The sequence below is a fragment of the Curvibacter microcysteis genome, from assembly GCF_028649455.1.
GTDB lineage: Bacteria > Pseudomonadota > Gammaproteobacteria > Burkholderiales > Burkholderiaceae_C > Curvibacter > Curvibacter microcysteis.
The window spans coordinates 110,815-167,770 of record NZ_JAQSIO010000002.1 but is presented as its reverse complement, the minus strand read 5'-3'; the positions used below and the strand labels follow the sequence as shown (position 1 = coordinate 167,770).

The 56,956-nt window shown below is 62.6% G+C and carries 50 protein-coding genes, 3 tRNA genes and 1 pseudogene (2 of these 54 running past the window's edge); 11 read left to right on the top strand and 43 right to left on the bottom strand.

What is annotated here, in order from left to right; translation table 11 throughout:
• The 7 genes from phoR to pstS all read right to left on the bottom strand — a co-directional run.
• A protein-coding gene (phoR, locus tag PSQ39_RS05905; RefSeq protein WP_273925788.1) for a phosphate regulon sensor histidine kinase PhoR crosses the window boundary here: on the bottom strand, positions 1-1,125 show its 5' portion. 270 nt of this gene lie to the left of the window's left edge; only the first 1,125 of its 1,395 coding nucleotides appear in the window; the start codon lies at positions 1,123-1,125; the stop codon falls past the left edge of the window.
• 20 nt (positions 1,126-1,145) lie between these two features.
• Positions 1,146-1,853, bottom strand: a complete 708-nt coding sequence (phoB, locus tag PSQ39_RS05900) for a phosphate regulon transcriptional regulator PhoB (protein WP_273925787.1) — start codon at positions 1,851-1,853, stop codon at positions 1,146-1,148.
• A 6-nt stretch (positions 1,854-1,859) separates the two neighbouring features.
• Positions 1,860-2,561: a phosphate signaling complex protein PhoU gene (gene phoU / locus PSQ39_RS05895; protein ID WP_273925786.1), complete on the bottom strand. Its 702-nt coding sequence runs from the start codon at positions 2,559-2,561 to the stop codon at positions 1,860-1,862.
• 9 nt (positions 2,562-2,570) lie between these two features.
• Entirely contained in the window at positions 2,571-3,353 is a 783-nt protein-coding gene (pstB, locus tag PSQ39_RS05890; RefSeq protein WP_273925785.1) for a phosphate ABC transporter ATP-binding protein PstB, read from the bottom strand.
• Positions 3,354-3,371: 18 nt separating this feature from the next.
• Positions 3,372-4,253 carry a phosphate ABC transporter permease PstA gene (pstA, locus tag PSQ39_RS05885; protein ID WP_273925784.1) on the bottom strand — a complete coding sequence of 294 codons (882 nt, stop codon included), beginning with the start codon at positions 4,251-4,253 and terminating at the stop codon, positions 3,372-3,374.
• Complete coding sequence (gene pstC, locus PSQ39_RS05880; RefSeq protein WP_273926352.1) at positions 4,250-5,215, bottom strand: phosphate ABC transporter permease subunit PstC; 966 nt, start codon at positions 5,213-5,215, stop codon at positions 4,250-4,252. The genes pstA and pstC overlap by 4 nt, the downstream gene beginning before the upstream one ends.
• Positions 5,216-5,311: 96 nt before the next feature.
• Positions 5,312-6,343: a phosphate ABC transporter substrate-binding protein PstS gene (gene pstS / locus PSQ39_RS05875; protein ID WP_273926351.1), complete on the bottom strand. Its 1,032-nt coding sequence runs from the start codon at positions 6,341-6,343 to the stop codon at positions 5,312-5,314.
• A 458-nt stretch (positions 6,344-6,801) separates the two neighbouring features.
• Between pstS and ppx the strand changes: the two genes are divergently transcribed.
• The gene (gene ppx / locus PSQ39_RS05870; protein ID WP_273926350.1) at positions 6,802-8,280 is read left to right on the top strand and encodes an exopolyphosphatase; all 1,479 of its coding nucleotides are present in this window, start codon (positions 6,802-6,804) and stop codon (positions 8,278-8,280) included.
• Positions 8,281-8,434: 154 nt separating this feature from the next.
• Positions 8,435-9,163 carry a hypothetical protein gene (locus tag PSQ39_RS05865; protein WP_273925783.1) on the top strand — a complete coding sequence of 243 codons (729 nt, stop codon included), beginning with the start codon at positions 8,435-8,437 and terminating at the stop codon, positions 9,161-9,163.
• A 137-nt stretch (positions 9,164-9,300) separates the two neighbouring features.
• Here the strand turns inward: PSQ39_RS05865 and PSQ39_RS05860 are convergent, their stop codons facing one another.
• The 8 genes from PSQ39_RS05860 to PSQ39_RS05825 all read right to left on the bottom strand — a co-directional run bounded on the left by PSQ39_RS05860 (position 9,301) and on the right by PSQ39_RS05825 (position 19,199).
• Positions 9,301-9,762, bottom strand: a complete 462-nt coding sequence (locus PSQ39_RS05860) for a SixA phosphatase family protein (protein WP_273925782.1) — start codon at positions 9,760-9,762, stop codon at positions 9,301-9,303.
• Positions 9,763-9,779: 17 nt separating this feature from the next.
• Positions 9,780-11,885, bottom strand: coding sequence for a polyphosphate kinase 1 (gene ppk1 / locus PSQ39_RS05855; RefSeq protein ID WP_273926349.1), 2,106 nt, complete (start codon positions 11,883-11,885; stop codon positions 9,780-9,782).
• A gap of 212 nt (positions 11,886-12,097) precedes the next feature.
• Positions 12,098-12,961 (bottom strand): UDP-2,3-diacylglucosamine diphosphatase, encoded by an 864-nt coding sequence (locus PSQ39_RS05850; RefSeq protein WP_273925781.1) that lies wholly within the window; start codon positions 12,959-12,961, stop codon positions 12,098-12,100.
• Positions 12,961-13,809 carry a GNAT family N-acetyltransferase gene (locus tag PSQ39_RS05845; protein ID WP_273925780.1) on the bottom strand — a complete coding sequence of 283 codons (849 nt, stop codon included), beginning with the start codon at positions 13,807-13,809 and terminating at the stop codon, positions 12,961-12,963. Before PSQ39_RS05845 ends, PSQ39_RS05850 begins: the two co-directional genes overlap by 1 nt.
• A gap of 332 nt (positions 13,810-14,141) precedes the next feature.
• The gene (glmM, locus tag PSQ39_RS05840) at positions 14,142-15,476 is read right to left on the bottom strand and encodes a phosphoglucosamine mutase (RefSeq protein ID WP_273925779.1); all 1,335 of its coding nucleotides are present in this window, start codon (positions 15,474-15,476) and stop codon (positions 14,142-14,144) included.
• Between the two features lie 6 nt (positions 15,477-15,482).
• Positions 15,483-16,364, bottom strand: coding sequence for a dihydropteroate synthase (folP, locus tag PSQ39_RS05835; protein ID WP_273925778.1), 882 nt, complete (start codon positions 16,362-16,364; stop codon positions 15,483-15,485).
• Between the two features lie 101 nt (positions 16,365-16,465).
• Positions 16,466-18,385 (bottom strand): ATP-dependent zinc metalloprotease FtsH, encoded by a 1,920-nt coding sequence (ftsH, locus tag PSQ39_RS05830; RefSeq protein ID WP_273925777.1) that lies wholly within the window; start codon positions 18,383-18,385, stop codon positions 16,466-16,468.
• Positions 18,386-18,530: 145 nt separating this feature from the next.
• The gene (locus PSQ39_RS05825) at positions 18,531-19,199 is read right to left on the bottom strand and encodes an RlmE family RNA methyltransferase (protein ID WP_273925776.1); all 669 of its coding nucleotides are present in this window, start codon (positions 19,197-19,199) and stop codon (positions 18,531-18,533) included.
• 70 nt (positions 19,200-19,269) lie between these two features.
• On the opposite strand from PSQ39_RS05825, the gene PSQ39_RS05820 reads away from it, so the two are divergent.
• Entirely contained in the window at positions 19,270-19,743 is a 474-nt protein-coding gene (locus PSQ39_RS05820) for a YhbY family RNA-binding protein (protein WP_273925775.1), read from the top strand.
• 4 nt (positions 19,744-19,747) lie between these two features.
• Positions 19,748-20,512, top strand: coding sequence for a glycosyltransferase (locus PSQ39_RS05815; protein WP_273925774.1), 765 nt, complete (start codon positions 19,748-19,750; stop codon positions 20,510-20,512).
• A gap of 39 nt (positions 20,513-20,551) precedes the next feature.
• Here the strand turns inward: PSQ39_RS05815 and PSQ39_RS05810 are convergent, their stop codons facing one another.
• From PSQ39_RS05810 to rpsB, 20 genes are all read right to left on the bottom strand, one after another.
• Positions 20,552-20,977 (bottom strand): DUF4149 domain-containing protein, encoded by a 426-nt coding sequence (locus PSQ39_RS05810; protein ID WP_273925773.1) that lies wholly within the window; start codon positions 20,975-20,977, stop codon positions 20,552-20,554.
• Positions 20,978-20,991: 14 nt separating this feature from the next.
• A complete protein-coding gene (greA, locus tag PSQ39_RS05805) occupies positions 20,992-21,468 on the bottom strand; it encodes a transcription elongation factor GreA (RefSeq protein WP_273925772.1) in 477 nt (158 codons plus the stop codon).
• A 155-nt stretch (positions 21,469-21,623) separates the two neighbouring features.
• Positions 21,624-24,872 (bottom strand): carbamoyl-phosphate synthase large subunit, encoded by a 3,249-nt coding sequence (gene carB / locus PSQ39_RS05800; protein WP_273925771.1) that lies wholly within the window; start codon positions 24,870-24,872, stop codon positions 21,624-21,626.
• Positions 24,872-26,047 carry a glutamine-hydrolyzing carbamoyl-phosphate synthase small subunit gene (gene carA, locus PSQ39_RS05795; protein ID WP_273925770.1) on the bottom strand — a complete coding sequence of 392 codons (1,176 nt, stop codon included), beginning with the start codon at positions 26,045-26,047 and terminating at the stop codon, positions 24,872-24,874. Before carA ends, carB begins: the two co-directional genes overlap by 1 nt.
• A gap of 193 nt (positions 26,048-26,240) precedes the next feature.
• A complete protein-coding gene (locus tag PSQ39_RS05790; RefSeq protein WP_409241995.1) occupies positions 26,241-27,032 on the bottom strand; it encodes a TrmH family RNA methyltransferase in 792 nt (263 codons plus the stop codon).
• Positions 27,020-27,664 carry a ribonuclease HII gene (gene rnhB, locus PSQ39_RS05785; protein ID WP_273925768.1) on the bottom strand — a complete coding sequence of 215 codons (645 nt, stop codon included), beginning with the start codon at positions 27,662-27,664 and terminating at the stop codon, positions 27,020-27,022. Before rnhB ends, PSQ39_RS05790 begins: the two co-directional genes overlap by 13 nt.
• A complete protein-coding gene (gene lpxB, locus PSQ39_RS05780; protein WP_273925767.1) occupies positions 27,636-28,790 on the bottom strand; it encodes a lipid-A-disaccharide synthase in 1,155 nt (384 codons plus the stop codon). Before lpxB ends, rnhB begins: the two co-directional genes overlap by 29 nt.
• A 7-nt stretch (positions 28,791-28,797) precedes the next feature.
• Positions 28,798-29,592 carry an acyl-ACP--UDP-N-acetylglucosamine O-acyltransferase gene (lpxA, locus tag PSQ39_RS05775; protein WP_273925766.1) on the bottom strand — a complete coding sequence of 265 codons (795 nt, stop codon included), beginning with the start codon at positions 29,590-29,592 and terminating at the stop codon, positions 28,798-28,800.
• A 20-nt stretch (positions 29,593-29,612) separates the two neighbouring features.
• Complete coding sequence (fabZ, locus tag PSQ39_RS05770; protein ID WP_273925765.1) at positions 29,613-30,053, bottom strand: 3-hydroxyacyl-ACP dehydratase FabZ; 441 nt, start codon at positions 30,051-30,053, stop codon at positions 29,613-29,615.
• Between the two features lie 11 nt (positions 30,054-30,064).
• Positions 30,065-31,048, bottom strand: a complete 984-nt coding sequence (lpxD, locus tag PSQ39_RS05765; protein ID WP_273925764.1) for a UDP-3-O-(3-hydroxymyristoyl)glucosamine N-acyltransferase — start codon at positions 31,046-31,048, stop codon at positions 30,065-30,067.
• Between the two features lie 14 nt (positions 31,049-31,062).
• On the bottom strand, positions 31,063-31,605 hold the full coding sequence (locus PSQ39_RS05760; protein ID WP_273925763.1) for an OmpH family outer membrane protein: 543 nt from the start codon (positions 31,603-31,605) through the stop codon (positions 31,063-31,065).
• Positions 31,605-33,902: an outer membrane protein assembly factor BamA gene (gene bamA, locus PSQ39_RS05755; protein ID WP_273925762.1), complete on the bottom strand. Its 2,298-nt coding sequence runs from the start codon at positions 33,900-33,902 to the stop codon at positions 31,605-31,607. The genes PSQ39_RS05760 and bamA overlap by 1 nt, the downstream gene beginning before the upstream one ends.
• A 42-nt stretch (positions 33,903-33,944) precedes the next feature.
• The gene (rseP, locus tag PSQ39_RS05750) at positions 33,945-35,312 is read right to left on the bottom strand and encodes an RIP metalloprotease RseP (protein WP_273925761.1); all 1,368 of its coding nucleotides are present in this window, start codon (positions 35,310-35,312) and stop codon (positions 33,945-33,947) included.
• Between the two features lie 16 nt (positions 35,313-35,328).
• Complete coding sequence (locus PSQ39_RS05745) at positions 35,329-36,510, bottom strand: 1-deoxy-D-xylulose-5-phosphate reductoisomerase (RefSeq protein ID WP_273925760.1); 1,182 nt, start codon at positions 36,508-36,510, stop codon at positions 35,329-35,331.
• A 1-nt stretch (position 36,511) separates the two neighbouring features.
• Positions 36,512-37,363, bottom strand: a complete 852-nt coding sequence (locus PSQ39_RS05740; protein ID WP_273925759.1) for a phosphatidate cytidylyltransferase — start codon at positions 37,361-37,363, stop codon at positions 36,512-36,514.
• A gap of 12 nt (positions 37,364-37,375) precedes the next feature.
• Positions 37,376-38,134, bottom strand: coding sequence for a polyprenyl diphosphate synthase (gene uppS, locus PSQ39_RS05735; protein ID WP_273925758.1), 759 nt, complete (start codon positions 38,132-38,134; stop codon positions 37,376-37,378).
• A gap of 120 nt (positions 38,135-38,254) precedes the next feature.
• The gene (gene frr, locus PSQ39_RS05730) at positions 38,255-38,815 is read right to left on the bottom strand and encodes a ribosome recycling factor (protein ID WP_273925757.1); all 561 of its coding nucleotides are present in this window, start codon (positions 38,813-38,815) and stop codon (positions 38,255-38,257) included.
• Positions 38,816-38,880: 65 nt separating this feature from the next.
• Positions 38,881-39,603, bottom strand: a complete 723-nt coding sequence (pyrH, locus tag PSQ39_RS05725; RefSeq protein ID WP_273925756.1) for a UMP kinase — start codon at positions 39,601-39,603, stop codon at positions 38,881-38,883.
• A 61-nt stretch (positions 39,604-39,664) separates the two neighbouring features.
• Positions 39,665-40,588 carry a translation elongation factor Ts gene (tsf, locus tag PSQ39_RS05720; RefSeq protein ID WP_273925755.1) on the bottom strand — a complete coding sequence of 308 codons (924 nt, stop codon included), beginning with the start codon at positions 40,586-40,588 and terminating at the stop codon, positions 39,665-39,667.
• Between the two features lie 113 nt (positions 40,589-40,701).
• The gene (rpsB, locus tag PSQ39_RS05715) at positions 40,702-41,454 is read right to left on the bottom strand and encodes a 30S ribosomal protein S2 (RefSeq protein WP_273925754.1); all 753 of its coding nucleotides are present in this window, start codon (positions 41,452-41,454) and stop codon (positions 40,702-40,704) included.
• Between the two features lie 293 nt (positions 41,455-41,747).
• Here rpsB and PSQ39_RS05710 point away from each other — a divergent pair, with 293 nt between their 5' ends.
• Positions 41,748-43,007: an FAD-dependent oxidoreductase gene (locus PSQ39_RS05710; RefSeq protein WP_273925753.1), complete on the top strand. Its 1,260-nt coding sequence runs from the start codon at positions 41,748-41,750 to the stop codon at positions 43,005-43,007.
• 132 nt (positions 43,008-43,139) lie between these two features.
• Positions 43,140-44,675, top strand: coding sequence for an NAD(P)H-hydrate dehydratase (locus PSQ39_RS05705; protein WP_273925752.1), 1,536 nt, complete (start codon positions 43,140-43,142; stop codon positions 44,673-44,675).
• 67 nt (positions 44,676-44,742) lie between these two features.
• Here the strand turns inward: PSQ39_RS05705 and PSQ39_RS05700 are convergent, their stop codons facing one another.
• Both PSQ39_RS05700 and rnr read right to left on the bottom strand, forming a co-directional pair.
• The gene (locus PSQ39_RS05700) at positions 44,743-45,507 is read right to left on the bottom strand and encodes an SDR family oxidoreductase (RefSeq protein WP_273925751.1); all 765 of its coding nucleotides are present in this window, start codon (positions 45,505-45,507) and stop codon (positions 44,743-44,745) included.
• A gap of 97 nt (positions 45,508-45,604) precedes the next feature.
• Positions 45,605-47,890 carry a ribonuclease R gene (gene rnr, locus PSQ39_RS05695; RefSeq protein WP_273925750.1) on the bottom strand — a complete coding sequence of 762 codons (2,286 nt, stop codon included), beginning with the start codon at positions 47,888-47,890 and terminating at the stop codon, positions 45,605-45,607.
• Between the two features lie 60 nt (positions 47,891-47,950).
• Between rnr and PSQ39_RS05690 the strand changes: the two genes are divergently transcribed.
• A tRNA-Leu gene (locus tag PSQ39_RS05690) sits at positions 47,951-48,035 on the top strand.
• A 75-nt stretch (positions 48,036-48,110) separates the two neighbouring features.
• Positions 48,111-48,195, top strand: a tRNA-Leu gene (locus PSQ39_RS05685).
• 222 nt (positions 48,196-48,417) lie between these two features.
• On the opposite strand, the gene rimO is transcribed toward PSQ39_RS05685, so the two are convergent.
• The 5 genes from rimO to PSQ39_RS05660 all read right to left on the bottom strand — a co-directional run bounded on the left by rimO (position 48,418) and on the right by PSQ39_RS05660 (position 54,082).
• A complete protein-coding gene (gene rimO, locus PSQ39_RS05680; RefSeq protein WP_273925749.1) occupies positions 48,418-49,827 on the bottom strand; it encodes a 30S ribosomal protein S12 methylthiotransferase RimO in 1,410 nt (469 codons plus the stop codon).
• Between the two features lie 69 nt (positions 49,828-49,896).
• Entirely contained in the window at positions 49,897-50,430 is a 534-nt protein-coding gene (gene phaR / locus PSQ39_RS05675; RefSeq protein WP_273925748.1) for a polyhydroxyalkanoate synthesis repressor PhaR, read from the bottom strand.
• A 336-nt stretch (positions 50,431-50,766) separates the two neighbouring features.
• Positions 50,767-50,843, bottom strand: a tRNA-Val gene (locus PSQ39_RS05670).
• Positions 50,844-50,948: 105 nt separating this feature from the next.
• On the bottom strand, positions 50,949-53,162 hold the full coding sequence (locus PSQ39_RS05665) for a RelA/SpoT family protein (protein WP_273925747.1): 2,214 nt from the start codon (positions 53,160-53,162) through the stop codon (positions 50,949-50,951).
• Between the two features lie 8 nt (positions 53,163-53,170).
• Positions 53,171-54,082 (bottom strand): alpha/beta fold hydrolase, encoded by a 912-nt coding sequence (locus PSQ39_RS05660; RefSeq protein ID WP_273925746.1) that lies wholly within the window; start codon positions 54,080-54,082, stop codon positions 53,171-53,173.
• 72 nt (positions 54,083-54,154) lie between these two features.
• Here PSQ39_RS05660 and PSQ39_RS05655 point away from each other — a divergent pair, with 72 nt between their 5' ends.
• Positions 54,155-54,937 carry a 3-hydroxybutyrate dehydrogenase gene (locus tag PSQ39_RS05655; protein WP_273925745.1) on the top strand — a complete coding sequence of 261 codons (783 nt, stop codon included), beginning with the start codon at positions 54,155-54,157 and terminating at the stop codon, positions 54,935-54,937.
• Positions 54,938-55,019: 82 nt separating this feature from the next.
• Here the strand turns inward: PSQ39_RS05655 and PSQ39_RS05650 are convergent, their stop codons facing one another.
• Positions 55,020-55,772, bottom strand: a complete 753-nt coding sequence (locus tag PSQ39_RS05650) for an SIMPL domain-containing protein (RefSeq protein WP_409241994.1) — start codon at positions 55,770-55,772, stop codon at positions 55,020-55,022.
• A 270-nt stretch (positions 55,773-56,042) separates the two neighbouring features.
• Between PSQ39_RS05650 and ompR the strand changes: the two genes are divergently transcribed.
• Together ompR and PSQ39_RS05640 are read left to right on the top strand one after the other, a co-directional pair.
• Positions 56,043-56,774 carry an osmolarity response regulator transcription factor OmpR gene (ompR, locus tag PSQ39_RS05645; RefSeq protein ID WP_273925744.1) on the top strand — a complete coding sequence of 244 codons (732 nt, stop codon included), beginning with the start codon at positions 56,043-56,045 and terminating at the stop codon, positions 56,772-56,774.
• 179 nt (positions 56,775-56,953) lie between these two features.
• Positions 56,954-56,956: pseudogene (locus tag PSQ39_RS05640) on the top strand (ATP-binding protein); its annotated part runs 1,311 nt beyond the window's last position; the annotation flags it as partial.

Sequence of the window (56,956 nt, the reverse complement as noted above, 5' to 3'; positions counted from 1 at the left end):
CGGCGCGATGCCGGGGCCGGTGTCACGCACTTCAAATTCGGCGCGCCCATCGGGCAGCATGCGCCAACTGACCTGGATGCTGCCGCCGCCCGGGGTGTAGCGCACGGCATTGCTGATCAGGTTGGACAACGCGCTCTGCAGCTCATTGTGCGAGCCCGCCAGGTCCACGCCCTGGGCCTGTGCGTCGTCAAAATGGATCTGGTGGCGGCGCCCGCTGTGGGCGGTGACCACGCCCGACAGGGCCAGCGCCTCTTGCTCGCAATGCTGCAGCAAGGCGCCGACAGGTTGCCAGTCGTTGAGGCCGGGCGCAGGACTGCCCTCGAGCCGCGACAAGGTGAGCAAGTCGTTCACCACGGTCTGCATGCGGCTGCCCTGCTGGGCCATCAGGCTCAGGTAGTGCTGGCGCTCCTGCGGCTCCAGGTTGAGGGTTTGCAAGGTCTCGATGAAGCCCGACAAGACGGTGAGCGGCGTGCGGATCTCATGCGACACATTGGCCACAAAGTCGCGCCGCATGGCGTCGGCTTGGTCCAGCGCCGTCACGTCACGCGACAGCAGCAGGCGCCGGCCCTCGCCGTAGGCATGCAGGTGAACCGACAGGCGCACAGGCCGCGACACGGTGCTGTCTCGCCCGGACATCACGATGTCGTGGCTGTAGTCTCGCGAGGCGTAGTAGGCGGCAAACAAGGGGTCGCGCAGCAGGTTGCCGATGGACTGCATCAGGTCGCGCTGCGGGTCAAAGCCAAAGTGTTCGGCGGCCGTCTGGTTGCACCACTCGATGTGGCCTTCGGGATCGAGCAGCACCACGCCATTGGGCGAGGCCTGGATCGCGGCCAGGAAGTCCTGCAGACGCTGTTCGCTGTCGCTGGCCTTCTTGGCCTCTTGGCGCAGCAAACGGCGGGCGCGGTCGGACACCTCGCCCCACAGACCGCCAATTTGCGGTGCCGCATTGGCGTCGCCCTTGCGCAGCCAGCGGCGCACGCTCAGGCCGCGCCAGACGTCCAACAAGAACCAGACCCAGGTGCCCACCACCACGGCGATCGAGGCGCCCAGCCATTCGGCCAGCGCCCAGCCCAGGGCGCCCGCCAGCAGCTGGGCCCCTACAAAACTCAAAAACCGAAATGTCATGGAGTGAGCCGCCGCAGCGGTCAGGCAGAAACAGCCGTCTGGGGTTGACCCGTCAATCGGTAGCCGGCGCCCCGCACCGTCTCCACCATGGTACCCGCGCCGCCCAGGGCTTCACGCAGGCGCTTGACGTGCACGTCAACCGTACGCTCTTCGATGAACACATGGTCGCCCCAGACACGGTCCAGCAACTGGGAACGGCTGTGCACGCGCTCGGAGTGCTTCATGAGGTAGTGCAGCAGCTTGAATTCAGTCGGGCCGACCTTCAAGGGCTGGCCTTGGAAGGTGACACGGTAAGTGGCAGCGTCCAGCACCAACTCGCCAATCGTCACCGCGTCCGACACCTGCTCGGGCGCGCGGCGGCGCAGCACGGCACGGATGCGGGCCAACAATTCCTGAGTGGAAAACGGCTTGGTGATGTAGTCGTCAGCACCGGCATCGAGACCTTGCACCTTGTCGGACTCGTCACCCCGAGCCGTCAGCATCAGGATGGGCACGCCCTTGGTGCGGGCATCCGCGCGCCATTTGCGCGCCAGCGCCACACCGCTTTGGCCGGGCAGCATCCAGTCGAGCAAGATGACGTCAGGCAGCACCGCGTCCAGCTCACGCTGGGCCGAGATGCCATCCTCTGCCCACACCGGCTGGAAGCCGTTGTGGCGCAGGTTGACCGCGATCAGCTCGGCAATTGCCGGCTCGTCTTCAACAATCAGGATTTGAGGCAGTTTCTTCATCTCGAATCACCGGAGAGCCGACTCCACATCATCGATCGAGGCATGGCGCACATCGGTGCCCTTGACCACGTAGATGATGAACTCGGCGATGTTTTTGGCGTGGTCGCCAATGCGCTCAATCGCCTTGGCCAAGAACAAAAGGTCCAGGCTGGGCGAGATGGTGCGCGGATCTTCCATCATGTAGGTGATGAGCTTGCGCACAAAGCCGTCGAACTCGCGGTCGATCTGGTCGTCTTCCTTGAGGATGGAGACGGCCGTCGAGGTGTCCAGGCGGGCAAAAGCGTCCAGGGCCTTGCGCAGCAGGCCCGAAGCCAGGTCGGCTGCCACACGCAGGTCCGACGAGGGCAGCTGACGCGCAGCACCGCTTTCGATGATGGACTTGACCATGCGCGCGATCTTGCTGGCCTCGTCACCGACGCGCTCGAGGTTGGCGGTGGTCTTGGAAATGGCCAACAGCAGGCGCAGGTCGCGGGCCGTGGGTTGACGGCGGGCAATGATGGAGGCCAGGTCGCGGTCGATCTCGATTTCCATGGCGTTGACGCGGTGCTCGATCTCGATCACCTGGTCGGCCGCTTCCGGGCTGAACTGCGACAGCGAGTAGATGGCTTGGTGGATCTGGGACTCCACCAGGCCGCCCAGCTCCATCACGCGTGAGGACACGCCGTTGAGGTCGGCATCGAACTGCGTGGAAAGGTGTTTTTCAGGCATGGGGGCTCCTCAACCGAAACGGCCGGTGATGTAGTCTTCAGTCTCTTTGCGGGTGGGCTTGAAGAACATCTGCTCGGTCTCGCCAAATTCCACCAGGTCGCCCAAGTACATGTAGGCGGTGTAGTCGCTGCAGCGCGCGGCCTGTTGCATGTTGTGGGTCACGATGACGACGGTGTAGTCGTCCTTCAGTTCGGCAATCAGCTCTTCCACCTTGGCGGTGGAGATGGGGTCCAACGCCGAGCAGGGCTCGTCGAGCAAGAGCACTTCGGGCTTGATCGCAATGCCGCGCGCAATGCACAGGCGTTGTTGTTGACCACCCGAGAGGCCCGAGCCACTTTGGTTGAGCTTGTCCTTGACTTCGGTCCACAGGGCCGCCTTGCGCAAGGCCCACTCGACGCGATCGTCCATGTCGGCGGCGCTGAGGTTCTCGAACAGCTTCACACCGAACGCGATGTTGTCGTAGATCGACATCGGGAAGGGGGTGGGCTTTTGGAACACCATGCCGACCTTGGCGCGGATCAAGGCCACGTCTTGCTTGGAGGTCAACAGGTTCTCGCCATCGAGCACGATCTGGCCTTCGGCGCGTTGCTCGGGGTACAACTCGAACATGCGGTTGAAGGTGCGCAGCAGCGTCGACTTGCCGCAACCCGACGGACCGATGAAGGCGGTGACCTTCTTCTCGGGGATGTTCAGGTTGATGCCCTTGAGGGCGTGGAATTTGCCGTAGTAGAAGTTCAGATCGCGCACAGCGATCTTGGCCTGGTGGTCGGGCACGGTGAAGGTGGTCGTCATGGAATTAAGTCCTTGCCTTTACTTCTGGCGGGTCAAAAACCGAGCCAGGATGTTGAGCCCCAGCACCGCCACGGTGATCAGGAACACACCTGCCCAGGCCAGTTGCTGCCAGTTTTCGTACGGGCTCATCGCAAATTTGAAAATGGTCACCGGCAAACTGGCCATGGGTTTGGACAGGTCCGAGTTCCAGAATTGGTTGTTCAGGGCGGTGAACAGCAGCGGCGCCGTTTCGCCTGAAATACGGGCCACCGCCAGCAGCACGCCAGTGATGACGCCCGACTGGGCCGCACGCAGGGTGATCATCAAGATGACCTTCCACTTGGGCGTGCCCAAGGCGTACGCAGCTTCACGCAGTGCCGAGGGCACCAGGGACAGCATGTTCTCCGTGGTGCGAATGACCACCGGGATCACGATCAGCGCCAGGGCAATGATGCCGGCCCAGCCCGAGAAGCTCTTGAAGCGAGCGACCACGATGGCATAGACGAACAAGCCGATCACGATGCTGGGCGCCGACAACAGAATGTCATTGACGAAGCGCGTGACCGAAGCCAGCCAACCCTTGGTGTCGTACTCGGCCAGGTACACGCCAGCCATGATGCCGATCGGGGTGCCGATGAAAGTGGCCATCAAAACCATCACGAAGGAGCCAAAGATGGCGTTCGAGATGCCGCCCACCTCATTGGGCGGTGGGGTCATTTGCGTGAACAAGGCCACGCTCAGGCCACCAAAGCCCAGGCGGATGGTTTCCCAGAGAATCCACACCAGCCAGAACACGCCAAAGGCCATGGCGGCCAGCGACAGGGCCAGCGCAATGGTGTTGACGCGCTTGCGGCTGGCGTAACGGCCCTGGCGCGTTTGCGCCAACTCGGCCGCGGCCAGCAATTGGGCGGAGGTGCTCATGAACGCGCTCCTTCGCTTTTCTTGAGTTGCAGCAGCAAGACCTTGGACAAGGCCAGCACCACAAAGGTGATGAAGAACAGGACCAGACCCAGGTAGATCAGCGAGGCCTGGTGCAGGCCTTCACCCGCTTCGGCAAACTCGTTGGCCAGGGCCGAGGTGATGCTGTTGGCGGCCTCGAACACACTCAAGGAGTTGAGCTGGTTCATGTTGCCGATCACGAAGGTCACGGCCATGGTCTCGCCCAGAGCGCGGCCCAGACCCAGCATGACGCCGCCCAGCACACCGGTCTTGGTGTAGGGCAGAACGACCTTCCACACCACTTCCCAGGTGGTCGAACCCAAGCCATAGGCCGACTCTTTGAGCAGGGCTGGCGTGACTTCAAACACATCGCGCATCACCGAAGCGATGAAGGGAATGATCATGATGGCCAGGATGATGCCAGCCGACAAAATGCCGATGCCCACGGGCGGGCCGGACACAAAGCCGCCCAGAACGGGAACGCCCTTGAGCAGCGCCTGCAGCGGTTGCTGCACATAGGTGGCCAGGATGGGGCCAAAAACCATGAGGCCCCACATGCCGTACACGATGGAGGGCACCGCAGCCAGCAGTTCGATGGCCGTGCCCAGGGGGCGCTTGAGCCAGTTGGGCGAGAGTTCGGTCAGGAACAAGGCAATGCCAAAGCTGACCGGCACAGCGATCGCCAAGGCGATGAAAGAGGTGGCCAAGGTGCCATAAATCATCACCAAACCGCCAAAGTCGCCTTGGACGGGGTCCCAGACGCTGCGCGTGAGGAAGGTGAGACCGTATTTTTCAATGGCAGGCCAGGCGCCAAAGACGAGGGAGGCCAGGATGCCCAGCAGCAGGCCCAGGGTCAGCAGCGCGGCGCCCTTGGCGAGCCAGCCAAACAGCCGATCGGCCACGGCACCCGACAGCAGAGGGCGGGGAGTAGGAGGTGTGGTCATGTTTTGAGCCCGCCCCGCCAAAGAGGGCGAGGCGTGGTTGACCGGCAGTGTAGTGGACACGTTGGAGTCCTGAAAGCGGGTCTAGTGAGTACCGACTTACTTGTATGCCACCGGCTTGTCGGTGCCAGCGTCGCGAATGTCAGCCCAGGACTTGAGGATGATGTCCTTCACGCTGTCAGGCATGGGAACATAGTCCAGGTCCGTGGCGGTCTTGTCGCCGCTCTTGTAGGCCCAGTCGAAGAACTTCAGCGCGGTGGCGGCTTGGGCAGGCTTGTCTTGCTTCTTCTGCATCAGGATGAAGGTGGCACCGGTGATGGGCCAGGCTTCCTTGCCAGCTTGGTTGGTCAGGATTTGGTAGAAGCTCTTGCTCCAGGTGGCGCCGGCAGCGGCGGCCTTGAAGGTCAGGTCGTCCGGAGCCACATAAGCGCCCGAAGCGTTTTGCAGCTGCACATAGTTCAGCTTGTTTTGCTTCACGTAGGCGTATTCAACGTAGCCAATCGAGTCAGGCAGGCGACCCAGGAAGGCGGCAACGCCTTCATTGCCCTTGCCACCGGCACCGGTGGGCCAGTTCACAGCCGTGCCTTCACCGACCTTGGTCTTCCACTCAGGGCTGACCTTGCTCAGGTAGTTGGTGAAAATGAAGCTGGTGCCAGAGCCGTCAGCGCGGCGCACCACGGCGATGGGGGTGTCCGGCAAGGCCAGGCCAGGGTTCAGGTTCTTGATGGCGGCATCGCTCCACTGGGTGATCTTGCCCAGGTAGATGTCGGCCAGCACCGGGCCGGTCAGCTTCATCTGGCCGGGGGTGAGGCCCTTGATGTTGATCACCGGCACCACACCACCGATCACGGTGGGGAACTGCACCAGGCCCTTGGCCTTGAGATCGTCATCGGTCAAAGGGGCGTCAGAGGCACCGAAATCCACCGTCTTGGCTTCGATCTGGCGAATGCCAGCGCCCGAGCCAACCGATTGGTAGTTGATCTTCACGCCCGTGGACTTGTTGTAGTCAGCAGCCCACTTGGAATACAGAGGCGCCGGGAAACTGGCACCGGCACCGGTGGCTTCTTGCTGGGCCATGGCAGCAGGAGCGAGCAAAGTTGCAGCAGCGCCAGCGACGGCCAAACGAATCATCCACGTAGTCATACAAAGTCACCTTGAAGGTTGGAAGGGATGCCGCAGACTGTAAATACCCAATGTGACGATTGCATGACAAGCCAAATCCCCCTGGAAACACCGGCTTTTGCTGTCATAAACAGCCTCCAAGCGTCACGGGAATGTCACAAACCGAGCCTAAAGTCATTGCAGCGTCAAAAAAATGGCAGTGTGTGTCCATGCAAATCGATACAACTGGGACAATTGCAGCATCGCAGTGATCCTGCTCCTGCTAGCGCCAGCGCGCCCCATCCCACCCGGGTGTCAACCCCGGATGTCACCCGGGGTTGACACGGTTCGCTCGCGTCAGCACCCCATTGCCCTCCTTCTTGAAAGCCTGCCATCCCATGACTGCCCTGCTGAGATCGCGCCCCGAGCGCCCAGCCCGCACGCCGTCTTCCGGAGCACTGGTCAGGTCCGAAAACGTCGCCCCCTACATGCAAAACGGAACACTCATTGCCGCTGTCGACCTCGGGTCGAACAGCTTCAGACTGGAAATCGGACGCTTGGTGCATGGCCAGATCCAACGCAGCGAATACCTCAAGGAAACCGTGCGTCAAGGCAGCGGCCTGGACGAGGAACGCCGCCTGACCCCCGAAGCCATGCAACGCGGCTGGGACTGCCTGGCCCGTTTTGCCGAGCGCCTGGCTGGCTTCAGCGCAACCCAGGTGCGCGCCGTGGCCACCCAGACCCTGCGCGAAGCGCGCAACCGCGACGACTTCATCAAACGCGCCAATGAGATCCTGGGCTTTCCGATCGATGTGATCTCCGGGCCCGAAGAAGCCCGCTTGATTTACCAGGGCGTGGCCCGCTTGTTGCCGCAATCCGACGAGCGTCGCCTGGTGGTGGACATCGGCGGGCGCTCGACCGAACTGATCCTGGGCCAGCAATACCACGCCAACGTGGTGGCCTCCTACCGGGTGGGCAGCGTGGCCTGGTCCATGAAGTACTTCCCCCAAGGCCAGTTCACCCAGCAAGCGTTCATGACGGCTGAGATCGCCGCCAAGGCGGTGCTGGATGAAGCCCTGGACAGTTACCGCCGTGACAGCTGGGATGTGGCCTACGGCTCCTCCGGCACGGTGGGCGCGGTGGCCGATGTACTGGCCGCGGCCGGTGAGCCCGCCGGGCGGATCAGCCGCAGCGCACTGGGCTGGTTGCAGGAGCGGCTGTTGCGCGCCCAAAGTGCAGACCGGGTGCGCATGGAAGGCCTGAAAGATGAACGCCGTGCCGTGATTGGTGGCGGGGTCAGTGTGCTGACCGCCATTTTTGACCTGCTGGGCATTGACGAAATGCAGGTCGCCCAAGGGGCGCTGCGCCAAGGCGTGCTGTACGACCTGCTGGACCGCGAGCAAGCCCACACCGACCTGCGCGCCAGCACCGTGCTGGCCCTGAGCGAGCGCTTTCAGGTGGATGCCGCCCAAGCAGAGCGCGTGCGCGAAGCCGCCCTGACGCTGTACCAGCAAATCGAGGACCCGGTGGAAGAACGGGCCGAGCGCAAGCTGGGCTGGGCCGCTCAACTGCATGAAATTGGCCAGCAGATCGCCCACAGTGACTACCACCGCCACGGCGCCTACATCCTGGACAACACGGACGCACCGGGCTTCTCCCTGCCCGAGCTGCACCGCCTGGGCCAGCTGATCCTGGGCCACCGAGGCAAGGTTCGCAAACTGGAAGCCGATCTGGGCGACGAAGACTTCGTGCGCCAACTGCTGTGCCTGCGCTTGGCCGTGGCCTTGTGCCACGCGCGCCGCAGCCCCGATCTGGCCTCACTCAAGCTCAGCCAAACAGGGGCGCAATTCAGCCTCAGCGCCAGCGCCGCCTGGTGCCAGCAGTTTCCCCAGTCGGCCCATCTGATGCGTGAAGAAGCATTGGCATGGCAAAAGACGCCGTGGAGTTTGCTGTTCCAGCAACGCTGAGGCCCCGCCCCATGGCGTCAAAGCTGGCGTGAACACACCACGCCTCTGCCCCGCTGCCCTCTAGGCACCGGGGCTTTTTCATGTTCGACACCGTACTGATCGAAGAAAATAAAACGGTATATACTGTTTATATCGTTTAATTTTTTCGCTCGACATGAACACCAGCGCCAGCACCCAGGACGTCTCCACCACCGCCGCCAAGGCCACCGCACCGGCCGCCGCGGCCCCTGCAGCCAGCACCCCGCCCCCCGCCGTGGCCAGCCCCGCCGCTGCGGCCCCTTCGGCCAACAAGGCCGTGCGCAAGGCGCCTGCTGCACCCGCCACCGCCAGCAAGGCTGCCGCCCCCGCCAGCCCCAAGAAAGCAGCCCCCGCCCAAGTGAAAGCTGCGGCAGTCAAAAAAGCAGCCGTGGCCCCCACCAAGGCGCCGGCCCCCAAGGCCGCCCCCGCCAAAGCAGTGACGCCCAAGCCGGCGGCCAAGCCCAGCCCAGCCGTGACCAAAACCGTTGCCGCACCGTCGCCCGTGCAAGCCAAGGCCGAGGCAGCCAAGAAGGCCAAGCCTGCCAAGGTCAGCAAGCCCGAGAAAACCAAGAAGGCGGTCGAAGTGGACACCAAACCCAAGAAGGCCAAGCTGGTACGTGACAGCTTCACCATCCCCAAGGACGAATTTGACGTGCTGGGCGAACTCAAGCAAAGCGCGCAAAAGCTGGGTCACTCGGCCAAGAAGAGCGAACTCTTGCGTGCCGGCGTCCGCCTGCTGGCTGGACTGAGCTCTGAAGCCCTGCTCAAGGCCCTGCAAGCCGTCCCATCGATCAAGACCGGCCGCCCCAAACAAGACAACGTCGCGGCAGCCCCCAAGGCCGCAGCGCGCAAAAACAAGGCTTAAGAACCTGGCGGCGCCCCTCGGAAGCGCCGCCGCCCCGAGCCCCATCCCGGGCCACCAACTGGGCACATCCCATCAAGGAAACGCCCCGCACGGCTGCTGCTGTGTGGGGCGTTTGTCTTGGCCTTGGCGTTTGGCGCTCAGAGCAGATCGGGCGTTTGCACCGTCACCACCACCGTCTGCGGCACGCCGAGACGCTCGCGGTAGCGCAGCCACCAGACAGCCCCCTTGCGCACCGCACATTCAGCTTCCGCCAAGCCCAGCAATTGCGAGATGGTCTGACCCAGCATAGGCTGATGCCCCACCACCAACACGGCACCTCGTTGGCGTGGCCATTGGGCCAGACCCAGCAAGTCCTCGGGACTGCCGCCAGGCAACAGCTCAGCGCGCAACTTGTACTTGCGCCCCAGGGCAATCGCAGTCTGCTCGGTGCGCCGCGCCGGGCTGCACAACACGCGCAAGCCCTCGGGCAGTTGCCGATCCAACCAGCCGGCCATGCGCATGGCCTGCTTTTCACCTTTTGGGGTCAAGCCTCGGGCCAGGTCCTCCATGGCCTCCTCGCCCTCAACGGCTTCGGCATGTCGCCACAAAATCAGATCCATGCGCCCTCTCCTGGAAGTCAGTTTTTCTTGGGCCGAGCATCGCTGCCGTAGCGGTCCATCAGGGCCTGCTGCACGCCATGTGCCTTGGCGCCCTGGCGTGGCACACGCTCGTAGCTGCCTTGAGGCGTCAACGCCCAGGCATCGCGGTCGTCATGCAGGTAGCCCACCAGGCATTCATCAATGATGCGTTGACGCAGCTCGGGGTCGGTGACTGGCCAGGCCACTTCGACCCGACGCAGCATGTTGCGGTTCATCCAGTCAGCGCTGGACAGGTAAAGGTGCTCTTGCTGACCTGCGCGGTAGTAGAAGACGCGCGAGTGCTCCAGAAAGCGCCCGATGATCGAGCGCACTCGGATGTTGTCCGTCTGCCCCGGCACCCCTGCAGGCAACATGCAGGCGCCACGGATGATGAGGTCGATGCTGGCCCCCCGTTGCCCCGCACGGATCAGGGCGCGGATCAGTGGCTCGTCGGTCAGCGCGTTCATCTTGGCCACGATGCGCCCGCCCTCGCCACGCTGCGCGGCCAGGCCGACCTCTTCAATGGCATCCAGCGTGCGCTGATGCAGGTAAAACGGAGCCATCCACAGGTGCTTGAGGCGCGGCAGCCGGTTTTGGCTGGCCAGGTGTGAGAACACCGCATCCATTTCGGCCGTCAACTCGGGCTGCGCCGTGAGGTAGCTGAGGTCGGTGTACAAGCGCGCTGTGCGGGGGTTGTAGTTGCCGGTGGACAGGTGGCCATAGCGGCGCAACTGGCGCCCTTCACGGCGCGTCACCAGCAGCATCTTGGCGTGGGTTTTCAAACCCACCACACCGTAAACCACCTGGGCGCCAATCGACTCCAGGGCTTCCGCCCAGTTGATGTTGGCCTCTTCGTCGAAGCGGGCCTTCAACTCCACCACGGCGGTGACCTCTTTGCCCCGACGCACCCCCTCGCGCAGCAATTCCATCAACTCGGAATCAGCACCTGTGCGGTAAATGGTTTGCTTGATGGCCAGCACTTGGGGGTCGTTGACCGCCTCGCGCAAAAAGCCCAGCACACCATCAAAGCTCTCGAAGGGCTGATGGATCAACACATCGCGCTGCGCCACCTGCTGGAAGATCGAGGTGCCCTGCTGCAGTTGGCGCGGCAGCGCCGCCTTCCAGGGGGGGAACAACAGCGCAGGGTCAGCGACCAAGTCGACCAACTGGGTCAGACGTACCAGATTCACCGGACCATGCACACGGTACAAGCCGCCCGCAGGCAGGTTGAACTGCGAGAGCAAAAAGTCAGACAAGAAGCCCGAACAACCCGCAGACACCTCCAGGCGCACAGCCTGGCCGTAGTTGCGGTGCTCCAGGCCCTGACGCAGCGCTGCGCGCAGGTCGCGCACGTCTTCTTCATCAAAGGCCAGATCAGAGTGGCGCGTGACACGGAACTGGGAGAACTCCGTCACCTGTCGGCCTGGAAACAGGTCGCTCAAATGCGACCGGATGACGCTGGACAAGCTGACAAAACTCGAGCCCTTGCCCACCACCTTGGACGGCATGCGGATGATGCGGGGCAACACGCGCGGCACCTTGACGATGGCCACCTCGTTGTCACGTCCGAAGGCGTCACTGCCTTGCAAGCGCACGATGAAGTTCAAGGACTTGTTGGCCACCTGGGGGAAGGGGTGGGCCGGGTCCAGACCCACAGGGACCAGGAGCGGCCGCACCTCGCGCTGAAAGTAGTCCGACACCCAGCGCCGCTGGGCGGAATTGCGCTCGCCATGCGACAGGATGCGGATTCCCCGGCGCGCAAAGGCCGGAATCAACTGGTCGTTGTAGAGGGCGTACTGCTGCTCCACCAACTGGTGGGCGCGCTCTGCCAGGGCTTCAAAGGAGTTGTGGCTGTAGGTGCCTTTGGGGTCACGCAGCTGCAGCGCAATCAAATGCGGCGCGGCCCGCACCTCAAAGAATTCGTCCAGGTTCGAGGACACGATGCACAAAAAGCGCAGCCGCTCCAACAGCGGCACATCGTCGCGGCGCGCCCAGTCCAGCACGCGGTCGTTGAAAGCCAGAATGCTGTGATCCCGGTCCAGCAAACTGACCTGGGCCTCCGGCCCCTCAGGTGAGGAATCGGACTTGGAAGGGGAATGGGGAATCAGCAAACCAGGACCTCGGACGGGGTCAGCGTCTGCGAGGTGCAGCCGACCAACCCCCAATGAAAAAACACGCGTCAGGCCGCACCAAGCACAGCCTCAAGTGCTCTTCATTATTAACATGTTTAATGAAAATTTGATGACAGAAATATGTCAGTTCATTTTTCATGTCATGCAAGCGTCAAATATCAATTTGAAGGTCTCGCCCATGGCACTCAAGCGGTCACCACCTGGACTTCAGTGCCTCGTGTTTGGGCGGTATCGGGGTTCCAGTGCACCAGTTCCAATCGGCCGTCCAGGTGCTCAACCAAGGCCGTGTGGCTTTCGACCCAGTCGCCATCATTGCAGTACAAGGTGCCATCAATGACCCGCATCTCGGCGCGGTGGATGTGGCCGCATACCACCCCCTGCAGGCCACGTCGACGGGCTTCGGCGGCCACGGCCACTTCAAAATCCATCACGTAGTTGAGCGCTTTTTTGACCTTGCCCTTGAGGTAGGCCGACAGAGACCAGTAAGGCAAGCCCAGTCGACCGCGCCAATGGTTGAGGTGCCGGTTCAGGCGCAGCAGCAGTTCGTAGAGGTTGTCCCCCAGGTAAGCCAGCCACTTCGCACACTGAATCACACCGTCGAAATGGTCCCCGTGGATGACCCAAAGACGGCGTCCGTCCAAGGTGGTGTGCACCGCTTGCTCTTGCACCTCAATGCCGCCAAAGGAATGGCCCACAAAGCCGCGGGCAAACTCGTCATGGTTGCCCGGAATGAAGATGATGTGGCAACCCTTGCGAGCCCGGCGCAACAGCTTTTGCACCACATCGTTGTGGGCTTGTGGCCAGTACCAGCGCCGGCGCAATTGCCAGCCATCAATGATGTCCCCGACCAGGTACAGCGTCTGGCTGGGGTGATGCTTGAGAAAGTCCAGCAAGGCCTCGGCCTGACAGCCTGGGGTACCCAGGTGCAGGTCCGAAATGAAAACGGCGCGGTAAGGCGGCGGTGATGCGTCCGCATCGGCCTCCGAATCACCCCCGGGCAGGCGCCCATCGGTCGCCCAATCCGCCAGTGCATCGAAGTTCAAACGCATCAGACACCCAGGAAGTGCTTGCGGTAGCGCGAAGGCAGGTCCGCGATGCGCATCAGCATCGGCAAATCAGCGGTGTTGAAATCAGGATCCCAGGCCGGCGCGCCCAGCACCCGAGCCCCCAGGCGCAAGTAGCCTTTGATGAGGGCCGGAGGGTCCACCACCAAGCTGGCATCGAGCTGCTCAACCGGCAAGGCCAGGCGGGGGAGAACGTGGTATTCGATCGGGGCCAGGTGCGTTTCACGCAGTTGGCGCCAGATGCTGGCGGCCGCATCGCCACTCACCACGCCGTTGTGCAGCATCGGTATGCTGGCGCAGCCGATCATGGTGTCGAGCTGGTTGCGCACCATGAACTCGGCCAAAGCCCCCCACAAGGCCATGATCACGCCACCTTGGCGGTGGGCTGGGTGCACACAACTGCGGCCCAGTTCGACCATGCGCGAGCGCAGGCTGCGCAGACGGGTCAGGTCGAACTCCATGTCACTGTAGGTGCTGCCAATGCGCTTGGCCTGCACCGGGGTGAGCACGCGGTAGGTGCCAACCACTTGGCGTGTGCCAGCGTCGCGCACCAGCAGGTGCTCACAGTAGTCGTCGAACAGATCCACATCGTGCCCCGGGACCGAGGTGGCCAAACGGGCCCCCATTTCACCGGCAAAGATGTCGAACCTCAGTCGTTGGGCTTCCCGAACTTCGTCCAGGTGTCGGGCCCACGAAACTTCAATGCCCCCGCGCCCAGGCGCCACATCCGGCGCGCCGTACGGGCGGTCAACAGCGTGGTCGCGTGGATGAAGTGACCCCCGAGGTAAGGCCAGAGGGGACAAAGGGAAAGTCGGGTTGGGCAATTCTTTCATCGCGGTCTCCAGATCAACAGACCGAGCTGATCGGGACCGGGGTCGCCGCGCTCCGTCAAACGGGCCTGCGGACATCCAGCCGACCCCCTGGCTCACCAGCCTCCAGCGCCACCACGGCGTGAAGGACTTGGCCTGCACTGAGGAGGAGTCTCGCCAGTCAGAGTGACCTCTCCATGTCACTCAAACGGCAAATTGATGACAGGGCCAGCCCTGCGAGGACCCGCTCATGCCCTGAACAGTTGCGCTGGTCTTGACGACCGAGAGGCCAGAGGCATGGCCTTGAGCCTGGTCTGGTGATTCGCCCAAGCCCGCCTTGCGCGGGCTCCGATGGCTCACGCGCTGCGAGCGGCTTCAGCCAGGCGGTTGGCCAGGCTGGAGGCCTGGTTTTCGTCTCGCGCTTCCACCATCACCCGCAGCAAAGGCTCGGTGCCACTGGCGCGGATCAGCACCCGCCCCTCACCCGCCAGCGCTTGCTCCACGGCGACGATCTCTTGCTGCAGCAGCGCGTTTTGCTGCCACTTCTGGTCGGGACGCAAACGCACGTTGATCAGGGTCTGCGGGAACAAGCGCAGTGCGCTCAACCACTGAGGCAGGGTGCGGCCGCTGCGCACACAAGCCTGCAGCACTTGCAGGGCGCTGATCAAGCCGTCACCTGTGGTGTGGCGATCCAGCGCCAGCAAGTGGCCCGAGCCCTCACCGCCCAGCTGCCAGCCCTTCTGCTCGAGTTGCTCCAGCACATAGCGGTCCCCCACCTTGGCTCGAACAAAGTCGATGCCCTTGTCACGCAGCGCCAACTCCACCGCCATGTTGGTCATCAAAGTGCCCACCACCCCGGGCACGGGCAGGCCCCGCTCCAGACGGTCCACGGCCAGCAAGTAAAGCAACTCGTCCCCGTTGTACAGGCGCCCGGTGGCATCGACCATTTGCAGGCGGTCGGCATCGCCGTCCAGGGCAATGCCCAGGTCTGCCTGGTTGGCCCGCACTGAGCGCACCAAGGCTTCAGGGTGGGTCGCGCCGACCTCGTGGTTGATGTTGAGGCCATCAGGCGCACAGCCCATGGCAATGACTTCGGCGCCCAGTTCGTGAAAGACCTTGGGCGCAATGTGGTAGGCCGCACCGTGTGCCGCGTCAACCACGATGCGCAGGCCCTTGAGGGTCAGCTCGTTGGCAAACGTGCTCTTGCAGAATTCAATGTATCGGCCTGCGGCATCGTCCAAACGGCGCGCCTTGCCCAGGGAGGCTGAATCGGCCCAGACCGGGTCTTCCTGCAAGGCGGCCTCGACGTCGAGCTCCCAGCTGTCAGGCAGCTTGGCCCCCTGCGCGCTGAAGAACTTGATGCCATTGTCTTGAAAGGCATTGTGGCTGGCACTGATGACCACGCCCAGGCTGGCCCGCTGGGCGCGGGTCAAGTAGGCCACGCCAGGTGTGGGCAAGGGGCCCAACAACACCACATCGACGCCTGCGGAATTGAAGCCAGATTCAAGTGCGCTCTCCAGCATGTAGCCCGAGATGCGGGTGTCCTTGCCAATCAGCACCGTCGGGCGGGATTCGTTCTGGCGCAGGACCCGGCCCACGGCATGGGCCAGTCGCAACACAAAATCAGGGGTGATGGGGGCCTGGCCCACGGTGCCTCGAATGCCGTCGGTGCCGAAATAAAGTCGTGTCATGTTTTTTTAGTCTGAATGGGACGCGTGAACAGAGCTTGAATGTACGGGACTTGGCGACGCCTGCGCCTGACGCACCGCCTGCCATACCTGGAGAGCTGCCACCGTCTCCCGAACGTCGTGCACGCGCAGCACGCGCGCACCCCGGTCGGCGGCGAGCACGGCAGCGGTGGTGCTGGGCACCAGGCGGTCTTCGACCGGCAAACCGGTGACCGCGCCCAGCGAAGACTTGCGTGACCAACCTGCCAACCAAGGCCAGCCGCTTTGGTCCAGCTCATGCTGACGGGACAGCAAGGCAAAGTTTTGCTCGACGGTTTTGCCAAAGCCCACGCCGGCATCGAGCACGATGCGATCACGTGCCACGCCGCAGGCCATCAGGCCTGCGCTCGCGTCATGCAAAAAGGCCAGCACCTGGGGCAGCACATCGCCCTCCATGGGCAAGACCTGCATGGTTTGGGGGTCGCGGTGCATGTGCATCAGGCACACGCCGCAGCTGGGGTGGGCGGCCACCACGTCACGGGCACCAGGTTGGCGCAATGCCCAGATGTCGTTGACGATGTCCACCCCCAGGTCGAGCGCACGCTGCATGACCTCAGGCTTGTAGGTGTCGACCGAGAGCGGGACCTCCCAACGGACCAACTCGCGCAACAGAGGCCCAATGCGGGCCCATTCCTCGTCCAGGCCCACGGCGGGGCTGCCCGGTCGGGTGGACTCACCACCGATGTCGAGCAGGTCGGCCCCTTGCTCGAGCAAGAGCCGAGCATGGTCCACCGCCTGCTGCAAGCTGGCATGCTGGCCGCCATCCGAAAACGAATCCGGCGTGGCGTTGACGATGCCCATCACCAAGGGGCGATTCAACTCAAGTCGAAAGCGAGAGGTTTGCCAGAACATGAAGGAGTGGGCTTTGCCAGTCTGAAATGAGAAACGGGGCCGATCAAGGCCCCGTTCGAAGGAATGCAGCGCCTGGTTGAAACAGGCACTGCCAAGTCGCATCAGGCGGCGCTGGGAGCCGGGTCGGTGCTGACCGCCGGGGTACCGCCGCCGCTGCCGTCACCCCCGGTGGGGGGCACACGCGGGGTCCAGTCCTTGGGCGGACGGGGGACCTTGCCGGCCATGATGTCGTCGAGTTGTTCACCGTCGATGGTTTCCCACTCGAGCAAGGCCTTGGCCATGGCGTGCATCTTGTCGCTGTGCTCCTCGATCAGGCTGCGCGCCAGGGCGTACTGCTGGTCGATGATTCGGCGCACTTCAGCGTCGACCTTCTGCATGGTCTGCTCGCTCATGTTGGTGGTCTTGGTCACCGAGCGGCCCAGGAAGACTTCGCCTTCGTTTTCAGCGTAGACCATGGGGCCCAGGGACTCAGTCATGCCATAGCGCATGACCATGTCGCGGGCGATGTGGGTGGCACGCTCAAAGTCGTTGGAAGCACCCGTGGTCATTTGATTCATGAACACTTCTTCAGCGATGCGACCACCGAACAACATGCTGATTTGGTTGAGCATGTAATCACGGTCGTAGCTGTAGCGGTCTTGCGCCGGCAGGCTCATGGTGACGCCCAGGGCGCGACCACGCGGAATGATGGTGACCTTGTGCACCGGATCGCACTTGGGCAGCAACTTGCCGATCAAGGCGTGACCCGACTCGTGGTAGGCCGTGTTGCGGCGCTCTTCCTCGGGCATGACCATGCTCTTGCGTTCCGGGCCCATGAGGATCTTGTCCTTGGCCTTCTCGAAGTCCTGCATCTCGACGGTGCGGGCATTGCGGCGCGCGGCCATCAGCGCGGCTTCGTTGCACAGGTTGGCCAGGTCGGCACCGCTCATGCCAGGGGTGCCACGGGCAATGATGCCGGGGTTGACGTCCTGACCCACGGGCACCTTGCGCATGTGCACATTGAGGATCTGTTCGCGGCCACGGATGTCAGGCAGGGTCACATAGACTTGGCGGTCGAAGCGCCCCGGGCGCAGCAGCGCGGCGTCCAGGATGTCCGGGCGGTTGGTCGCGGCCACCACGATCACACCGAGGTTGGTTTCAAAACCATCCATCTCGACCAGCATCTGGTTGAGAGTTTGTTCGCGCTCGTCGTTACCGCCACCCAAACCAGCGCCACGCTGGCGACCCACGGCATCGATTTCGTCGATGAAGATGATGCAGGGTGCGTTTTTCTTGGCGTTCTCGAACATGTCGCGCACGCGGGCTGCGCCCACACCGACGAACATTTCAACAAAGTCAGAACCCGAGATGCTGAAGAAAGGCACTTTCGCTTCGCCAGCAATCGACTTAGCCAGCAAGGTCTTGCCGGTGCCCGGAGGGCCCACCAGCAGCAAACCACGTGGGATGCGACCCCCGAGCTTCTGGAATTTTTGCGGGTCCTTGAGGAAGTCGACGACTTCCTTGACTTCTTCCTTGGCCTCGTCGCAACCCGCCACGTCTGCAAAAGTGACTTGGTTGTTGTTCTCGTCCAGCATGCGGGCCTTGCTCTTGCCGAAGCTGAACGCCCCGCCCTTGCCGCCGCCTTGCATCTGACGCATGAAGTAAATCCAGACACCGATCAGCAGCAGCATCGGGCCCCAGCTGACCAGCAAGGTCATGAGCAGAGAGCCTTCTTCACGCGGCTTGACGTCGAACTTGACGTTGTTGCTGATCAGGTCGCCCACCAGACCGCGATCCAGGTAAGTGGCCGTGGTGCGCAGCTTGCGGTCGTCGTTGGTGACCGCCACGATCTCGGTGCCGCCCTGGCCTTCTTGGATGGTGGCGCTCTTGATCCGGTTGCCACGAACTTCTTCAAGGAAGTCGGAGTAACCGACGTAGCCGGCACTGGCCGAACCACGGGTGTCGAACTGCTTGAAAACAGTGAACAGCACCATGGCAATCACAAGCCAGACGGCAATTTTCGAAAACCACTGATTGTTCAAGCGGGGCTCCAGAAGCGAATGTCAAGGAAGGAAACTTGGGGCCCATTTTAGGCCTTTCAAGTCGCGGGCCGATCGCTTTTATTGATCGCGCCCATGGGCCCAGCAAGGGTTTTGACTGGGATTTACCCGATTTTCTTGACCTGGCTCAGGCCTGGGCCGGTTTCTTGAGGCCAATACCGATCAAGAAAGTCTCCGAAGATTTGTCACGCGAGGACTTGGGCTTGATCGGTTTGACCACCCGAAAGGTGTCCTTGAACAACTGAACCAGCTGCGTGTACCCACTGCCATGGAACACCTTGGTCACCAAAGCCCCTTCAGATTTGAGGTGCTTCTGTGAGAACTCAATGGCCAATTCAACCAGGTGCGCGATGCGAGCGGCGTCGACGTTTTCGACGCCTGACAGGTTGGGCGCCATGTCCGACACGACCACGTCCACGGGTCGGCCCTGCACCACCGATTCGAGCTGCGCCAGCACACTGTCTTCGCGGAAGTCACCCTGGATGAAGACCACACCTTCAATGGGTTCCATCGGCAGCAGATCGAGCGCGATGATGGCGCCGTTGAGGGCCCCCACGGCCGCGCCCGCAGGCGACAAGCGTCGGCGCACGTATTGGCTCCAGGCGCCAGGTGTGGAGCCCAGATCGACCACCAAGTGGCCCGGCTTGATCAGCCCCAGGGTTTCATCGATTTCCTTGAGCTTGTAGGCCGCTCGCGCCCGGTAGCCATCGCGGGCCGCCTGCTTGACGTAGGGGTCGTTGACGTGGTCGTTCAACCATGCCTTGTTGACTTTTTTGCTCTTCGTTTTGATCTTCATATGTCCTTGCCGGCGGTACTACCGCCAGGTCACCCTGGTTCACGGGGCGGCCAAGCCCGATAATACGGCCATGCCCCAAATTCAACTTACCCCAGCCCAGCGCCGGGAACACCGGGCCGATGCCCACCACCTTGACCCCGTCGTGCTCATCGGCGGCGATGGCCTGACCCCTGCTGTCAAGAAGGAAGTCGACCTCGCACTGAACTCGCACGGCCTCATCAAGGTCCGCGTGTTCTCCGACGACCGCGCGGGTCGCGAACTCATCTACCAAACGCTGGCCGATGAACTCAATGCCGCACCGGTGCAGCACATCGGCAAGCTGCTGGTGCTGTGGCGCCCGCAACTCGAAAAAGAGCGCCCTGAAAACGAAGACCGCATGCCCGGTCCGCGTGACGTGAAGGTGCTCAAGTACAGCAAGCGCGCAGGCCACAAGCCTGAGGTCAAAACCCTGCGAGTCCTTGGCAACCAGCGTTTGACTGCTGGCGGCCAGGTCAAGCGTGCCAAGCCCAAGCAGACCTCCATCAAGAAACGCCAGTCCGACTGAGCCCATGAGCGTCACGTCGGACACGCCGCCCTCGCCCAAGGGCGAGCGCCATGTCATCTGCATGAAATGGGGCACGAAATACGGCCCCGAATACGTCAATCGCCTCTACGCCATGGTGCGTCGCCACCTGCGTGGCGACTTTCGTTTTGTCTGCCTGACCGACGACACCACGGGCATCCGAAGCGAGGTGCAGTGCTTGCCCATCCCCGCCCTGGACCTGCCTGCCGGCATTCCCGAGCGCGGCTGGACCAAACTGGCCACCTTCAGCGCCGACCTGCACGGCTTGCGCGGCACCGCCCTGTTTCTCGATGTCGATGTGGTCGTCACCGGTTCTCTGGACGAGTTCTTCACCCAACCGGGTGAATTCCTCATCATCCACGACTACAAGCGCCCCTGGCGCATCACGGGTAACTCGTCCGTGTACCGCTTCCAACTGGGCGCCCACCCCGATGTCCTGAGCTACTTTCGCGAACACTTCGAAGAGATCCGTCAGCGCTTCCGCAACGAACAGGCCTACCTGTCCGATGTGCTGCACCGCCAGGGCAAGCTGGGCTACTGGCCTGCGTCTTGGTGCCCCAGCTTCAAGTACCACTGCATCCCCCGGTGGCCAAGCAATTACTGGCGCGCGCCCTTTGTGCCCGAAGGCGCGAAGGTGGTGATTTTCCACGGTGAATGCAATCCGCCCGACGCTTTGGCCGGACGACGCAACCGCCGCTTTCGCTTCATTCAACCGGCCACCTGGGTGGCCGAACACTGGCGCGAAGACTGAAGCCCAGACGCCCCAACCTGCCCACACGGGCAGGCGGGCTCAATCGGTCCGCTGCGACGGTCCCGCCAAGCGCCAAAACACGGCCGCCGTCAGCAACCACTGCAACGCATAAAGACCCGTGCCCACACCGTGCCACAGAGCGAGGTTGTCACGCGCCACAATGCGCGGGGCCACCGCGAACTCGGACAGCAAGGCCAGGAGCATGGCCGCCAGCACCAGACCCAGGTTGGCTTTGGCCCAGGTCGCCAACGTGGTCTCGCCCCGAGGACGCGACAACATCAAAAGCAACAAGCCGCAACCCAGGCCGACCCAGGTCTGCGCGGCAAACAGCTTGGCAGCCATGGCCCCCGCCACCGCAGGTGTCGCCAGGTGGGCAAACAACATCGGTACGACCCAAAATCCGACCGTGCTGAGGCTGCCCCACCAGAGGCCCGCCAACATCAGGGGCAAACGGCTTCTCCACATGGGATCAGCCGGCTTCAGAGGTAGTGAACCGCAACGATTTCGTAGCGCTTGACGCCACCAGGCGCCTGCACTTCAGCGACATCGCCCTCTTCCTTGCCAATGAGTGCCCGCGCGATCGGGCTGGACACATTGATCAGGCCTTGCTTGAGGTCAGCTTCATCCTCACCCACGATCTGGTACTTGACCGCGTCGCCCGTGCTTTCTTCTTCCAGCTCCACGGTCGAACCAAACACCACCTTGCCACCGGCATCGAGCTGGCTCGGGTCAATGACTTGGGCTGCTGACAGCTTGCCTTCGATTTCTTGGATCCGGCCTTCGATGAAGCCTTGGCGGTCCTTGGCGGCGTCGTATTCGGCGTTTTCGCTCAGGTCGCCTTGGGCACGCGCCTCGGCGATGGCATTGATGACCCAGGGGCGGTCAACGGTCTTGAGGCGGTGCAGTTCTTCCTTCAGCTTCTCTGCGCCACGCTTGGTGATGGGGATGGTAGCCATGGGCCTTACTCCGTCATTGATTCGGGGATGAGCCTGCCCTGACAAGCGCCAGGGCAGGCCCAAAAGCAAACCGCCGCACGTTGCCGCGCGGCGGTGTTTCATTCAGCGGTGGATTATGCCGTGATTCACACGGCTTGCCCCACCGTCCAGGGCGCTCAGGAGGCCTGCAATTGGGCGTGCAGTTCCTGCACCGAGTACACGTCCAGGTTGTCCATGTACTTCATGCCTTCCACTGCGGCTTCAGCACCAGCGATGGTGGTGAAGGTGGTGACACGCGCCAGCAGCGAGCTGGTGCGGATCTGACGCGAGTCAGCAATGGCGTTGCGGCGCTCTTCGACCGTGTTGATGACCAAGGCAATCTCGTTGTTCTTGATCATGTCCACGATGTGCGGGCGGCCTTCGGTGACCTTGTTGACCGTCACGCAAGCAATGCCAGCGGCCGTGATGGCGGCAGCCGTGCCCTTGGTGGCCACCAACTCAAAACCTTGGGCCACGAGTTGACGCGCCACTTCGACAGCGCGCGCCTTGTCGTTGTTCTTCACCGTCAGGAAAGCCTTGCCCGAACGCGGCAGCTTGGTGCCGGCGCCCAGTTGGCTCTTCACGAAGGCTTCACCAAAGGTCTTGCCCACGCCCATGACTTCACCGGTCGACTTCATTTCTGGGCCGAGGATGGTGTCCACGCCCGGGAACTTCACGAACGGGAACACGGCTTCCTTGACGCTGAAGTACGGCGGGGTGACTTCGGCGGTGATGCCTTGCGAGGCCAGGGTCTGACCCGCCATGCAGCGGGCCGCCACCTTGGCCAATTGAATGCCCGTGGCCTTGGACACGAAGGGCACCGTGCGCGAAGCACGCGGGTTGACTTCGAGCACGTAGATCACGTCCTTGCCGTCGATGTGCTGGATGGCGAACTGCACGTTCATCAAGCCCACCACATTCAAGGAGGCCGCCATGGCAGCACTTTGGCGCTTGATCTCGGTCACCGTTTCAGCGCTCAGGCTGTAAGGCGGCAGCGAGCAGGCAGAGTCACCGCTGTGCACGCCGGCTTGCTCGATGTGCTCCATCACGCCGCCGATGAAGGTCTTGCCTTCAGGGTCGCGCAGGCAGTCCACGTCGCATTCGATGGCGTCGTTCAGGAAACGGTCCAGCAGCACGGGCGAGTCGTTGCTCACCTTGACCGCTTCACGCATGTAGCGCTCCAGATCACGTTGCTCGTGCACGATTTCCATCGCGCGGCCACCCAGCACGTAGCTGGGGCGCACCACCAGGGGGTAACCCAAGGCGGCAGCCTTTTCCAGGGCTTCGGACTCGGTGCGGGCGGTGGCGTTCGGCGGCTGACGCAGACCCAGGTCTTGCAGCAGCTTTTGGAAGCGCTCACGGTCTTCCGCAGCATCGATCATGTCGGGGCTGGTGCCGATGATGGGCACGCCCTCGGCTTCCAGGCCCAGGGCCAGCTTCAAGGGAGTTTGGCCACCGTACTGGACGATCACGCCCACCGGCTTTTCTTTGTCGACGATCTCAAGCACGTCTTCGAGCGTCAGCGGCTCAAAGTACAGGCGATCCGAGGTGTCGTAGTCGGTGGAGACGGTCTCAGGGTTGCAGTTGACCATGATGGTCTCGTAACCGTCTTCGCGCATGGCCAATGCCGCGTGCACGCAGCAGTAGTCAAACTCAATGCCTTGACCGATGCGGTTCGGACCACCGCCGAGCACCATGATCTTCTTCTTGTCGGTCGGTTCGGCTTCGCACTCGTCTTCGTACGTGGAGTACATGTAGGCGGTGTTGGTGGCGAACTCGGCAGCGCAGGTGTCCACGCGCTTGTAGACCGGACGCACGCTCAGGGCACGGCGCGCATCGCGCACGGCCTTCTCATTGACCTTCAGCAGCTTGGCCAGACGGCGGTCCGAGAAGCCCTTCTTCTTGAGCATGCGCAAGGTGCCGGCGTCCAGGCTGGCCAGCGCGGCGTCGCCCTTGTCGGCGGCAAGTTGATCGAGTTCGAGTTCGATCTTGACGATCTCTTCGATCTGCACCAGGAACCAACGATCGATCTTGGTGAGGTCGAACACCTCATCCACCGACAGGCCCATGGCAAACGCGTCACCCACGTACCAGATGCGCTCGGGACCGGGCTCGCCCAGTTCCTTCTCGAGCACTTCGCGGTCCTGGGTTTTTTCGTTCATGCCATCGACGCCGACTTCCAGGCCACGCAGGGCTTTCTGGAAGGACTCTTGGAAAGTACGGCCCATGGCCATCACCTCGCCAACCGACTTCATTTGGGTGGTCAGGCGGCTATCGGCGGTGGGGAACTTCTCGAAGGCAAAACGCGGGATCTTGGTGACCACGTAGTCGATGCTGGGCTCGAAGCTGGCGGGCGTAGCGCCACCCGTGATGTCGTTGCGCAGCTCGTCCAGGGTGTAGCCCACGGCCAGCTTGGCCGCGACCTTGGCGATCGGGAAGCCGGTCGCCTTGGAAGCCAGTGCCGAAGAGCGCGAGACACGCGGATTCATTTCGATGACGATCATGCGACCGTCCTTCGGGTTGACCGAGAACTGCACGTTGGAGCCACCGGTGTCGACACCGATTTCACGCAGCACCGCCAGCGAGGCGTTGCGCATGATCTGGTATTCCTTGTCGGTCAAGGTCTGGGCCGGCGCCACGGTGATGGAGTCACCGGTGTGCACGCCCATGGGGTCCAGGTTTTCGATCGAGCAAACGATGATGCAGTTGTCCGCCTTGTCGCGAACCACTTCCATTTCGTACTCTTTCCAGCCCAGCAGCGACTCTTCGATCAGCAGCTCATTGGTCGGCGAAGCTTCCAGGCCGCGCTTGCAAATGATCTCGAACTCTTCGGCGTTATAGGCAATGCCGCCGCCGGTGCCGCCCAGCGTGAAGCTGGGGCGGATCACGGTGGGGAAGCCGACCGACTTTTGCACCGCCCAAGCCTCGTCCATGCTGTGGGCAATGCCCGAGCGTGCCGAACCCAGACCGATCTTGGTCATGGCGTCCTTGAACTTCAGGCGGTCTTCGGCCTTGTCGATGGCCTCGGGCGTGGCGCCGATCAGCTCGACCTTGTACTTGTCGAGCACGCCGTTGCGCCACAGGTCCAGCGCGCAGTTCAACGCGGTCTGACCACCCATGGTGGGCAGGATGGCGTCGGGACGTTCCTTGGCGATGATCTTCTCGACCGTCTGCCAAGTGATGGGCTCGATGTAGGTGACGTCGGCGGTGGCCGGGTCGGTCATGATCGTCGCAGGGTTGCTGTTGATCAAAATGACCTTGTAACCCTCTTCGCGCAAGGCCTTGCAAGCCTGCACGCCGGAGTAGTCGAACTCACAAGCCTGACCGATGATGATCGGGCCGGCGCCGATGATGAGAATGCTTTTGAGGTCTGAACGCTTAGGCATTATTGGTTCTCCTGGGCCTTGACCATCAATGCCGTGAAGCGATCGAACAGGTAGGAAATGTCATGGGGACCGGGCGAGGCTTCGGGGTGACCCTGGAAGCAGAAGGCCGGCTTGTCGGTGCGGGCCAGGCCTTGCAGCGTGCCGTCAAACAGGCTGACGTGGGTGGCGCGCAGGTTGGCCGGCAGCGACTTCTCGTCCACCGCGAAGCCGTGGTTCTGGCTGGTGATGCTGACGCGACCGGTGTCCAGATCCTTGACCGGGTGGTTGGCACCGTGGTGACCGAACTTCATCTTGAAGGTTTTGGCGCCCGAGGCCAGGGCCATGATCTGATGACCCAGGCAAATGCCGAAGGTCGGGATGCCGGTTTCGATCAGTTCAGCCGCCGCGGCGATGGCGTAGTCGCAAGGCTGCGGGTCGCCCGGGCCGTTGGACAGGAAGATGCCGTCGGGTTGGTACTTCAGCACCTCGGCAGCGGGGGTTTGCGCGGGCACCACGGTGACCTTGCAACCGCGCTCGGCCAGCATGCGCAGGATGTTCTTCTTGACGCCAAAGTCGTAGGCGACGACATGGAACTTCGGCTCGGCTTGCACGCCGTAGCCCGTGCCCAGCTTCCACTCGGTCTGGGTCCAGTCGTAGGCCGCAGGCACCGTCACCACACGGGCCAGGTCCAGCCCGGCCATGTTCGGTGCGCCCTGGGCAGCAGCCACGGCCTGGGCCACCAGGGCCGGCGTGACTTCTTGACCGGCAGCCAAACCAATGATGGCGCCGTTCTGTGCACCCTTGCTGCGCAGCAGGCGGGTCAGTTTGCGGGTGTCGATGTTGGCAATCGCCACCGTGCCTTCGCGCTGCAGGTAGGCCGACAGCGTGAGCGACATGCGGAAATTGGATGCCAGCAGGGGCAGGTCTTTGATGATCAGGCCAGCGGCGTGGATCTTCTCAGCCTCGACGTCTTCCTCGTTGACACCGTAGTTACCGATGTGCGGATACGTGAGGGTCACGATCTGCTGGCAGTAGCTGGGGTCAGTGAGGATTTCTTGGTAGCCGGTGATGGCGGTGTTGAACACCACTTCGCCGACTGTGGAGCCAGCGGCTCCGATCGAGTTGCCATAGAAGACCGTGCCGTCTGCGAGCGCCAGGATGGCGGGCGGGAAGCTTCCCTGTTGAGACAAAAGCACTGGGTTCTCCGAGTTGGTTACGGGTACGCCCAAGCGGATTCCGACGAGTTGCCTCTGTCGATGTGCTTTTGGAGGGAATGGCTGGAATGCGCTAGGGCGTCGGGTGTTGCGTGAAAGCCTCTCATTATAGCCGATCGGCATCCAAGCTGACGCTCAGATGACAATTTCGCCCGGATTTCGGGTATGAGAATTTCTAATGCGCCTGCACGGCAGAGGCATGCAAGCAAATGGCGGCCGCGGCGGCGACGTTCAAAGACTCCTCCCCACCCGGCTGCCCAATGCGCACAGACAAGGCCGCGCGGGCCATCAAGGCCTCGCCCACACCCTGCCCTTCATGGCCCATGGCCCAGGCACAGGGCCAAGGCAAGGTCTGTTGATGGATCAAAGCCCCTTGATGGGAACTGGTGACGATCAAGGGCAAGTCCAAGCGATCGAGATCTTCCACCGACTGTGCCTCGAGCAAGCGCAAACCAAAATGCGCCCCCATGCCGGCCCGCAGCACCTTGGGCGACCACAAGGCGGCGGTCCCTTTCAGTGCCAATACCTGGGCAAAGCCAAAAGCAGCTGCGCTGCGCAAGATGGAGCCCACATTGCCGGCATCCTGCACCCGATCCAGCACCACGGTCGGCACACCGGCTTGGGGCCCATCAAACACCGGCAACTCGATCACAAAGGCCAGCGGCGCAGGCGACTCCAGACCACTCAACTCCTTGAACAGGGCATCGGGCAGCACCAGGTTGCGCAAGGCATGTGCCGACCACTCCCAACCCGAACGAGCCCAGAACGATTCGCTGTACACCCCAAGAGCAGGTCGCAAGCCCCGCTGCAAAGCAGCGCGGCAGAGGTGATCGCCCTCCAGCCAGACACGGCCCTGCTTGCGGTAAGCGGTGCTGTCTTGCGAGAGGCGGCGCAACTCCTTGAGTTGAGGGTTGTCGCGCGAGGTGATGGAGACGGGGTCGGTGTTGGATGAGGTCACAGGCTGCATTGTCGCCCAGCCAGCAAGGCTTCAGCTTCGCGCACAGGCGCAAAAGTACGGCGGTGCTCAGGGCAAGGACCATGCTCACGCAAAGCGGCCAAGTGGGCCGCCGTGCCATAACCCTTGTGACCAGCAAAGCCGTAGTCGGGGTACTGAGCGTGCATCTGAGCACACCAACGATCCCGGTGGACCTTGGCCAGAATGGAGGCGGCCGAGATGGAGGGAATCAAAGAATCGCCCTTGACCACCGCCTCGGCCAAAACATCCAAGCGCGGCAGATGGTTGCCATCAACCATCACCTTGACCGGCTTCAGGCGCAAGCCCTCCACCGCCCGTCGCATGGCCAGCAAAGTGGCTTGCAGGATGTTCAGGCGGTCGATTTCTTCGACGCTGGCCTCAGCAATCGAGCAGCACAAGGCCTTGGCACGGATCTCATCAAACAGCTTTTCACGCCGCGCCGCACTGAGCTTTTTGGAGTCAGCCAAGCCCGCGATGGGACGCAGCTCGTCCAAGATGACAGCAGCGGCCACCACGGGGCCCGCCAAGGGCCCTCGCCCAGCCTCATCCACCCCGGCCTGAAGGCCAGGCGGGTCCCAACTCAAGGTGACTTGTTCAGCGTACAAGAAGCTTCTCGATCGCATCGGTGGCCAGGCGAGCCGTGTCGCGCTGCAGTTGTTCATGCAGATCCGTGAAGGTCTGCTCCAGGGCTTGCACCTCATCGGGGTGATCCAGCCAGTGCGTCACGGCGCGGGCCAAGGCCTCAGGCGTGGCCGCGTCTTGCAGCAACTCTGGCACCACGAAATCCTGCGCCAAGATGTTGGGCAAGCCCACCCAGGGCTGCAGCTTTTTGCCCTTCATGATTTGCCAGCTCAGCCAAGGCATGTTGTAGGCGATCACCATCGGGCGCTTGAACAAGGCCGCCTCCAGCGTGGCCGTGCCACTGGCGATCAAGGTCACGTCGCAAGCCGCCAAGGCGGCGTGGGACTGCCCCTCCAGCAGCGTCAGACAGCCGCCAGGGCTGGCATCCAAGCCTTCGGCCTGGGCCGCAGCCAGCACCTCGGCTCGCAAAGCAGGCAAGGTCGGCAAGACAAAGTGCAAACCAGGACGCGCCCCGCGCAACAAACGCGCCGCGGCAAAGAAACGCCGCGCCAGATAACGAATCTCGGCGCGCCGACTGCCAGGCAGCAAAGCCACCACAGTGCCTTCGGCAGGCAGACCCAGTCGCCCCCGTGCGGCCAGCCGGTCCGGTTGCATGGGGATCATCGAGGCTATCGGATGGCCCACATAGGTCGCAGGGACGCCGTGCTGGGCCAGCAAAGCCGGCTCAAAGGGGAAAATGCACAGCACCTCATCGGCGGCGCGGCGCAGCTTCTCGACCTTCTTGGCTCGCCAGGCCCAAAACGAGGGGCTGACAAAGTGAACGGTTTTGATTCCCGACTCGCGCAAGCGAATTTCGAGGTCAAAGTTGAAGTCCGGCGCATCCACGCCAATGAATGCATCAGGGCGCTGCACCAACAGGCGATCCCCCAAAGCACGGCGCATGGCCAACAGTTCACGCAGGTGCGGCAGCACCTCCACATAGCCCCGCACGGCCAGTTTGTGCTGCGGCCACCAGGCCTCAAAACCACGCTGGGCCATGGCGGGGCCGCCAATGCCTTGCGCGGCCAAATGGGGCCAACGGGACTTCAGGCCGTCGAGCAACAGGCCAGCCAAGAGGTCACCGGACGCTTCGCCGGCCACCATGGCGAAACGCGGATCCATGGTCATGCGAGGGTCAACGGACAATGCCGCGGTTGGGCGGCGTCTGCTCCAGGAAACCCAACATCATCTGCACGTCGGCGGAGGCTTCGGGGTGGCTTTCGGTGAGGCGGGAGATTTCGGTACAGGCCGCGTCCAGCGCCAAGTTGCTGCGGTACAGCAGCTTGTGAATGGCCCGCACTGCGGCCACTCGCTCAGCCGAAAAACCGCGACGGCGCAGGCCCTCGAAGTTCATGGTGCGCGCTTCGGCCGGCTGGCCTTGGCACATCACAAACGGCGGCAAATCGGCAAACAACAGCGAGCACATGGCCGTCATGCTGTGGGCGCCAATGCGCACAAACTGGTGGGCGACGGTGAAGCCACCCAAAATGGCCCAGTCCCCCACCACCACATGACCCGCCAGCTGCGAGTTGTTGGCGAAGATGGTGTGGTTGCCGACCAGGCAGTCGTGCGCCAGATGCACGTAAGCCATGATCCAGTTGTCATTGCCAATGCGGGTCACACCACCACCACCCGGCGAGCCAATGTTGAAGGTACAGAACTCACGGATGGTGTTGCGGTCACCAATGATCAGCTCGCAGGGCTCGTCGTCGTACTTCTTGTCCTGCGGGATCGCGCCCAGCGAATTGAACTGGAAGATGCGGTTATCGCAGCCGATCGAGGTGTTGCCCTCGATCACGCAATGGGGCCCCACCGTGGTGCCGGCCCCGATGATCACGTTCGGGCCAATGAGGGTGTACGCCCCCACGGTCACCGAGCTGTCCAGCTCGGCAGCGGGGTCGACGATGGCGGTCGGGTGAATTTGGGCCATGGGTTTGCTCCCCTTGCAGGTCAGGCGATGGTGCGCATCGTGCACATCAGTTCAGCTTCGCAGGCCACTTCATCGCCCACGCGGGTCACACCCTTGAACTTGAAGATACCCGCCTTCATGCGCTCCAGCGACACATCCATGATCAGTTGGTCGCCAGGCTCCACTGGACGCTTGAAACGCGCGCCGTCAATGCCTGCGAAGTAGTACACGGTCTTGTCGTCTGGCGTCACGCCCAAGGTGTCAAAGGCCAGCAAGGCGGCGGCTTGCGCCATGGCTTCAAGCATGAGCACACCCGGCATCACAGGGCGGTGCGGAAAGTGACCCACGAAGTAAGGTTCGTTGATGGAGACGTTCTTCAGCGCCTTGATGGTCTTGCCCTTTTCAACCGACAGCACGCGGTCCACCAACAGGATGGGATAACGGTGGGGCAGTTGCTTGAGGATCTGGTGAATGTCCAACATGGTGTTCTTCTTTAGGGATTGGGTTCAGTTTGGGCCGCTTCCAGCGCCTTGATGCGCTCGCGCAGGCTGTGCAATTGCTTCAGCGTGGCGGCGTTCTTCTCCCACTGGCGGTTCTCGTCCAACGGAAACACGCCAGTGTACTGGCCCGGCTTGTGCAAGGAGCGCATCACGACCGAGGCGGCCGACACATGCACATGGTCCGCCAGGCTCAGGTGGCCCAGAACCACCGCACCGCCGCCCACCGTGCAGTGGGCGCCAATGGTGGCGCTGCCTGCCACGCCGGCATTGCCCGCCATCGCAGTGTGCTCACCGATGCGCACGTTGTGGCCGATCTGGATCAGGTTGTCGAGCTTGACGCCATCGGCGATGACGGTGTCACCCAGCGCACCTCGGTCGATGCAGGTGTTGGCACCGATTTCCACGTCGTTGCCGATGCGAACCGCGCCCAACTGCTCGATCTTCTCCCATCGGCCGTCCACGGGTGCAAAACCAAAGCCGTCGGCACCAATCACCACACCGGGATGTACGATGCAGCGATCGCCGATGCTGCACCCTTCACTCACCGTGATGCGCGAATGGAGCACCGTGTCCGCACCAATGCGAGCGCCTCGTTCAATCACGCAGAGCGCGCCAATGCGAGCACTGGGGTCAACCTCCGCCTCGGGATGGATGACCGCACTGGGATGCACCCGCTGCGGATCAACGGGCCGCGTGACCTGCTTCCACCAGCGCGTCAGGCTGGCAAAGTAGGCATAAGGTTGGTCGGTGACGATGCAGGCGCCACGCGCCTGAGCCGACTCACGAAAAGCCGGCGCCACAATGACGCAAGCCGCCTGCGTCGTGGCCAGCTGTTGCTGGTAACGCGGGTGGCTGAGAAAGCTGATGGCATCGGCCTGCGCCGACTCCAAAGAGGCAATGCGGGCGATGGGCACAGAGGGGTCTCCGTGCAGTTCACCGCCCAAAGCTTCAACGATTTGACCCAGATGCAGGACCATGCCTGTCACCGGGATCACTTGCCGTTGGCGCCTGCAGAAGCTGCGCTGGCCGCGTTCAAGGCCTTGATGACCTTGTCGGTGATGTCGTGCTTGGGATTGATGTAAATCGCTTCTTGCAGAATCACGTCGTACTTCTCTGCTTCAGCCACTTGCTTGACCACCTTGTTGGCGCGGTCGATGACTTGTTGCAGTTCTTCGTTCTTGCGGGTGTTCAGGTCTTCCTGGAACTCGCGGCTCTTGCGTTGGAAGTCGCGGTCCTGATCGACCAACTGCTTTTGACGGCTGGTGCGTTGGGCTTCAGACAGGGTGGGCGCTTCACGCTCGAACTTGTCAGAGGCCGTCTTCAGGGTATTGCGGATGTCGACCAGGTCTTTCTCACGCTTGGCGAACTCAGCTTCCAGCTTGGCTTGGGCCGACTTGGCCATGTTGGCTTCACGGAAGATGCGGTCCGTGTTGACAAAACCCGCGCGGAATTCTTCGGCCATAGCCGGCAAAGCTGTCAAGGCAGAGAGGCCCAGCACAGCAGCCAGGGCCATTTGACGGGAAAAGGATTTCATTAGAAAGACGTTCCGATCTGGAATTGCAATTTCTGGATTCTATCGCCAGCGAACTTGCGTACCGGGTTGGCGATGGCAAATCGCAGGGGGCCCATAGGGGAAACCCAGCTCAAACCCACACCGACCGAGCCACGCATCTGACTGGTACTGATTTTTTCATTTTCACCGTAGATGTTACCCAGATCGGTGAAACCAAAGACACGCAAGGTGCGGTCATTGCCAGCGCCCGGGAAAGGTGCCGTCAATTCAGCGTTCAGCACCACCTTTTTGGCACCGCCGACGATGGCACCGGTCACGTCGTGTGGGCCCAAGGTGCCTTGGTCAAAGCCACGCACCGAACCCAAGCCACCGCCATAGAAGTTCTTGAACACGGGGAAGGGACGACCGCCCAGCCCCTTGCCCAGACCAATCTCACCGTTGAAGGCCAAGGTGAACTTCTTGTTCAGCGGAACGTACTGCTGGTACTGGTAGTTGTTGCGGGTGTAGCGGGCGTCACCCATCAAACCCAGTTCGGAGTTGAAACGCTGGTAACGGCCGCTATTGGGTGCCAAAGCGCTGTCGCGGTCGTCACGCGACCAACCCAGCGTCAAGGGAATGGCGCTGCTGGTGTAGCCATAGGTTTCGGCGTAGGTCAGGTACGCAGCGGGAATGTTGGTCCCCGGCTGGATGGTCGTCTGCTCCAGATTGAGGCCGACGAAAACCCGATCCACCTCACTGAACGGCACACCGAAACGCAGACCTGCCCCCGTGGTCACCAAGCGGTAGTTACCACCCTGGTCCGCATAGGGACGCAAAGCGCGGTGGTACACGTCCACCGTGCGCGAAATGCCATCCACGGTGAAGTACGGGTCGGTGGCGCTGACCGACACCACGCGGTTGTACTTGCTGGTGTTGATTTCAAAACCCAGGTAATTGCCCGAGCCGAAGATGTTTTCATTGCGGATGCTGAAGGACAGCGACACGCGTTCAGCGCTCGAAAAGCCTGCGCCCAACTGGATGCTGCCAGCGGGCTTTTCCGTCACGTTGATCGACAAGTCGATTTGGTCCGGCGAGCCCGGTACCTCTTGCGTCTCGATGTTGACGTCCTTGAAGAAGCCCAAACGGTCCACCCGGTCGCGCGACAAGCGGATGCGGTCAGCGTCGTACCAGGAGGCTTCAAATTGTCGGAATTCGCGGCGCACCACCTCATCACGGGTGCGGCTGTTGCCCGTCACCTGGATGCGACGCACATAGGCGCGACGCAGGGGCTCGGCGGCCAGCACAAAGGACACTCGGTTGGTGCTGCGGTCGATCTCGGGACGGGCTTCAACACGCGCAAAAGCGAAGCCGAAGTTACCGAAATAATCCGAGAAAGCCTTGGTGGTCTGGGCCACTGCATCGGCGTTGTAGGGCTCACCGGCGCGAATCGAAACCAGGGATTTGAATTCCTCTTCCTTGCCCAGGTAATCGCCTTCGAGCTTGACCGAAGACACCACGAAGCGCTCACCCTCGGTCACGTTGATGGTGATCGAAATGTCTTTCTTGTCGGGGGAGATGGCCACCTGGGTGGAGTCAATGCGAAACTCCAGGTAACCGCGTGACAGGTAGTAAGAGCGCAGGGTCTCCAGGTCGGCGTTGAGCTTGGCTCGGGCGTAACGGTCTGACTTGGTGTACCAGCTCAACCAGCCGCCGGTGTCCAGGTCAAACAGGCCACGCAGGGTCGACTCACTGAAGGCCTGGTTGCCCACCACACGGATGTCCTTGATCTTGGCAGGCTCGCCCTCCACCACCGAAAAGGTGATGTTGACGCGGTTGCGTTCGATCGGCGTCACCGTGGTCACCACCTCGGCACCGTAAAGGCTGCGGCTGATGTACTGGCGCTTGAGTTCTTGCTCGGCACGGTCGGCCAGGGCCTTGTCGAAGGGGCGGCCATCGGCCAAGCCCACGTCGCGCATGGCCTTTTTCATGGTGTCCTTGTCGAACTCCTTGATGCCCACGAAATCGAGGTCGGCCACCGTGGGGCGCTCTTCAACCACCACCACCAACACATTGCCATTGGCCTCCAGGCGCACATCCTTGAACAGGCCCAAGGCGAACAGCGCGCGGATGGCAGCAGAGCCCTTGTCATCGTTGTAGGTTTCACCCACACGGAACGGCAACGAAGCGAAGATGGTGCCGGGCTCAACCCGTTGCAAACCTTCGACGCGGATGTCTCCCACGGTGAATGGATCGAGCGCCCAGGCGGCGTGAGACGCCACGATCAAAGCAGCCACTGCAGCCACAGAGCGCAGGCGGAAACGGGTGAGTTGTATGTTCATGAATGAGCCGAGATCGCCGCGCTGAACGCCGCAATCACTAGGTTAACCAAAGAGCCGGGTGACGTCGTTGAAGAACGCGATGGACATCATGGCCATCAGCACGGCAATCCCGCCGCGCTGCAAGCGCTCCATCCACGCGTCAGACACGGCTTTGCCGGTCACCGCCTCCCAAAGATAATACATCAGGTGCCCCCCATCCAATACGGGCAGCGGCAGCAGGTTCAGCACGCCCAGGCTCACACTGATGAGGGCCAAAAACACCAGGTACTGCGACAGCCCCAGGCTGGCCGATTTGCCCGCGTAATCTGCGATCGTCAGGGGCCCACTGATGTTGCGCAGAGAGGCTTCACCGATCACCATGCGCCCCATCATGCGCAGGGTCAAAGCAGACACCTCCCAGGTCTTGACGACGCCATTCCACAAGCCCTCAACGGGCCCCCGGTAGACCGTGATCATGGGCGGGGGTCCTCCCACAAAGGCACCGATGCGCGGCACAGCGGGGTTGTTGCTATCGCTTTGCAACTGTGGAAGCACCTCGAGATTCAGCATGACGCCGGCGCGCTCGACCCGCCACGCCAAGGCCTGCGACTGGCCCGCCACCACGGAAGCCCGAATCAACTCGCGCAACTGCTGACCATCGATGATCGTGACTTCGCCGACCTGGTGGACCAAGTCACCCTTGCGCAAACCCGCCTTCTCTGCCGGGCTGCCGAGCAAGATGTCGCCCATTTCCGGACGCGTCCAGGGGCCCATCAGGCCAATGCGGCGGAACAACTGAGCATCGGCCTCTTTGACCGACAGGCGCGACAGGGGCAGCACGATGTCTTGTGAGCCGCCATGCTCGCTGCGCGCTGCCTCCAGGGTCACGTCGCGGCCATTGAGGGCTGCTTGCGTCAACAGCCAGCGCAAATCCTCGAAAGAGGTGACAGGCTCCAGATCGTCGCCCACCATGGCGGCCTGGCGAATCGTCTCACCGCCACGCAGTCCGGCTTCCGCAGCCAAAGAGCCGGCCACAGGCGCCGCCAAAATGGGCTTGGGTTCGTCCACGCCATACCAGTTCACGGCTGAGTAGAGCAGCACGGCCAAGAGCAAATTGGCGAGGGGCCCGGCCGCCACAATGGCCGCCCGCTTGGGCAAGGTTTGGGTATTGAAGGCCAGGTGGCGCTCGGCTGCCGGGACCGGCGCCTCGCGCTCATCCAGCATGCGCACATACCCCCCCAAGGGGAAGGCACTGAGCACAAACTCGGTGCCACCGGCTCGCGGCTGCCAGCGCAGCAAGACCTTGCCAAAGCCCACCGAAAAACGCAGCACTTTGACGCCGCAGGCCACAGCCACTCGGTAGTGACCATACTCGTGCACTGCAATCAAAATGCCCAGCGCCAGCACAAACGCCACCAGGGTCGTCACCATGAATTTCCTCCGGCCCTCAGGCCTGAATGCTTTGCACGAACTGCACCGCCGAGCGACGGGCCTGCTCATCCAAGGCCAGCAAGTCTGCCAGGGTCGTGGGCGACTGCGGTAACACGGCCGACAAGGTCGCCACATTGGTGTGGTGAATCTGGTCGAATCGAATGCGTCGGTTCAGGAAGGCGTCGACCGCCACCTCGTTGGCCGCATTGAGCACCGCCGCCGTGCCAGAGGGGCCTTCAAGCGCGTCCCAAGCCAGCTGCAGGCCTGGGAAGAGCTGGGCGTCTGGTTGGCTGAAGGTCATGGCCGGCAAGGCCGTGAAGTCCATGTGCTCGGCCCCGCTGTCGATGCGCTCAGGCCAGGCCAGGCCATAGGCGATGGGCGCGCGCATGTCGGGCACGCCCAATTGCGCCACCACGGCGGTGTCGTGGTACTGGACCATCGAGTGAACAATGCTTTGGGGGTGGATCACCACCTCGATGCGTCGCGGCGCCAAGCCGAACAGGTATCGCGCTTCAATGACCTCCAGGGCCTTGTTCATCATGGTGGCCGAGTCCACCGAGATCTTGCGCCCCATCACCCAATTGGGGTGGGCACAGGCCTGCTCAGGCGTCACGTCACGCAGGGTGGCGGGGTCGCGGGTGCGGAAAGGCCCACCTGAGGCCGTGAGGATGATCTTGCGCACCCGACGCTCCCAGGTGCTGGGGTCTTCGGGCAGGGACTGGAAAATGGCCGAGTGCTCGCTGTCGATGGGCAGCAACACCGCCCCACCCTCGCGCACCGCCTGCAGGAACACCTCGCCGCCCACCACCAGGGCCTCTTTGTTGGCCAGCATCAGGCGCTTGCCGCTGCGCGCAGCGGCCAAGCAGGCGCCCAGGCCGGCGGCGCCCACGATGGCCGCCATCACCGAATCCACCTCAGGGTGGGCCGCCACCAACTCGAGCGCAGCCGCGCCCCAGTGCACTTCGATGGGCCACCCATGGGCTTGGATTTTCTCGGCCAAAGCGCGGCCATGGGCCTCGCTCGCCATGACCACATGGCGCGGCTTGAAGAGCGCGCACTGGGCCAGCATTTTGTCCACCTGGGTGGAGGCCGTCAGAGCAAAAATCTCATAGCGCTCAGGATGGCGAGCCACCACGTCCAGCGTGCTTTGACCAATGGAGCCGGTCGAACCCAGCACCGTGATGCGTTGTTTTGTCATGTCATCCCACCAAAGAACTGAGCATCAAGGCCAGGGGCAAGGTCGGAAGCAAAGCGTCGATGCGGTCCAACACGCCGCCATGCCCAGGCAGCAGCCCGCTGCTGTCCTTGACCCCCACACTGCGTTTGATCAGGGACTCCACCAAGTCCCCCACCACGCTCATGGCCCCCATGAAGACCACAGACAGGGTCAAAAACGCCCCGCCATGCGCGGCCAAGCGCGAATAAAAACTGGGCACTGCAGCGCCCCAGGCGGCATCCGCTGCGACCCAGCACCAAGCCAGCACCACCACACCGATCAAGCCACCCCACACCCCCTCCCAGCTTTTGCCTGGGCTGATGGCCGGCGCCAGCTTGCGCCGCGTGAAGCGCAGCCCAAAGGCTCGCCCGGCAAAGTAGGCAAAGACATCGGCGACCCAGACCAGCACCAGGATCGACAGCAAGAAATTGATGCCCGTGACTCGCGCTTGGGCCACCGCCAGCCAGGCCACCATCAGGGCCAGCAATCCACCCAGCAGACGCAAGGCTGCGGGCACTCGGGGCCAACCCGGTACACCGGCTTTGAGCAAGGCCGCGGCCCCCAACACCCAGGCGGCGCCTGCAAGCACCCACACCGCGGTCAGCGGGCGGCTCAAGCAACCCGCCCACCAGGCCAGGGCACAGGCCATCAAACAAACGCCCCCCAAGGCCCAAGAGGCGGCTTGGTTCAGCCCATTCATGCGCCCCCACTCCCAACCGCCGGCGGCGATGAAGATCAGCAGCAGCGCACAAAAGGGCTCAGGCTCGGGGTAAAAAAGCGCGGGCAACAAAATGGCCAGCAGGACCAGGGCGGTGATGACGCGCTGCTTGAGCATGGGGTAGCCCTTTTAAACAGAGTGGGACGAGGAATTCGTCGACGGGCCTGCCGCGTCCTGCGTCAGCTGGGCCGAGGTCTTGCCAAAGCGGCGCTCGCGCGACGCAAAGACGGCCATGGCCTCGTCCAAAGCCACCTCGTCAAAGTCGGGCCACAGGCGGTCGCTGAAGAACAACTCCGAGTAAGCACACTGCCAGAGCAAGAAGTTGCTGATGCGCTGCTCGCCGCCCGTGCGGATGAGCAAATCCGGGTCGGGCACATGGGCCAGCGCCGTGGCACGGTCCAGACTTTGTTCGGTGATGGGCTCGCCTCGGGCCGCCAAGGCCGCCGCAGCCTGGGCAATGTCCCACCGCCCACCGTAGTTGAAACAGACGTTGAGTATCAAACGGCTGTTGTGGGCGGTGGTGGCCTCGGCCTGCGCCAGCCCGGCACACACTTTCTCAGAAAGGCCTCGTCGCTCACCCACAAAGTGCAGTCTCACGCCGTCGGCCAACAACTGTGGCACCTCACGGCCCAGCGCCATGGCCAGTAGCTCCATCAGGCCCGACACCTCGTCCACGGGACGATTCCAGTTCTCGGACGAAAAAGCAAAAACCGTCAACACCTTGACGCCGCGGGCCGCGCAGGCCTTGACGCAACGCCGCAGCGAATCGACCCCTTGCTTGTGCCCGGCCACACGCGGCAGAAACCGGCGGGTGGCCCAGCGGCCATTGCCATCCATGACGACGGCGATGTGGTGGGGCACGGCCCCCGGTGTTTTGGACTGGGTCATGAGGGGAGTGTTACAGCAGCAGGCACCAAGGCCCCAAAAAACGAACGGGGCGGCCCTGAAAAAGGGCGGCCCCAGCAAAAACAATCAGGCCCAAAACAGGCCAGGCAAGCGGCCCAAGGCTCAGACCGCCATGATGTCCTGCTCTTTGCCAGCGACCAGCTTGTCGATCTCGATGATGTGCTTGTCAGTGACTTTTTGCGTGTCGGCTTCGGCACGCTTTTGGTCGTCTTCCGAAGCCAGCTTGTCCTTGACCAGCTTCTTCACCGATTCGTTGGCATCGCGGCGCAGGTTGCGGATGGCGATCTTGGCGCCTTCGCCTTCGGTGCGCACGACCTTGGTCAGCTCCTTGCGGCGCTCTTCGCTCATGGGCGGCATCGGCACGCGGATCAACTCACCCATGCTCGATGGGTTCAGACCCAGATCGCTGTCACGGATGGCTTTTTCGATCTTCGGACCCATGCCCTTTTCCCAGGGCTGCACGCTGATGGTGCGCGAGTCGATCAAAGACACGTTGGCCACTTGGCTGATAGGCACCGGCGAGCCGTAGTAATCGACTTGCACCGCATCCAGCAGGGCCGGGTTGGCGCGACCGGTGCGGATCTTGGTCAGGTTGTTCTTGAAGGCCGCGATGGACTGGTCCATCTTGGCTTCGGTGGTTTTCTTGATGTCGGCAATGCTCATGTCAATCTCCTGGAGCCAGCCCCGGCTCACGCCGGGGCTTCTTGGGATGCGGGGCCAGGCAGGCCTCAGGCGTAAACCAGCGTGCCTTCGTCTTCACCCATCACCACACGCTTGAGCGCGCCGTGCTTGAAGATCGAGAACACCTTCACCGGCAGCTTCTGGTCGCGGCACAGGGCGAACGCGGTGGCGTCCATGATGCCCAGGTTCTGCGACATCGCGTCGTCAAAGGTGAGCTTGGTGTAACGCGTGGCGTTGGGGTCTTTCTTGGGGTCGGCGGTGTAGACACCGTCCACCTTGGTGGCCTTGAGCACCAGCTCGGCACCGATCTCAGCACCGCGCAGCGCAGCGGCCGTGTCGGTGGTGAAGAACGGGTTGCCCGTGCCAGCGGCAAAGATCACAACCTTGCCCTCTTCGAGGTACTGCAGCGCCTTGGGACGCACATAGGGCTCGACCACCTGCTCGATGGCGATGGCCGACATCACGCGGGCCACCAAGCCCGCCTTGTCCATGGTGTCAGCCAGGGCCAAAGCATTCATCACGGTGGCCAACATGCCCATGTAGTCGGCGGTGGCACGGTCCATGCCGACCGAGCCGCCAGCCACACCTCGGAAGATGTTGCCGCCGCCGATCACCACGGCCACTTGCACGCCCAGGCGCGTCACTTCAGCCACTTCTTCAACCATGCGCACGATGGTGGCGCGGTTGATCCCGAAAGCATCGTCGCCCATCAGGGCCTCGCCTGACAGCTTGAGCAAAATGCGCTTGTGGGCTGGTTGGGCGGTGGTCATGTAGAGGCTCTCCTGATGCTGATGGAAATGAAGTGGCGTGTTTTGAATGGCAGAAACGGAATCAGGCTGCAGCCTTGGCAGCGGCGACTTGAGCAGCCACTTCAGCGGCGAAGTCGTCAACCTTCTTCTCGATGCCTTCACCCACGATGTACAGGGTGAAGCCCTTCACGTTGGTGCCAGCGGCCTTGAGCATTTGCTCAACGGTTTGCTTGTCGTTCTTCACGAAGGCCTGGTTGAACAGGGACACTTCCTTCAGGAACTTTTGCACGCCGCCTTCGATGCGCTTGGCAACGATTTCAGCCGATTGAACCGGCTTGCCAGCCGCCACTGCTTGGGCTGCGTCTTCAGCAGCCTTGCCAGCCGCCACTGCGCGCTCTTTTTCGATCAGCTCGGCCGGCACGTCAGCGCTGGTCAGGGCCACAGGCTTCATGGCGGCCACGTGCATGGCGACGTCCTTGGCAGCAGCTTCGTCACCTTCGAACTCAACCAGCACGCCAATGCGGGTGCCGTGCAGGTAGGAGGCCAGCTTAGCGCCGCCTTCGAAACGCTTGAAGCGACGGAAGGACATGTTTTCGCCGATCTTGCCGATCAGGCCCTTGCGCACGTCTTCCAGGGTCGGGCCGTAGGTGTCTTGCTCGTAGGCCAGAGCGCCCAGGGCTTCGATGTCAGCGGGGTTGTGCTTGGCCACCAGTTCGGCAGCAGCCTTGGCCAGGGCCAGGAAGCTGTCGTTCTTGGTCACGAAGTCGGTTTCGCAGTTCACTTCGATCAGGGCGCCGGTGGAGCCGTCGATGAAGCTGGCGACCACGCCTTCAGCGGTCACGCGCGAAGCGGCCTTGCCAGCCTTGGTGCCGAGCTTGACGCGCAGCAGCTCTTCAGCCTTGCCCAGATCGCCTTCGGCTTCGGTCAGGGCCTTCTTGCACTCCATCATGGGGGCGTCGGTCTTGGCGCGCAGTTCAGCGACCATGCTTGCGGTAATAGCAGCCATTTTTATTTCTCCGTATTCAATTCAATGCAAAACGTTGGTGATGAGGCTAAAAAAAAGGGGGCCACAAAGCCCCACTTTTTTCGCGATCAGTCAGAGGTCGCGCAGGGGCAAACTCAGGCAGCCGATTCTTCGACTTCCACGAATTCGTCGCCACCTTCAGCAGCCACAGCCTTGACCACGTCGTTCACGGCGTTGGCACGGCCTTCGATGATGGCGTCAGCGATGCCACGGGCGTACAGCGCCACGGCCTTGGCCGAGTCGTCGTTACCGGGGATCACGTAGTCAATGCCTTCAGGCGAGTGGTTGGAGTCAACCACGCCGATCAGCGGAATGCCCAGCTTCTTGGCTTCAGCGATGGCGATCTTGTGGAAGCCCACGTCGATCACGAAGATGGCGTCCGGCAGAGCCGACACGTCTTGAATGCCGCCGATGTCTTTTTCGAGCTTGTCGATTTCACGGCTGAAGGTCAGTTGTTCCTTCTTGGACAGACCACCCAGACCCGCTTCTTGCTGAGCCTTCAGATCCTTCAGACGCTTGATGGAGGTCTTCACGGTCTTGAAGTTGGTCAGCGTGCCGCCCAGCCAACGCTGGTTCACGAAAGGCACGCCAGCGCGTTCTGCTTCAGCAGCGACGATGTCGCGGGCTTGGCGCTTGGTACCGACAAACAGGATGGTGCCGCGGTTGGCAGCCAATTGCTTGACGAACTTGGTGGCTTCCTGGAACAGCGGCAGCGACTTTTCCAGGTTGATGATGTGAATCTTGTTGCGATGGCCGAAGATATACGGGGCCATCTTGGGGTTCCAGAAGCGGGTTTGGTGACCGAAGTGGACACCGGCTTCCAGCATTTCGCGCATGGTAACGGACATGAAAATTCTCCGAAGGTTGGGTCTAAAATCCAGCCCGTCTTTGCCGCAAAGGGCTTCCTAATGGAAAACCCTCTTGATTGCGGCAACACCTTGATGGGACTGGTTTGCGATTTGTCTTGCCGGGACACCAGCAAAAACCCCAAAATTATAACACGGTCACTTACAGTCTCTGACCAACTGGGCCTCGACGCCCTTTTGACGGCCTGACTGCGTCGCTCCAGCGACCGCTCCAGAAAGAAGAATTGACGGCTCCGCCGCCTAAGCGCCAAGCGGATGCCGACTGTTAAACGCGCATGAACATTGCCCTCATCGGCGCCGGCATCGTCGGCGTCACGACTGCCTACGAATTGGCTGCCGACGGCCACCAAGTCACCGTATTCGAGCGCTGCGGCGCCGTGGCCGAAGAAGCCAGCTTTGCCAGCGGCGGCCTCATATCTCCCACCTGCCTCACCCCCTGGGCCGACACCCACACCGCCAGCCGTGTGCTGCGCCAGTGGTGGAGCCCCCTCAACCCCCAACACCTGGGCCCGCACATCGGTCCACGCCAAGTGAGCTGGATGTGGCGCTGGTGGCGCGCCGGCCGCCCAGAGTCGCAAACCCTGAACCGCGATCGCTTGCTGCAACTGGCGCTCTACAGCCGCCAGCGCCTGCAACATCTGCGGACCGATCTCGCTCTGGACTACGAGCACAGCACGGGCTGCCTGGTGATGCTGCGCGATGCCCAGGACCTGGCCCGCGTCCAAGCCACCCAATCCTGGTGGCGCGAGGTCGGACTGCCCTTCCACGAACTCAGCCCCGAGCAAACCCGACGCCTGGAACCCGGACTGAATCCCGACACCACTTTTGCTGGCGCCCTGCTGCTGCCCGAAGACGAGGCCGGCAATTGCCGCCAGTTCGCCATGCTGTTGCGCAACGAAGCCCTGCGCCTGGGCGTGAAGTTCGAGTTCCAAACGTCGGTGCTGGGATTGGAGGCCGGCCAGCGACCCACACTGCAAACCCGCAGCGCCAGCAGCCAGCCCCAACAGCGCTCCTTTGACGCATGCGTGGTGTGCGCAGGCTCCGCCTCCGCCGATCTGCTGCGCCCGCTGGGGCTCAAGATCCCCCTGCTGGGTGTGCACGGCTACTCCGTCAGCGCCCAAGTGCGCGAGCCGCTCAACACCCCACGCAGCGCCGTGTGGGATGCACAACGGCAGGTCAGCATCACCCGACTGGGCCAACGGGTGCGGGTGGCGGGCGGCTTTGAACTGGGCCACAACGCCCAGGACAAGCGCAGTGCCCCGTTGCGCGAGCTCTACCAGGTTCTGCAGGACTGGTTCCCTGGCGCCGCCACCCTGTCCAGCGGTGTCCAAGAGTGGAAGGGAAGTCAAGCCATGTTGCCCGATGGCCCTCCCTTGATCGGCGCCAGCGGTCTGCCGGGGGTCTGGCTCAACCTGGGCCATGGCGCCAGCGGCTGGGCGCTGAGCTGCGGCAGTGCTCGGGCGCTGGCAGACACCATGAGCGGGCGCTCCGCAGCCATTGACCTCAGCGGCCACGCGATGGAGCGCTACGCCTGACGCGCCAGCCGCGCAGAAGACTGAACTCAAGCCTAGCCAACTGCGCCAACGCAAGACAGACCTGGTGTGCTTCGGCTATCGTTCGTGCCCAGCGACCCAGTGGCGGGACGCCTCCCGACAGAAGGCCCTCCCATGCAACGCATCCGACCCGACCAAGCGCACGCCCTGCACAGCGTGGCCAGCACCCGAGCCCTGGAGCGGCGCTGGCTCGCAGCCCTGCCCCCGCACACCTTGATGCAGCGCGCAGGACTGGCCGCCGCGCGGCTGGCCCAAGCCATCGCTCCGCACGCGGCGCAAATTTGGGTGGCCTGCGGCGCCGGCAACAATGGCGGTGATGGCCTGGAGGCTGCCGCGCAACTCAAGGGCCTGGGCTACCCGGTCAGTGCCAGCTGGCTGGGCCAACCCAAGCAGGCCAGCACCGACACTTTGAACAGCCTGCATCGAGCCCTGGCCGCTGGGGTGCCCCTGCTGGCCCAGCCCCCGACCTTGCAGGCGGGCGACTTGGCCATCGACGCCTTGCTCGGCATTGGACTCCAGCCCAGCCCTGCCAGAGACCCCGCACACGACAGCGATCCGCGCCTGAGCGCATGGATCCAACACCTCAACGACAGCCCTGCCACCGTGCTGGCCCTGGACCTGCCCTCAGGCCTGAGCGCCGACCAAGGCGTGCCCGTGCTCGCCTCGGGCCAGGTCCGCGCGCAGCACACACTGAGCCTGCTGAGCCTCAAGCCCGGCCTGTTCACCGCCCAGGGACGCGACCTGTGCGGTCAGGTCTGGCTGGATGGCCTGGACCTGCCCGCGCACGAGCAGCCAGCCGACGCCTGGCTGAGCAGCCCACCCCAAGCGCCCAGGCGCACGCACAGCAGCCACAAAGGCAGTTTTGGCGATGTCTTGGTCTTGGGTGGAGAAAGCTTGAGCCGACGAGGCCTGGGCATGACGGGCGCGGCCTTGCTGGCCGCCCGTGCGGCGCTGCACGCCGGCGCAGGGCGCGTCTTGGTCGCCCTGCTGGACGAAGCCGATCACGCGCTGACCCTGGACCCCCTGCAGCCTGAACTGATGCTGCGCCGGCCAGAGGCCATGACCCTGACGCAAGCCACCGTGGTGTGTGGCTGTGGTGGCGGCGAGGCTGTGCGCGCCTGGTTGCCCCGAGTGCTGAGTGAGGCTCCGCAACTGGTGCTGGATGCCGACGCACTGAACCACATCGCAGCGGAAGCCGATCTGCAAGCGCAGCTGCAAGCCCGCGCCAGTCGCCACCTCCCCACCGTTCTGACACCCCACCCCCTGGAAGCAGCCCGCCTGTTGGGCCAGGACACCACCACCGTGCAAAGCGACCGGCAGCACGCAGCCCAGACGCTGGCGCAGCGCTTTGGCGTGGTGGTGGTGCTCAAGGGTTCAGGCACGGTGGTGGCCGCCCCCGGGCAGACACCCCGCATCAACCCCACGGGCAATGCCCGACTGGCCAGCGGCGGCACTGGCGACGTGCTGGCAGGCTTGCTGGGCGCGCTTTGGGCGGCCCAGCCAGACGCGCACACCACGCTGGCCGGGTTTCTAGCAGCCTGCTCGGCCGTGTACTTGCACGGCCAGGTGGCCGATCACTGGGAAGGCACCCACAGCCTGACGGCGAGCCGCCTGGCCGCCGCCCTGAGGCCCATCAACACCGGGTTCTGATCACCCAAAGCAACACGGGCAACGCCTTTGACGACGTCGCCCGTCTCGCCGCCCCAAAGGGCCGTCTTCAGCCGCGGCCGGCGAAGGGCATCTTGGTGGCCATCACCGTGTGGAACATCACATTAGCCTCCAGAGGCAGGCTGGCCATGTACAGCACCGACTGGCCCACGATGTTGACGTCCATCAGCGGCTCAATGGCGATTTCGCCATTGGCCTGGGGCACCCCCTTGGCCATGCGCGCTGCCATGTCGGTGGCGGCATTGCCAATGTCAATCTGGCCCACCGCAATGTTGTACTTGCGGCCATCCAGTGAAGCTGTCTTGGTCAAGCCCATGACACCGTGCTTGGTCGCCGTGTAGGCCACCGAATTGGGACGCGGCGTGTGGGCCGAAATCGAGCCGTTGTTGATGATGCGCCCCCCCATGGGGTCTTGCGCCTTCATGACCCGGAAGGCCTCACGCACACACAAGAACATGCCCGTCAGGTTGATGTCCACCACGTTGCGCCACTGCTCAAGCGAGAGGTCTTCAAGCAGCGCCCCTTGCGCACTGACGCCTGCGTTGTTGAACAACAGATCCACCCGACCAAACACCTCAACAGTTCGCGCAAACAACTGCGCCACCGAGGCCTCATCCGCCACGTCGGCGGGCACCGCCAGCACCCGCTCCCCCGAGCCCGACTCAGCGGCCACGGCTTGCAGGGGCTCGCTGCGGCGTCCTGCCAAGACCACCCGGTAGCCGGCCTTCAGCAGGGTCAAGGCCGTGGCCTTGCCCACGCCCGAGCCGGCGCCGGTGACGATGGCCACCGGGGCGCATGCAGAAGCTGTATCCATTGAATCTGTCTCCTTGATATGTTGTGACAAAACCGATCGAGCACAAGCCCAGCCCGGTGACTGACGCCACCCAGGCCAGCCTGCGCCGCTCCAGATTTCAGCGGTGGGTCTTGCGCCCCTTGCTGGTTTTCTTTTTGGCCGCCGCCGTCACCTTTTTGACCGAGGCCTTCAAGGCCTGGATGGGCGAACGAGGCACCGACTCCGGTGCGCGCGCACCGCGCTCCGGGTTCTTGGCGCCCTTGCTCCCGGGGCCAGATGAACGCTCAGCACGGCCAGCCTGCCCCGAGGATTTGCCCGAGGTCCTGCCTGCAGGACCTCCAGCCGAGGATTTCTCGCGCGGCGGACGGACCATGAGGTCTTCGCCCTCGGTCACCAAACGGAAGTCGATCTTGCGACCATCCAGGTCCACCCGGCTGACCTGCACCCGCACCCGCGAGCCGATGGCGTAGCGAATGCCTGTGCGCTCGCCGCGCAACTCTTGGCGCGACTCGTCGAACTTGAAGTATTCACCCCCCAGCTCGGTGATGTGCACCAGGCCCTCAACGTACATCGCATCCAAGGTCACGAATATGCCGAAGCTGGTCACCGACGAGACCACACCGCCAAACTCCTCACCCAGGTGTTCGCGCATGTACTTGCACTTGAGCCAAGCCTCCACGTCGCGGCTGGCCTCGTCGGCACGGCGCTCGTTGGCACTGCAGTGCAGGCCGGCAGCCTCCCAGGCCTGGGTTTCGGCCGAGGCCTTGCGCGGCTTGTCGGTCGGCTCCTTGACCCGCGACGCGAGTCGGCGCGCCAACTTGGTATGCGCCTCGCCCGGCGTCGGCAACGCTGGCAGTTGGTAGCGCGACTGGCCGAGGATGGCCTTGATCACCCGGTGCACCAACAAGTCGGGGTAGCGGCGGATCGGGCTGGTGAAGTGGGTGTAGGCCTCGAACGCCAAACCAAAGTGACCACTGTTGATCGGCGTGTAAATGGCCTGCTGCATGGAGCGCAGCAACATGGTGTGGATTTGCTGCGAGTCCGGGCGCTCCTTGGTCGCCTCGGCAATGGCCTGGAATTCACCAGGACTGGGTTCGTCGCTGATCGACAAGCCCACCCCCATGGCCTTGAGGTAATTGGCCAGCAACTCACGCTTCTCAGGCGTCGGGCCTTCGTGCACCCGAAACAGACCCGGGTGCTTGCCTTGCGCGATGAAATCAGCACTGCAGACGTTGGCCGCCAGCATGGCCTCTTCAATCAGGCGGTGGGCATCGTTGCGGGTGCGCGGCACGATCTTCTCGATGCGACCGCTGTCGTCGCAAACAATCTGGGTCTCCGTGGTCTCGAAGTCGACCGCACCACGGGTGTGGCGCGAGGCCAGCAGAGCGCGGTACACATCGTGCAAGTCCAGCAGGTGCGGCACCAAGTCCTTGCGCCGCGCAGCCTCCGGGCCGCGTGTATTGGCCAAGATGGCCGCCACCTCGGTGTACGTGAAGCGCGCATGGCTCCACATCACCGCCGGGTAGAACTGGTAGGCATGGATCTCGCCCTTGGCGTTGATCATCATGTCGCAGACCATGCACAGGCGCTCGACCTCGGGGTTGAGCGAGCACAGGCCGTTGGACAGCTTCTCGGGCAGCATGGGGATCACCCGGCGCGGGAAGTACACGCTGGTGGCGCGGTCGTAGGCGTCGATGTCGATGCCCGAACCGGTTTGCACATAGGCGCTCACATCCGCAATCGCCACCAGCAAACGCCAACCTTTGCCACGCCCCACTCGCGCGGGTTCGCAATACACGGCGTCATCGAAGTCGCGGGCGTCTTCACCGTCGATGGTGACCAAAGGAATGTCGGTCAAATCCACCCGGGCACGCTTGTCAGCAGGTCGCACCTTGTCGGGCAGCGCCTTGGCTTCGCTGAGACAGGCCTCGGAAAATTCATGCGGCACGCCGTACTTGCGCACAGCGATTTCGATTTCCATGCCGGGGTCGTCCACCTCACCCAACACCTCGGTCACGCGACCCACGGGTTGACCGAACAGCGCGGGCGGCTCGGTCAACTCGACCACCACCACCTGCCCGGTCTTGGCCGTGCCTGTGGCGCCCTTGGGGATCAACACATCTTGGCCGTAGCGCTTGTCCTCTGGCGCCACCAGCCAGACGCCACTCTCTTGCAAGAGGCGGCCGATGATGGGTTGCTGGGAGCGCTCAATGATTTCCAGCACACGCCCCTCGGGGCGGCCGCGCCGGTCGGAGCGCACGATGCGGATTTTGACCCGGTCTTTGTGCAGCACAGCCCGCATTTCATTGGGGGGCAAATACACATCGGGATCGCCGCTGTCACGGACCACAAAGCCATGGCCATCACGGTGGCCCTGGATGATTCCTTCAAATTCTTCTAACAAATTGCTCGGCGACTTGCTTTGGCTTAAATTTTTGATATACAATCTAAATCTTCCTGAGATGCCCAGGTGGCGGAATTGGTAGACGCACTAGTTTCAGGTACTAGCGAGTAACATCGTGGAGGTTCGAGTCCTCTCCTGGGCACCAAGTTTAATGAAAACGGGTTACACAATCCGCTTTCAAGACAACTAAATTTTAGGAAGTTGATTAGGTTACAAGACTGCCCAGGTGGCGGAATTGGTAGACGCACTAGTTTCAGGTACTAGCGAGTAACATCGTGGAGGTTCGAGTCCTCTCCTGGGCACCAGTCTGTAATCATTCATACGCAACCAAGCCGCTGTTTCAGCGGCTTTTTTGTTTTGGGCGCGCGACAGACACACCACTAAATCCCGCTCCACCCCCGAAACGCCAACAAATACCCCCACCCCATCAAAAAACCCCAGGGTGCTTGCGCACCCCAGGGCTCGGGCTCAGGCCAATTCAGCAGGCTCCGCGTGCGACCTCCACACGCCAAGAGAGCAGGCAATACTCAAATTGGCAACGCCACCAGGTCATGACCCTCGGTCGCCACAATGCGGGCCCGGGTGAATTCACCCACTTTGAGGGTTTTGCTGATCTTCTCAGGTGGCAGCAATCGCACCACACCATCAATCTCAGGCGCATCGGCATAGCTGCGACCCACGCCACCCTTGCGACCCAGGGCCGGGGCCGAATCCACCAGCACCTGCATGGTGGCGCCGACGCGGCGCTGCAGGCGTTGAGTCGACACCTCTTCGGCCACAGCCATGAAACGGGCCCGGCGCTCTTCACGCACTTCGGCCGGCAGCATGCCTTCGAGTTCGTTGGCAGCGGCGCCTTCAACAGGGCTGTAGGCAAAGCAACCCGCCCGATCGATTTGCGCTTCACGCACAAAATCAAGCAAGTGCTGGAATTCTTCTTCTGTCTCACCCGGGAATCCCGCAATGAACGTACTGCGAATCACCAGTTCGGGGCAGATTTCACGCCAGCGTTGAATGCGCTCCAGGTTCTTCTCGCCACTGGCAGGGCGCTTCATGCGGCGCAGCACATCAGGGTGGCTGTGCTGGAAGGGCACATCCAGGTAAGGCAGCACACGACCCGAAGCCATCAAGGGCAGGATCTCATCCACACTGGGATACGGGTAGACATAGTGCAAGCGCACCCAGGCGCCATGGGGCTCAGCCAACTCGCTCAGGGCCTGAACCAATTCGAGCATGCGGGTCTTGACCGGTTTGCCATCCCAAAAACCGGTGCGGTATTTGACATCCACGCCATAGGCCGAGGTGTCTTGACTGATCACCAGCAATTCTTTGACGCCCCCCTCAAACAAGGCCTTGGCCTCTTTGAGCACATCACCAATGGGGCGGGACACCAAATCACCCCGCATGGACGGAATGATGCAGAAGGTACAGCGGTGATTGCAACCTTCGCTGATCTTCAGGTAGGCATAGTGGCGCGGCGTGAGCTTGATACCCGCCTCGCCAAAAGCATTGGGCACCAGATCAATGAAGGGGTCATGAGGCTTGGGCAGGTACTTGTGCACCGAATCCATCACCTCTTGAGTCGCATGCGGACCAGTCACCGCCAGCACACTGGGGTGCATCTGACGCACGAGGTTTTCACCACCCTGCCCTTGCTTGGCTCCCAGGCAACCGGTGACGATGACCTTGCCGTTTTCGGCCAGGGCCTCGCCGATGGTGTCCAGACTTTCTTTCACGGCATCATCAATGAAGCCGCAGGTGTTGACGATCACCAGATCGGCGCCTTCAAAGGTCTTGGAGGTTTGGTAACCCTCAGCACTGAGCTGGGTGAGGATCAACTCAGAGTCGGTCAAGGCCTTGGGGCAACCAAGACTGACAAAACCAACACGGGGGGCCGGCTGACCGGAACCAACAACAGGGGGGGCAAGTACTTCACTCATCCCGCCATTGTCCCAGTTCTGACGCCCCCAGGGTCATGCAAGCCCGGCAAGACCCAAAAATCAGACGCCTCAGCGCTTTAAGCCAAAAGCGCCCAGCATCTGCTCGGTCTGCTTTTGCATCTGCTCTTGCATCTGGCTCAACAGCGTTTTGGACTGCTCGCCGTAATTGCCCATCATGCCTTGCAGCACGGGGGACTGCATGCTCATGAACTGCGCCCACATCTCAGGCGACACACTCTTGGACTGCGCCGTCAACTGGGTCTGCATGTCTGAGAAAGCCTGGATGTTCTTCTCGATGTAAGACCCCATGAAACCCTGCATGGCATGGCCATAGAAGCGAATGATGCTGGCCAGCACCGCCTCGGTGAACATTGGCGCACCACCAGCCTCCTCCTCCAGGATGATCTGCAGCAGGATGCTGCGGGTCAGGTCATCATTGGTTTTGGCGTCGCGCACCACAAAGGACTCGCTGTCCATGACCAGCTGACGCACCTCGGTCAAGGTGATGTAGGTGGAGGTATCCGTGTCGTAGAGGCGCCGATTGGGGTACTTTTTGATGACACGCTGGGCCGGCTTACCGGCAGCGGTTTTCTTGCTTTGCACGAATGAGGCTCCTCGATCTGCTGGGATCGAAATATCGTTGAATCGTTACATTTTAGGGAGCAGCCCCAGGCCAACGGCCAAGGTTTACCCTGACCAGCCATTGTGCGCCCCACTGGGCCACCCAAGCCGGACAAGCAAGCCAGGTGCCAGCCCAGCCCGGGCCAAAAATCAATCCGGCAATCCGGCAATCCGGGCAAGTCGGAGCTTGGTCGAGATCAAAAAGCAATTCGGAAAAAGAAAAAGCCACCCGGTGGGTGGCTTGATCAACAGAAGCCCGGGGGCTTTGTTTTCAGTTTTCTGTGATGTCTGAAGTCTGGTTTACTTCAGCAGATAAACTGGTAGGCGCGATTGGACTCGAACCAACGACCCCCACCATGTCAAGGTGGTGCTCTAACCAGCTGAGCTACGCGCCTGTGTCTGTTTGCATTCGAGAATTCGATTCTAGCACGGTTTTTTCACGCCTTTGAAAGAAACCCAAAAAAACTCACTTTTCTCGCAGCCAAAGCCCAGCCAACGACTCAGCGCCGCCGCGCCCAGCGCACGCCACTCACCGCGGCGACCAGTCCCAGCACTTTACCAAGTCGGGCTGAATCCGAAACCTCCACCGTGAACGTCATCCAAGCCGTGCCCTTGACCGACTGCGTCTGCACTCCGATGACATTGGTCTTCTCACGCGCAAACACTTCCGAGATGTCGCGCAGCAAGCCTTGGCGATCGGCCGCCTCCACCGCCACATCCACAGGGTAGACCGCCACGTCGGCCCCCTTGGTGCGGCTCCACTCGACTTCGATGACGCGCTCGCCGCTGCGGGCGGCCATCTCGCGGAAGTTGCTGCAATCGCGGCGATGGATGCTGACGCCCTTGCCCCGGGTGACAAATCCCCCAATGGCGTCGGGTGGCGCCGGCTTGCAACACTTGGCCAGCTGGGTCATCAAGGAATCGATGCCCACCACCAGCACGCCACCCTTGGGGGTCTTTTCCACATGGCGCGACTTGCGCAAGAGCAGGTAGTCGTCAGGCTCGAGGATGGGCTCGGGTGGGCGCAGCAGGTTCTCGATGTTGCGCAGCGAAAACTCGTCCTTGCCAACCACCTCAAACAAGGCATCGGCTGATTTGAAACCCAGTTGCGAAGCCAGTTCTTCCAGCTTGATGGCTGTCTTGCCCTCGCGCTGAAGCAATTTCTCGACCGACTCGCGGCCGCGTGCCACCGTCTCGTGGGTGATCAAGGCATTGAACCAGGCACGCACCTTGGCCTTGGCGCGGTGGCTGGTCAAAAAGCCCAACTCGGCATTGAGCCAATCACGCGAGGGCCCGCCCTCCTTGGCGATGGTGATCTCCACTGTCTGGCCATTTTGCAGCGGGGTGTTGAGCGGCACCATGGCGCCATCGACCCGCGCGCCACGGCAGCGGTGGCCCACGTCGGTGTGCAGTGTGTAGGCAAAGTCCACCGGCGTCGCCCCTTGGGGCAGCTCGACGATGGCGGCATTCGGCGTCAGCACATAAATGCGGTCTTCAAAAAGCCCTTGCTTGTGCTGGGGCCCGGACAGGTCGCGCTCCCAGGCCAGCAATTGGCGCAGCACGGCGATCTTGGCGTCGTACTCACTGCTGGCCGACACCCCTGCATAGCCTTTGGTCCCGGCCTCCTTGTAGGCCCAGTGCGCCGCCACACCATGCTCGGCGTGGTCGTGCATGGCCTGGGTGCGAATCTGGATCTCGATCGGCTTGCCCGCAGCGTCGCGCACCACGGTGTGCAACGACTGATAGCCGTTGGGCTTGGGGCGGGCGATGTAGTCATCAAACTCGGCATGGATGGGCGCAAAGCGCTCATGCACCCAGCTCAGAGCCGCGTAGCAGTCCTTCACGCTGCCCACGATCACGCGCAGCGCACGGATGTCAAACACCTGGTCAAAGTCCAGTGACTTGCCGCGCATCTTCTTCACGATGCTGAAGATGTGCTTGGGCCGCCCCTGCACGCTGGCCACCATGCCCTGGGCCCGCAATTCGGTCTCCAGCTCCTGCCGCAGTGCGGCCATGGACAGCTCGCGCTCGGTGCGCTTTTGGTCCAGCAGTCGGGCAACGTCGCGGTAGGTCTCTGGCTCCAGAAAACGGAATGCCAAGTCCTCCAACTCCCATTTGATCTGCCAGATGCCCAAGCGGTTGGCCAAGGGAGCGAACACATGCAGGGACTCCCGCGCCAAGCTGGGCGGAATGGGCTTCTTGGTGGCCGCGTAGTAACGCAAGGTCTGCAACCGGGAGGCCAGCCGCAGCAGCACCACGCGCAGGTCACGCGAGAAGGCCAGCAGCATCTTGCGCACGTTCTCGTTCTGAACTGCCGGGTCGTCCAGGCGCTGCTCGGCCGCACGCGCCTGCTGCTGGATGCGGATCAGCTTGGTGGTCTCAACGGCCAAGGTGGCGAAGTTATTGCCAAAGACCTTGGCAATGACCTCTTGGGGCTTGCTCAGGTGTTCGCAGGTGTAGACCAAGTAACACGCAGCCTGCATGGCCTCCGAGCCCCCAATGAGCTGCAGGATGGCCGACTCAGCATCGGCGTGGGCCAGGGTGTTTTCACCCGACAGCAGGGCTTGGTCGACCAAGAAAGGCTCGGCAAAAGCGCGCGCACGGGCCAGCACATCGACCTGACCCGAAAGGTCATGGGCCGTCGCGGCAATCAGCTGAGGAACGGGAGCAGAGCGTGAAGGTGAGCCTGAAGGCGCCACCGGGAGACTATTCATCAGGAAAACTAGGCCTCTGATCCAAAATAAAAGCCAAAGAGCGTATCACGCTGGTCTTGCGCCACAAGCGTGGGCGCATGCCCTACGCCAGGTAACTCCACCACCCGGCCACGCGGTCCTCGCTGCGCCATGGCGGCCGCGGTGGCGGCAGACAGCAAGTCCGATTGCGCGCCACGCAAGACCAAGGTTTGGGCGTTCACCTGATCGTACAGTTGCCACAGTGCGGCTTCACCCGCCTGCGCTGCGGCCTGCGTCAAGGCCCGGAAGGGCACCGCAATCGCCGGGTCGTAGTGCAGACCCAGCCCCCCCTCAGGCAAGGGCTTGAGCATGGGCCGACTCAGTGCCAACCATTGCTCCGGTGTGTGCGGACCGAAACTGCTGGAGATCAGCCACAAAGCCGCAGCCGCCTGGGCCTCGTCGGCAAAGCGAACGGGTTGACCCACATACGCCCCGATGCGCTGCAACGCGGCCCACTCAATCACCGGCCCCACATCATTGAGCACCAGGCGCCGCAACGGCACGGGCAAAGGCAAGCCCGGCTGGCCCGCCAGCGCCAGACCGATCAGCCCCCCCATGCTGGTGCCCAACCAGTCCAGGGTCTGGATGGGCGCCTGGGCCTGCAGTTGCGCCAGCAAGGCCAGCATGTCGGCAGCGTAGGTGGGGATTTGGTAGGCCTGGGGATCGCTCAGCCAATCGCTTTGACCACGCCCCACCACATCGGGGCAGATGATGCGGATCGGGTGGGGCGTGCGGGCCACGAAGTCGGCTGCCAACACATCAAAGTCGCGCCCCTGGCGGGCCAATCCATGGACGTAGACCAGGACGTGGGCCGCAGCAGGATCACCCCAAGCCCAGTAAGCCATGCGGTGACTGCCCGTCGCGTCCGGGCAAGGTACGTAGTTCAGCGTAGGATGGCTCATGGCGTCCGGCCGCCCCGCGGGACGGCTTGATAATCAAGTTCACTGGCATCCTAAATCATCTGGAGAATACGCATGTTGAACGGTAAGACAGCTCTTGTGACGGGCTCCACCAGCGGCATCGGCTTGGGCATTGCCAAGTCCCTCGCTCGCCAAGGCGCCAACGTCATCCTGAATGGCTTTGGTGATGCCACAGCCCCGCAAGCCGAGGTGGCTGCCGCCGGCCAGGCCCATGGCGTGCAAGTGGCTTACCACGGCGCCGATATGAGCAAGCCGGCCGAGATCGCCGACATGATCGAGTTCGCCAAGACCCGTTTTGGTGGCGTCGACATCCTGGTCAACAACGCCGGCATCCAACATGTGGCGCGGGTCGAAGACTTTCCGGTCGAGAAGTGGGATGCCATCCTGGCCATCAACCTGTCCAGCGCCTTCCACGCCACACGCCTGGCCTTGCCGGGCATGAAGGCCGCCAACTGGGGCCGCATCATCAACGTGGCCTCGGTGCACGGCCTGGTGGGTTCGGCTGAGAAGTCCGCGTATGTGGCTGCCAAGCATGGCATCGTGGGCCTGACCAAGGTCACGGCCCTGGAGAACGCCACCACCGGCATCACCTGCAACGCCATCTGCCCCGGCTGGGTGCTGACCCCCCTGGTGCAAAAGCAGGTGGACGCCCGCGCCGCAGCCAACCAATGGACCAACGAGCAGGCAACGCGCGAACTGCTGGGTGAAAAAGAGCCCTCAATGCAATTCACCACGCCCGAAGAATTGGGTGAACTGGCCGTGTTCTTCTGCTCGCCCGCCGGCAACAACGTGCGCGGCGTGGCCTGGAACATGGACGGCGGCTGGACCGCCCAGTAAGAAGCGCTCCCATGCCCCGCCTGCTGGATGGGGCGGGCGATCAGAAGCCGGCCTGGCTTGTCTGAAGCGGCCGGCGGCGAGCTCAGCGCATTTGCACCGAGCCCGAGACGTTCACGCTCACCGTGCTGCGACCTGCCTCCACGGGCAGGTCAGCCGACATCGGAGCGGACGCCACTTTGGCCTCCATCGCCATCATGCGGGGGCGCGGCATGCTGCCGCTGTCCGACGCACTGACATTCACTTCTCGCAGCACATAGTTAGAGAAGCCGAACTGACGGCTGAGTTCGCTGGCCCGGGCCTTGAACTTCTCCACGGCCAGGGCCTGGGCCTCGCCTTCAACCCGGGCCCGCTGTTCGCGACTCAGTGAAAACTGGACCTGGGTCACGTTGAGGCTTTGAATGCGTCCCGCCGTGGCCGTCAGGCGCGGGATGTCACGGCCCTCCAACACCAACTCAGCGCTGCCTTGCCAGCCACTGATCTTGCCGTCGCGGTTGTAGCGCGGGTACAGGGTGAAGGCCCCGGTGCGGGTCTCCACCTGACCGGCTTGAACCGCTTTTCGGGCCTCCAGCAACGCCACATCCAAGGCGGTGCGCAATTGGGACTGCACCAGGGCAGGATCGGCGCCGTCCCGTGTCGCGCTCAAAGTGAGGCTCAGCCAGTCCTGCACCACCTCAACCGAGCCGCTGCTGGACAGTTGCAACACATTTTGTGGCTGCGCCCATGACACCGGCTCGGCATGAACCCGGTTGCTGGCGCTGACACCCCATGCCAAGGCCCAGACGAGCGCTGCGATGCTGCTCCAGCAAGCCCGATCTCCACGTACTGACAAAACCATTTTTCAGCCTCCCAAGGATTGAAACAAAAGCGACTCACCGGCTACCCGGTGGCCTCAAAATTGCCGCGCGCAGGCGGCAAACAACGGCCTCTCAAAAGACGCCAAGCCCCGTTGAATCAGATGAATAGGACAAGTTCCGGCAACGATGTCAGACGATGCCTACTCATGATCGCAAGTTGTGTAACAGTGTGTGATAACGCCTTCAAAAGGCTGGTCAATCAGCTGTAACAAGTCTCAGAATCGGTGCTGTTACAAATTAGGTCAATAAAAATGAACCAATCCAGCACCCGCACCGACAAGATCCTGGTCGTTGACGACGACGCCCGCATCCGCGACCTGCTGCGCCGCTACCTGAGCCAAGAAGGCTTTGAGGTCATGGTGGCCGAAGACGGCAAAGCCCTCAACCGCATCCTGCTGCGCGAGTCGGTCGACATGATTGTGCTGGACCTGATGATGCCGGGTGAAGACGGTCTGTCCATCTGCCGCCGCCTGCGCGCGGCCAACGACCGCACCCCCATCATCATGCTGACCGCCAAGGGCGAAGACGTGGACCGCATCGTCGGCCTGGAAGTGGGTGCCGACGACTACCTGGGCAAGCCCTTCAACCCGCGTGAACTGCTGGCGCGCATCCACGCCGTGCTGCGGCGCCGCCCCCCCCAAGAGGCGCCAGGGGCGCCCTCGGGCGACAACGAACAGGTTCTGTTCGGCCCCTTCACCTTTGACCTGGGCACCCGGGCCCTGCAACGCAACGGCGAGGAACTGCCCTTGACCACGGGCGAGTTCGCCATGCTCAAGGCCTTGGTGCGCCACCCCCGCCAACCCCTGTCGCGTGAAAAGCTGGCCCTGTTGGCACGCGGGCGTGAGTTCGAGCCTTTTGACCGCAGCCTGGACGTACAAGTGTCACGCCTGCGTAAATTGATCGAGGTGGATGCTGCGGCGCCGCGTTATATTCAAACCGTCTGGGGCGTCGGATACGTGTTTGTCCCGGATGGCGGGAACTGAGCCAAACCGCCCTGTTCATTCGGCACCCGAGGGCCCCTTTGAGATCACCAGGCCCAGCACAGCGCCCCGGGGGCCTCGCTGAATTTCATGTGAAAAAAAAGAAATCGAGTGATCCTCAGGTTGAAGCCACCAGCCCTGCCCCGCTCGAATTGACGCGGCAGGCGCGCAGCCGCTCGAAAATG

Coding starts and splice junctions, on each gene's coding strand:
- phoB (WP_273925787.1), bottom strand. CDS start 1,853: ATGAAGAAACTGCCTCAAATCCTGATTGTTGAAGACGAGCCGGCAATT.
- phoU (WP_273925786.1), bottom strand. CDS start 2,561: ATGCCTGAAAAACACCTTTCCACGCAGTTCGATGCCGACCTCAACGGC.
- pstB (WP_273925785.1), bottom strand. CDS start 3,353: ATGACGACCACCTTCACCGTGCCCGACCACCAGGCCAAGATCGCTGTG.
- pstA (WP_273925784.1), bottom strand. CDS start 4,253: ATGAGCACCTCCGCCCAATTGCTGGCCGCGGCCGAGTTGGCGCAAACG.
- pstC (WP_273926352.1), bottom strand. CDS start 5,215: ATGACCACACCTCCTACTCCCCGCCCTCTGCTGTCGGGTGCCGTGGCC.
- pstS (WP_273926351.1), bottom strand. CDS start 6,343: ATGATTCGTTTGGCCGTCGCTGGCGCTGCTGCAACTTTGCTCGCTCCT.
- ppx (WP_273926350.1), top strand. CDS start 6,802: ATGCAAAACGGAACACTCATTGCCGCTGTCGACCTCGGGTCGAACAGC.
- PSQ39_RS05865 (WP_273925783.1), top strand. CDS start 8,435: ATGAACACCAGCGCCAGCACCCAGGACGTCTCCACCACCGCCGCCAAG.
- PSQ39_RS05860 (WP_273925782.1), bottom strand. CDS start 9,762: ATGGATCTGATTTTGTGGCGACATGCCGAAGCCGTTGAGGGCGAGGAG.
- PSQ39_RS05850 (WP_273925781.1), bottom strand. CDS start 12,961: ATGCGTTTGAACTTCGATGCACTGGCGGATTGGGCGACCGATGGGCGC.
- PSQ39_RS05845 (WP_273925780.1), bottom strand. CDS start 13,809: ATGAAAGAATTGCCCAACCCGACTTTCCCTTTGTCCCCTCTGGCCTTA.
- glmM (WP_273925779.1), bottom strand. CDS start 15,476: ATGACACGACTTTATTTCGGCACCGACGGCATTCGAGGCACCGTGGGC.
- folP (WP_273925778.1), bottom strand. CDS start 16,364: ATGTTCTGGCAAACCTCTCGCTTTCGACTTGAGTTGAATCGCCCCTTG.
- PSQ39_RS05825 (WP_273925776.1), bottom strand. CDS start 19,199: ATGAAGATCAAAACGAAGAGCAAAAAAGTCAACAAGGCATGGTTGAAC.
- PSQ39_RS05820 (WP_273925775.1), top strand. CDS start 19,270: ATGCCCCAAATTCAACTTACCCCAGCCCAGCGCCGGGAACACCGGGCC.
- PSQ39_RS05815 (WP_273925774.1), top strand. CDS start 19,748: ATGAGCGTCACGTCGGACACGCCGCCCTCGCCCAAGGGCGAGCGCCAT.
- PSQ39_RS05810 (WP_273925773.1), bottom strand. CDS start 20,977: ATGTGGAGAAGCCGTTTGCCCCTGATGTTGGCGGGCCTCTGGTGGGGC.
- greA (WP_273925772.1), bottom strand. CDS start 21,468: ATGGCTACCATCCCCATCACCAAGCGTGGCGCAGAGAAGCTGAAGGAA.
- carB (WP_273925771.1), bottom strand. CDS start 24,872: ATGCCTAAGCGTTCAGACCTCAAAAGCATTCTCATCATCGGCGCCGGC.
- PSQ39_RS05790 (WP_409241995.1), bottom strand. CDS start 27,032: ATGCAGCCTGTGACCTCATCCAACACCGACCCCGTCTCCATCACCTCG.
- rnhB (WP_273925768.1), bottom strand. CDS start 27,664: ATGCGATCGAGAAGCTTCTTGTACGCTGAACAAGTCACCTTGAGTTGG.
- lpxB (WP_273925767.1), bottom strand. CDS start 28,790: ATGACCATGGATCCGCGTTTCGCCATGGTGGCCGGCGAAGCGTCCGGT.
- lpxA (WP_273925766.1), bottom strand. CDS start 29,592: ATGGCCCAAATTCACCCGACCGCCATCGTCGACCCCGCTGCCGAGCTG.
- fabZ (WP_273925765.1), bottom strand. CDS start 30,053: ATGTTGGACATTCACCAGATCCTCAAGCAACTGCCCCACCGTTATCCC.
- lpxD (WP_273925764.1), bottom strand. CDS start 31,048: ATGGTCCTGCATCTGGGTCAAATCGTTGAAGCTTTGGGCGGTGAACTG.
- PSQ39_RS05760 (WP_273925763.1), bottom strand. CDS start 31,605: ATGAAATCCTTTTCCCGTCAAATGGCCCTGGCTGCTGTGCTGGGCCTC.
- bamA (WP_273925762.1), bottom strand. CDS start 33,902: ATGAACATACAACTCACCCGTTTCCGCCTGCGCTCTGTGGCTGCAGTG.
- rseP (WP_273925761.1), bottom strand. CDS start 35,312: ATGGTGACGACCCTGGTGGCGTTTGTGCTGGCGCTGGGCATTTTGATT.
- PSQ39_RS05745 (WP_273925760.1), bottom strand. CDS start 36,510: ATGACAAAACAACGCATCACGGTGCTGGGTTCGACCGGCTCCATTGGT.
- PSQ39_RS05740 (WP_273925759.1), bottom strand. CDS start 37,363: ATGCTCAAGCAGCGCGTCATCACCGCCCTGGTCCTGCTGGCCATTTTG.
- uppS (WP_273925758.1), bottom strand. CDS start 38,134: ATGACCCAGTCCAAAACACCGGGGGCCGTGCCCCACCACATCGCCGTC.
- frr (WP_273925757.1), bottom strand. CDS start 38,815: ATGAGCATTGCCGACATCAAGAAAACCACCGAAGCCAAGATGGACCAG.
- pyrH (WP_273925756.1), bottom strand. CDS start 39,603: ATGACCACCGCCCAACCAGCCCACAAGCGCATTTTGCTCAAGCTGTCA.
- tsf (WP_273925755.1), bottom strand. CDS start 40,588: ATGGCTGCTATTACCGCAAGCATGGTCGCTGAACTGCGCGCCAAGACC.
- rpsB (WP_273925754.1), bottom strand. CDS start 41,454: ATGTCCGTTACCATGCGCGAAATGCTGGAAGCCGGTGTCCACTTCGGT.
- PSQ39_RS05710 (WP_273925753.1), top strand. CDS start 41,748: ATGAACATTGCCCTCATCGGCGCCGGCATCGTCGGCGTCACGACTGCC.
- PSQ39_RS05705 (WP_273925752.1), top strand. CDS start 43,140: ATGCAACGCATCCGACCCGACCAAGCGCACGCCCTGCACAGCGTGGCC.
- PSQ39_RS05700 (WP_273925751.1), bottom strand. CDS start 45,507: ATGGATACAGCTTCTGCATGCGCCCCGGTGGCCATCGTCACCGGCGCC.
- rimO (WP_273925749.1), bottom strand. CDS start 49,827: ATGAGTGAAGTACTTGCCCCCCCTGTTGTTGGTTCCGGTCAGCCGGCC.
- PSQ39_RS05665 (WP_273925747.1), bottom strand. CDS start 53,162: ATGAATAGTCTCCCGGTGGCGCCTTCAGGCTCACCTTCACGCTCTGCT.
- PSQ39_RS05660 (WP_273925746.1), bottom strand. CDS start 54,082: ATGAGCCATCCTACGCTGAACTACGTACCTTGCCCGGACGCGACGGGC.
- PSQ39_RS05655 (WP_273925745.1), top strand. CDS start 54,155: ATGTTGAACGGTAAGACAGCTCTTGTGACGGGCTCCACCAGCGGCATC.
- PSQ39_RS05650 (WP_409241994.1), bottom strand. CDS start 55,772: ATGGTTTTGTCAGTACGTGGAGATCGGGCTTGCTGGAGCAGCATCGCA.
- ompR (WP_273925744.1), top strand. CDS start 56,043: ATGAACCAATCCAGCACCCGCACCGACAAGATCCTGGTCGTTGACGAC.